Below are 57,671 nucleotides of genomic sequence, written 5' to 3' on the forward strand. Positions count from 1 at the left end.
CAAGAACAGTTAGTCCAGATAATTTAATGAAGAATAGATAAAAAATAAAAAAAGCATAAAGACTGACAAGAGTTGTACTCACCCATAAACGCCTTTTTTTTTGTTTTGATTCATCTTCTTTTAATTTTATGAGTTTACATAAAAGTCGATACGTTGTTTCGGGAATTACGCCTTCATCACGTAAAACCTTAATTTTTATCTCTTCCATACATGTCCCTCCCCTTATCAAAGTATGTGAACACATAAGGGAATAGGACAAAAAAGAATTAAACCATTTAATTATTTTGGCTTTGTTTAGATCTTGATAGGAACATATGTTATTTCATAGGGTGGTTTCGTAACATTCTAAGTTTCCAATTTTCACACTACATCTTTTATTATCGAAGCGCAGCTTGATTAAATTGCTGTTTAAGTAAAATACCTAGCAATAAATCAATGACATAGTGGGTAATCATTGGAATGATTAGACTGTTTGTTTTTGTAAATAACCAACTTAAAAGCAAACTAATGAGAACGAGGACAACAATCACTAGGGGCTTCTTCAAATATCTTACATGAATGACAACAAAACAGAGAGTTGTTATCCATATTCCAAAGGTGGATTGAATAAGCCCTCTAAATAGTAATTCTTCACTAAATGCAACCAATCCCATAAATAAAAATAGTTCAGGTATTGAAAGAGCTTGCATCATGCGCTCATTTATTCCATCATCATCAAACCAATGTCTTGGAACAGATTTATCAATGATTATTTGTAAAAGAACGACAACGAGGGCTGGAAGTATCCCATAAGTAAAGAGATGATCATCACCCCTTATTGTTAATACTTTTTTCCAGTAAGTCCAATTGTTTTTATATACCAATATCCAAATCGCACTGATTAACAGTAAGATGAACTGTGTTTGTATTAATGCATGTTTGATCTCTCGGTCACTTAAAGCGTTTAATTGCTTTCTATTCATCGATTGTGACCCCTTTCTTAAGTAAAGCAACATGAGAAGAATTTCTTTCATGACCTGTTTAGTCATACGCCTATATCATCCGTCAAGGAGTATACATAGATGGACTTTAAGTGATGGGCATGAGTCATCATTTCCTATACTTTCTAATTGTTATTCAATAGCTTTTGTAATCGCTCTTCCCACGTATCCATTTTATCGAAACTCCTTTTCTCTCTTTTACCCTTCCTAAAAATGTCCCAATTTAAACCACAATGATCACAACATGGCTCTCTTTTTTCAATGACTTGCTCATTATATAATTCTAAATAAGCTTCTCTTCGGCATCTTTTCGTCTCAATCCATCTTTTCATTTCATTTAATTCTCGCCATTTATGTTGCTTTCTTTCTTGAATGGTTGATTTGATCATTTTTTGGACTTTTTCTATATCTAAATCCTTATTAGCAAATTGTCGTAATTGATAGTGTAAAAATTGGGCTGCCGTCTCACTCGCTCCTTCTTCCTGCATGATGACTAAGAGCTGGTCTGAATGGAGTTTCACGTTTTCATATTTAATTCTCGAAAAAATTCTAGCTAATACATCATCATCTGGATAACTTTGATCAATCAAATGTTTTGGTATCTGATCATCTAATGGGCAATATAGTAAGACAGCGAGACTTTGCTTACCATCTCTTCCTGCTCGTCCAATCTCTTGAACATAGCTATTAATATGTTTAGGATAATGAAAATGCATCACTAACCTCACATTGGATTTATTAATTCCCATACCAAAGGCATTTGTACAAACGATGAGATCAAGTTCTCCATCAATAAATTGTCGTTGGATAAGGATACGGTCCTCCGTAGTCATGCCTCCATGATAATAAGCGACGCGATAATTGGTCCGAATTTGGATAATAGACGTTAATTGTTCTGTCCAATCTCTACTCCCACAATAAAGAATGCCAGGTAGATGAACCGTTTTGATGATAGAAATGGCCTCCTCTATTTTTTCATCTATTGTTTCACATTTTTTAACGACAATCGATATATTCTTTCGATCAATGGGATAGATATATTGATCACATTGTTCCATATCCAACTGTTTGATAATATCACGTTTGACATGATCATTCGCTGTTGCAGTTAAGGCTAGGCATGGAGCTGTTCCTAGAGTATGCCTGATACTCGCTAGTTTTAAATAATCAGTTCTAAATTCATGTCCCCATTCTGAAATACAATGAGCTTCATCAACAACAAAAAGAGCGATTTTGATCTTGGTTAATTGGTTGAGTAACTTTTTATTTTGCAACATTTCAGGTGAAATAAATAAGTATTTTAAATCTCGTAATTGTCCAAGTATCCGCTCTTTTTCTTGGTAAGTAAGAAAACTATTTAAGGCTTTTACTCTTTTTTCACCATGAGCACGTAACTGTTCACATTGATCCTCCATTAATGAAAGAAGCGGCGTCACAATGATGACTAAACCCTCCATCACATATCCAGGTAATAGATAACAAATGGATTTACCACTACCTGTTGGTAGAACAGCAAAAACATCTCTTCTATGTATGATAGAATCAATAATTTCTTTTTGACCTTGTCTAAATGATGAATAACCGAATTTTTCTTTTAAAATTGTTTCTAGCAACTCAAATTCTCTCCTTTGCTAGTACAAGACGAATCATAAAATAAGAGATATCTTGTCCACATGCATCTTTGATCACACTCAGCCGCTTGGTTGTTAAAGAACCGATAATTCGCTGTATATGTTGATATGAATTCTCATCAATAAATGAATCAATCGGAAAAGAAGGATCCTGAAAGGCGATTTCTATCACATGATCTTCAATGGTATTCTGAGTTAAACGACGTATTGAGGCAATTTGATCCAGTGTCAGTCCGCGATTAATAAGTTTTAGCGTCTTCCTAGCAGATTGTGTTAATGAAACCGCTGAAGCAGACCTATCTAAATCAGCTATCTTTGCTAAAATAGGATATTTATTTGGCTTAGATGCAATTTGGTTAAGAAGTTGTCGTACTGATGATTTAAACAGGAAAGAGGTTTCAAATAGTGATGAATGGGTCAACATGGCTAGTTGTTCAATCGTCATTCCATTTACCTGAAAACCAGATAACTGATAGACTAAGATACCACTTTCTAGATCGGAGCATGTAGAAAGTGCTGTCTTGATTTCTTTTTGAAGTTGCTTAGAAATTTGGTAGCGATTGACTTTCAAATATCTATAAAAGTTCTTGGTCCATTGTTGAATGTCATCTTGTCTTGTTACAGGATAGTAATAACGTTTGTGATGAACCATATGTGACAGACTTTGTATAATCATTTTTAGTTTTTTCCAGAATGGCGTTTCAATGTCAATCCAGTCAGTTAATTCTAAGCCAGCTGGAATAGAATAGGATTTTGAGAGCATTAAATACGTATCTGAACCTTTATCAGTTAAAGTAAAGTGATCCTTTTTAATTTCCTGTAGAAGATGTTTTGAACAACAAGAACGAATTAAATGACTCCAGTTCTCCCGTGAAAGGTTTTCTAAAGAATTGAAAAAAGCTTGTGCAGAAAAGAGAACGCTATCTTGAATTGTTTGAGATGATTTTTTCCCACGAAGTAAATGGTAAATGCCATAAATCGAACGATCACCTTGGAATTTTTTTATAAGATGAAGGACTACAAATACGTGATATGACATAACTTTCCCCTTTGATTTGTCTTCTTACATCATAATCTTAGCACAATCGCGGTTTTTCTTTTAGAGGTTGCTTTAAAAAGTCACCAAATGATAAGCTGCGAATCTCGGCGCCCTCTTGTTTTTCCGGTCCTCATGTAGCGGATACAAGAGGATCGCTGGCTAAAATCGCTCACACTGGCACCTGAAGCTACCACATCATGTGGATGCCGGTCCTATGGAACACAGCGCCACTCTTACCCTTCCGACGCCAAGGACGAGCAAGTAACTGGCGTTTCTTGCAGGATGCCAGCGTACTTAGCCAGTAACCCTTTTCATTTGTCACCTTTTTGAACACGTACTTTTGTAACAAAAGATCAACTTTTGTTTTATCCTGTCACTTTGTTGAAAAAAATGGGTTGTCGGCTTAAAATAGAGATGATAGAGAAAATGGGGGATACAAAATGGCTAAGTTTACTATTATTGACAAAGATACATGCATTGCTTGCGGAGCTTGTGGAGCTGCAGCTCCCGATATATATGATTACGACGACGATGGGATTGCTTTTGTTCTACTCGATAAAAATACCGGTGATGTAGAGATTCCAGAGGAATTAATAGATGATATGGTCGACGCATATGAAGGGTGCCCAACTGATTCAGTTCGTGTTTCGGATAAACCCTTCCATGGTAATCCAGATAGCAACGAGTAACGGAGAACTCATATAGCTTTACCTAATCTAACCGATTAAAACACCATCCTAAATTAAAAGGATGGTGTTTTATTTATCCCGCCTAAACGGCAAGAAAAGATCCTACTGATGGATTCTGAGTATTCAATAAACCCCACTAATGGACGTTTCATTTTATGGTTCATTTATATTAAATTTTTTACACTCACGATTCAATTATATCTTTTCAGATGCATTTTTGGGCAAGAAGAAAGTGAACGTTGTTCCTTCGCCTTTTTTACTATTTACAGTGATTGCTCCGCCATGAGCTTTAACAATATTTTTGGCTATAGATAAACCTAATCCTGTACCAGACTTTCCTCTTGTTCTTGCTTTATCTGCTTTGTAAAAACGCTCAAATACAAAAGGAAGGTCCTCTTCACCAATACCAACGCCTGTATCAACAACATTGGTATAAACACCTTTTTTCCCAGCTTCTATTTCGACTGTAACTGTATTTCCCTTTTTAGTGTGCCTAATGGCATTATCAATGAGATTGGTTAAAACCTGTTCGATTCGATCAGGATCGCATTCAAATTCATCATCTTTCTGACTTGGACCCCGGAAAACCAACGTTATTCCGGATTCTTTTGCCACATTTTGAAATTTATTCACAACTCGACTAAAAAAAGAATTCAAATTAACAGATGTTTTATTCAATTGGAAATGGCCTGCTTCTAACTTAGCTAGATCTAATAATTCATTGACCAATCGACCCATACGTAATGATTCATCGTGAATGATTTGCGTCAGTTCTCGCATTTCTTCAGGAGTTTGAACGACGTTATCAATGATCGCTTCACTATATCCTTGCAGCATAGAAATTGGCGTTTTTAATTCATGACTTACGTTGGCTATAAATCCTTTTCTAAGTTGATCTAATCGTCTTTCTTCCGTCATATCCCTTAGAACTGCTACGGCTCCACGTACTTTATCTTGGTCGTAGAGAGGAGACATCACGATAACCCATGAACGACCTTGAAAGTTGATTTCACCAATTTCTTTATTTTCATTCATCACAACGTGTTGAAATAGAGAAGTGACCTTATGGGGGAGACTCCTGATATCCTCCGCCTGTCCTTTATTTTCAAACCGCCATGAATGTAAAAGTATTCTAGCAGGGGGGTTGGAGATAACCAGTTGACCTTGTTTGTCAAATGTCATGACACCATCGGCCATACTATTAATGATTCCGGATAATTGCTCTTTCTCTTGGTTTAATGCAGTTAAATTAACTTTCAGCCTTTGGGCCATTTGATTAAATGTCTTAGCAAGTTCACCTATGTCATCATGAGTTAAAACAGGGACTTTTAAATCAAAGTTACCCTTTGCCACCTGAATAGCGGCTTTTCTCATTGCACTTAACGGAGAGGCAATACGAGTCGACAAGAAAAAAGCAAAAAACGTCGTCAATATAATGGCAATTCCTGCGCTTATATATATCAATTTTTTGGACTGATTAATCGTTTTTTGTATCGTATTTAATGATTGAAAGACATATACAGCACCTTTTTCACCTGAACTGTATTTGATTGGAACACCAACAACCATCATCTGTCTATGTACTTTCTTTCCATTTAAATTCACAGCAAAATTACCTTGTTTGACCACATTTTCCTGCCGAGATAAAGCTAACTTTAAGTCCAGATCCTTTTCAATTATAGATGGATTTATTTTCGGTACATGTTGATTATCTCCTGCCTGCCAGTATCCTTTATGGTCAATAATAACCGTTCTCGCAGAATAGGTGTCTGTGATCTCAGCTGCTGTTAGCAAAGTGTTCTTTGTATGACCTGTTTCAGTCACACGTTCTGAGATTTTTGTCGCTATCTTTGTCATTTGCTTTTCAACTTCATTAAGATGAAAATTCTCAAAGAACTGCAACAGAAGAATCGTTAAAAACAATAACACGAAAGAGACAAGAATGAGTATGGTTAACCAAAGTTTGCCAACAACACTTTTCCAAATCTTCATTCTTCTAACTGAGCAGCCTCAATTTTATAACCAACACCCCATACTGTTACAATCATGGAAGCTGCTTCTTCAGAAACCCGATTTAATTTTTCACGTAACCGTTTAACATGTGTGTCGACCGTTCTTAAATCTCCAAAAAATTCATAATTCCAAACATCTTTAAGGAGTTGTTCGCGAGTATAGACCTTATCAGGCGTTTGGGCAAGATAATAGAGAAGTTCATACTCTTTTGGTGTTAAACCAACTTCTTTTTCGTTGACCATCACTCGATGTGCATCATGGTCAATCGTTAAGTTAGGGAAAACAATAATATTCTTTGCAGCAGGTTCTGTTTCTAGGAATTTTGTCTTAGATGATCTGCGGAGTAATGCTTTGACTCTCAATACAACCTCTCTAGGACTAAATGGTTTAGTAATGTAATCATCCGTACCAACCTCAAACCCTTGAACTCGATTGGATTCCTCACCTTTAGCTGTTAACATAATAATTGGAGTGGCTTTTGTTTCGCGAAGTTTTTCACAAACCTCGATACCATCCATTCCAGGAAGCATCAAATCAAGGAGAATGACATCATAATCCTTCTCAGTTGCAAGATTGAGTGCCTCTTCACCGTCTGCAGCTTCATCGATTTCAAATCCTTCACGTTCTAAATACATTTTTAATAATTTTCGAATTCTATCTTCATCATCTACAACTAAAATAGCTATTTTATTTTGTTCCATGAGAAGCCTCCTTGCTAATTACCATTAACATCTCTATTTTAATGATGATTTTGATAAATGTACATAAATTACATCAAAGAATCTTAATTTGTTTTTAGTTTGTTATTTGCTTAGCTTTTTTTATTAACTAATTGGTAGAGTGTTTTTACTTCATGCGGCTTTAATTCACGACTATCTCCAGAAGCCAAACCGCGAAGATCCAGAAAACCATACCGTTCTCTTTTAAGTTTTAAAACATTAAACCCGAGGGCTTCGAACATTCGGCGTACTTGTCTGTTACGACCTTCATGAATCGTTATTTGAATAATGGCCCGCTTCTTTGCTTTATCTTTTGATAACATCTCAACATCAGCTTTTGCTGTCATACCATCCTTAAGTCTGATGCCTTTAGCTAACTTATTTAATTGATTTTGACTTGGAATACCATCTATTTTAGCCACATACGTTTTATCTATTTCAAATTTGGGATGCATCAGTAGATTCGCAAGAGTTCCGTCATTCGTTAGTAATAGAGCTCCAGACGTATCATAATCAAGTCGACCGACAGGATAGATCCGTTCAGTCACGTGAGGAAGGTAATCTGTTACCACTTTTCTTCCTTTTTCGTCCTTCACACTTGTAATAACTCCTGTTGGTTTATAAAGCAAAAAGTAAACAGAAATTTCACGATCAATTTGAATACCATCAACTTCTACTTTATCATTCGAAGAGACCTTGATCCCTTGACTGGTGACAACTTCTCCATTTACTTTTACTCTACCACTTGAAATCAAATTCTCTGCTTTACGGCGTGATGTAATCCCTGATTGGGCAATCACTTTTTGTAGTCGTTCCATTCTTTCACCTCTTTGAACATCATAACGCTCTCATGAAGTTTTAACAAGTTTCATATTAACTATTCCAAAGTATTAATAGAATCCCAGGCGCTCGGTTACTTATAGCTCATTTTACTTTTCATATCGTGACCAAAACTTCATACTCAAACAGGAAAGTTCAAGGATAGAGAGTAGACAAAAAAGAGTACAGTTCACATCTCTGTACTCTTCGTTATCTTCCAAATATAAGTGAAACAAATATGATTGAGGAAATGACACCGACACAATCTGCCAGTAAACCTACCTTTAAGGCATCACCCGTCTTATGAATTCCTACCGCTCCGAAATAAACGGTTAACACATAGAATGTGGTATCTGTACTACTTTGCAATGTCGAGGCGAGTCTTCCAATAAAAGAATCAGGTGTATACTGCTTTAAAAGATCAGACATAATGCCAAGAGCACCCGTACCTGAAATTGGCCTAATTATCGCAAGCGGGACAATTTCGGACGGGACACCGAAGATAGATAAAAAAGGTTTAATCGTATTTAATACCATATCCATTGCCCCAGATGCTCGAAACACACCGATAGCAACGAGCATACCTACTAAATATGGAATAATTGATATGGCCATAGAGAATCCTTCTTTACCACCGTCTACAAATGTTTCGTAAGTGGGGATTCTTTTATATGTACCATACACGAGTATCGTGCCTATTAAAATTGGGATGATCCATATAGAAAGGGCTGTGATGATAGCCATTATTCCCTCCCCTTTCTTTTTCTTCGATGATAAAAAAAGCGATCAATTAAAATGGCGGCAGTTGTCGTACATATCGTCACAAGGATTGTTACCCCTACTATTTCAGTCGGAGCCGCTGAGTGATATTTCATACGAAAGGCAATCACAGTAGTCGGAACCAACGTAAGGCCAGATGTATTTAGTGCCAAAAAGGTAATCATTGATCTAGAAGCCACATTTTTATTACCATTTAATTTTTTCAACTGTTCCATTGCTTTGATACCTAGTGGTGTTGCTGCGTTACCTAGACCAAACATATTGGCTATAGTATTTGAAACAATATAACCCATTGCAGGATGTTTCGTTGGGACCTCTGGGAATAACTTTGATAATATGGGCCGAAAAAGAGACGAAAATTTTGTTAGTAAACCGCTTTTTTCTGCAATCTTCATCATACCAAGCCAAAAAACTAGGATACTAATTAACCCTAAGCAGAGTGTAACCCCTTCTTCCGCAGAATTAAATACCGCTTGATTAACCTTATCCATCGTTCCATTGCAAGCCGCATAGACAATCCCTACGACCAACATTGTAACCCAAATGATATTAACCATTCTTAGACAATCCCATCGTTAGTGATATAACATGCGTAAATAAGGACCAAAAACCTTTCTTTTCTTTTTTAGGTTTCTCGTAAAACAAAGGCAATGATCCAACATGTTTGTTTTTACTATAAAAAACGACTTTACCAATTGGCGACGGTACGGTTTTCCAGTCATTTTCTTTTTTGGGTGGTTGTATTAAAAATACTTTTGATTTTAGATTCTCTTTTTCTTCTTTTGTGAGTAATAAGGAAAGTGACCGTTTAGCATACAAGTGATTTTTATAAAATCCTTGATTTAAAAAAGTGAGTTTACCTTTTTTAACGACATGAACTCTTTTAAATGTTTTAAATCCATAATCAAATAAATTTTGATGATCTTTCCAATCGTCACCATCATTTAAAGTTACGACGATAAGATCTTTGTGGTCTTTTGTTGCAGTGGATATGAGCGTTCTCCGTGCAAGTGACGTGAACCCTGTCTTTCCACCAGTCGAATAGGCATATTGGAATAAAAGTTTATTCTTGTTTTTCCACACACGGTCCCACTTTTCTCCGTCCTGCGGTGAACGATGATACTTTGTCCCAAACATCTTTCTAAAGGTGGAATTTTGCATCGCATATTTCGTCAATAAAGCCATATCGTAAGCTGATGAATAATGTGAAGGGTTATCGAGACCATGTGGGTTGGCAAAGGATGTATCCTTCATTCCGAGTTCTCTTGCTTTTTCATTCATTAAATAAACAAACCCTGGAACACTCTTAGCTACGTGTTCTGCAATGGCAACAGCTGCGTCATTACCGGAACGAAGCAAGAGACCGTAAACGAGCTCCTTTAATTTTATTTTTTCCCCTTTTTTCAGATACAATGAAGACCCCTCGGTGCCATATGCATGTGAACTAACTGTGACAGTTTCATTTAGTTTGCCTGACTCGATGGCAAGTAACGCTGTCATGACTTTTGTAATACTGGCAATTCTCATTTTTTTATGCCGATTTTTCTCGTATAAAACTCGTCCCGAATTTTGATCCATTAATATGGCTGCTTGTGCAGACACGTCCGGCCTGCCAGCGGCTCGTGCTTGGACGTTCGGGAGAAGCGTTATTAGAACGAGTATACATAGTATTAATTTAGTCAGTTTTTTCATAATCACTCATCATCCTATCTCGTCCCGGTTTAATACAAGCATATGCTTGACCACACAAAATATGATGATTAAAAGCTAAGTTTTATCCCGCCTTAACGGCTTAACGGCTAGTCAAGACCCTCACCTCAAGATTCTGGGTATTCAAAGAAGATAGATGAGGTTCAACTGCCCGTAAAGGTCCGATTGGTTCAGGCTTTCCATCAGTTGGGGATGAAGCAGGCTAAAAACCAGGCGTCCTGTCGCAACGCCTGCACTAGCATATCCTGTGAGTCGAAAATCCCTAACTGATCACTTTGCTTAAGGAAATGTACAACCTAGTCAAGGTGTCAGAAAATGATGACTGAAAACAAAATAAGCCAAACAAGATGACAGACAGCTAATATGACCACACCAGAGTATTTCATTTTTAATGAATACTTGTCTTTTATTAAAAAGAACAACAAAGGAATCCCTATCCAAATAACGTAAGCAATGATTGATACACCGATTATTAGAATTAAAGGAAGTAAGGAAAAGTAAAGCGAAGAAACAATGAGAAATGCTGGAACTGAAGAAAGGATAGGCGTAAAGATAATATAATAGCGAAGAAGATCTTCATATTGTTGTCCAAATACTTTCCATGACTCAATATGAGCTTTTACCCGTGAATTGTCTAGAAATCGACCAACCATATCATGCACCTCCATGGATTAACCTATGAAGGTAAAAGAGAAAATATCACATTAGATTCTCTGTTTTAGTTAGCGGAAGGCGCTTAACTTCTGGGGGATTAGCGTTACAGACGCCCCCCCCCAAAAGCTCGACGAGGAGGCTCGGCGAACCCCCCGGAAAGCAAGCTCCTGGAGCGGAAATTAACCTTTTCTCCTACGATTCATATACAAAAATTGGCAAAGGGCATCGAAGAGCGTACTCTCGATACCTTTTGCCGGCAATCTAAAAACCTCCATAAATAGATGTTTCTTCTAAAGGTCCATCATTGTTCTTTTAAACTGATCATAAAACAAATCGGATTCTTCACCTTCACTCTCTTCAAAATCTTGTTGTGATATTGGCGGCAGATCCTCAAGTGATTGCAAACCGAAATACGTGAAAAATTGATTTGTGACTCCATACAGAATAGCCCTTCCTGTTCCTTCAGCTCTTCCCACTTCTTTTATAAGCCCTCTTGAAACAAGTGTTTGAAGAGCCTTCTCAGATTTCACGCCGCGGATGTCTTCAATTTCAATCCGTGAAATGGGCATTCGATACGCAATTATCGCGATCGTTTCAAGTGCTGCTTGGGAAAGTGAAGCACTTACTGGCGTTTGCACATATTTCTTTATGTAGTTAGCAAGATATGGTTTTGTAACAAGTTGATAACCTTCAGGTCGGTCTACGATGGTTATCCCGCTATCCTCACTTTCATAGGAGACTTTCAACTCTTCTATAATTTGACGAATGGTGCTTTGATTCGTTTCTAATATCTGTTCTAGTTGAGCAAGAAGAAGGCCTTCATCTCCTGCAACATATAATAATCCCTCAATAATAGCTTTCATTGTCGGTTTTGCTGGCATTATGTTCCCTCCCATCAACCAAGCTGATCGTTATCTCATCAAAATTATCCTCCTGTATACAATAGATTTGATGCTTTTTCATAAGCTCTAACATCGCTAAGAAAGTGACGACAATATGAGTACGATCCGGGTACGTAAACAAAGATTCAAATGTAAGTGGGGTCTTTGACTCTTCTAATACATCGACAATTTCAACCATTCGTTGCCCAATTGGTAGCTGGTTGCGTTCTATCTTTGTTTTTAAAGGCTTCATGAGCTTCTTTTTCTTCATCAATCTTTGAAATGCCCCTAGCATATCAAAGATTGTTGCCCTAGGGCCAATCATTGGAGGAGGAGACCCATTTAGTTGTTGCTTATATTCCTTCAAATCACTTGTAGGCTTGGAAAACTGTTCGCTTTGAACTTGTTCAAACGTTTTAAATTGTTCTGCGGCTTGTTTATATTGTTTATATTCAATTAATCGATTCATTAATTCTTCACGTGGATCTTCCTCGATTACATCCTCTTCGTCATATAACTCTTCTGGTTCTTGTTTAGGAAGGAGCATTTTACTCTTCATGGCAATTAAAGTTGCTGCCATAACAAGATATTCACTAGCTACATCAAGCTCTAGCACTTTCATCTGATGAATAAATTCTAAATATTGCTCTGTTATTTCCGCAACTGGAATGTCATAAATATCAATCTCTAACTGTTTAATTAAATGTAATAATAAATCAAGAGGCCCTTCAAAAGCATCTATTTTTATCTTATATTCCAAATTCATCATCCTGACACACGACTCGTGTTACTTTTAGCTACCCATTTATGTTATGCGATTATCTCTGCATAAAAAAAAGAAACTGAATACAGTTATTATTCGGTCTCTTCCGTGTTTTCATTAGCATCCTTTTTAGCTTCTTTTAAACATTTATCTACAAATTCCTCAATTTTCTTTTGAGGAACGATGGGTATGCCTTCTTGGCTTAACAATTGATTTAAAGCCTTTAGCATTGTCTTTCCGATGCCTTGATGCCGATAAGAAGGATTGACACTCACATGTTCAATGATAGCCTTATCCTCTTCTAAATGAATGCCTATAGCTCCCAAAATATCGTCTTCATCTTTCCATAAAAAAAGTTGCCATTCATCATTTTCTTCATATTTTTTAATCGTTTTTTGAAGTTTTTTTATATCTTTCTCAGTTGGTACAAAAGAAAGAAGCCCCATGGCTATTTTTTCGTAACTTTTTTTATATCGAATTAACATATTATACCCCTCATTAATTATGAGTACCTAAATTCCCATAAACATTATAAACAAAAAAGTATCTTTTTGCTATATTATATCCAAACTTTTAATAAATGTTCATTAAAAATAAGCCAAATATTATATGATACTCTTCATTTCTCTAAAAATAAGAAGAGCCATATCTAAACTAAGGATAAAATGAACGTCATGTTTAAGTCTATCATCAATTCAATGACAATAAAAGAGGTTGTTCAAAAAGTCACCAAATGATAAGCTACGAATCCTCGGCGCCCGCTTGTTTTTCCGGTCCTCATGTAGTAAAAACCTACATTCTGGTCCTCAAAACAGCGCCGCCTTGATCTTCTTGCTTCTAATTTGCCGCCTTTTTGAACACACAATAAAAGGGTAAAGAAAGATCCTCTGGTTTTAACCAGAGGATCTAGTCTAAAATTAATGCGTAGGTTCTTGTGAATACGAACAATCAAAGCGAACTAAATCTTCATATGTTTCCCTTTGAATCACTAATTTTGATTCACCATTTTCTACAAACACAACAGCGGGTTTTGGCAACCGATTATAATGATTTGCCATTGAATATCCATAGGCACCTGTACATAGTACAGCTAAAATGTCTCCACTTTCACTTTTTGGAATTTTCGCATCATGAATTAAAATATCACCTGACTCACAACATTTTCCTGCGATCGTGACAACTTCGGTATCCTTAGCATTCGCCTTATTTGCCAATACGGCTTCATATTTCGCCTGATACAAAGCTGGTCTAAGATTATCTGCCATGCCGCCATCAACAGAGACATATTTACGAATACCTGGAATGGTTTTGTATGAACCAAGTTTATAAAGTGTGGTTCCTGCTTCACCCACAATAACACGACCAGGTTCAACCCAAATTTCAGGAATAGGCATTTGATGGGCATCACTTTCCGCCATCACAGTGGTAACAATGGCATCTATATAGGTTGAAATAGGAAGTGGCTGATCATCATTATTGTATTTAATACCAAAACCACCGCCAACATTGAGTACTTCGCAAGAAAAATCAAGTTCCTTTTTCCATTCTGATAAATAGTTATAAATATTCTTAATTGCAAGTTTGAATCCTTCAGTGTCAAAAATTTGCGATCCAATGTGACAATGAAGTCCTCTCAGCTGAAGATAAGCCGAATTCATCACTTGTTTTACCGCTTCTTCTGCAGCACCATTGACTAGGCTGAAACCAAATTTAGAATCTTCTTGTCCAGTCATAATATAATCATGTGTGTGTGCTTCAACACCAGGCGTAATGCGCAATAATATATTAACGGGTTTTTGTCTTTCCTTACACAAATACTCTAAGCACTCAATTTCATAGAAATTATCAATGATAATAGTACCGATATTGACATTTAAAGCATAGTCTAACTCATCAATCGTTTTGTTATTACCATGAAATTGAATATTTTTAGCAGGAAAGCCTGCTTTAATCGCTGTAAATAATTCTCCCCCAGATACCACATCTAGAGATAAACCTAACTCATTCGCTAACTGAACCATAGCAATGCTTGAAAATGCTTTACTTGCATAAGCAACATGCCAGGTTAAGGATGGATATTTTGAGAAAGCCGATTGAAAAGCCTTTGCTTGATTACGAATGTGTTGGACATCATAAACATATAATGGTGATCCATATTGTTTGACTAAGTCAACGGTATCCACCCCACCTATGGTAAGATGTCCTTTTTCGTTGACATGTTGTATTCCACGCAATATTACCCTCTCCTTAAGTTAATAAAATGCGTGTTCAAAAAGACTAAAATAAGAATATCTTAAAAAATGACAAACCAAGCTGAGGATTTATCTCATCAACCAAGCCAAAGCAGAGAACCTAGATAATAGGTTACAGATCTCTTTTTGTCAACTTTTTGAACAACTAGAAAAAGTCATTTCAAATGTATATAAAAAAGCCTATGCAACGAAGTACATAAGCTTTTTTAAGCCGTACCTCATTGAGCAGTAGTCCTCCACTATATATTAGATCATAGTGATCATTATAGTGACAATTTAGTGCTTGTTCAACACTAAACCAGTACATCTATCTTAGGTATAAATAAGATGACTTCGGCAATTTGACCTTTCAAGAACCTTCATTGCTCCCTTCGCTCAGGTGTCTTTACTCATTCGCCTTGCACCCCTATTCTCAATAAAGAGGTCATATGAAATTATTTGCTATTCTAACATGTTGCTATAAAAATGACAAGCATTCATTTAATAACAATAAATACAAAATCATTTTTATGACTTATTAAGTGACATTAACCATTATCCTGCTTTGGCATCCGATACTTGTCTTGTGGTTTTAAAATGCTTGGGCGAATTCGTGCTGTCGGCATGGCTCTTCTGAGCATAATATTATAAAACCCTGTCGGATTGAAAGGGATTAATGGCCATAAGTAAGGTATATTGAGGTTTTGAACTCTGGCCAAGTAAACGATAAACACGGTAACGCCAATAACAAAACCTGGAACACCGAAGACACTAGCTAAAACGGTTAAAATAAGTCTAGTGATTTTATTAGCAACCCCTAATTCGTAGCTTGGCGTTGCATATCCTCCGATTGCAGCAACGGCAGCATACAAAATGACTTCAGGTAAAAAAATACCTACTTGAATAGCGATTTGCCCAATTAAAACTGCCGCAATAAGGCCAAGTGCTGTTGATAAAGCCGTAGGAGTATGTACCGCCGCCATTCTTAATATCTCAATCCCAAGTTCTGCAAGGATAATTTGAAAAAGTAAAGGTAAATGGTAATTGTGTTTATTCGGACCAATAAAATTCAGATTACCAGGAAGAAGATGATGTTGCACAAGCAATATCCACAAAGGAAGTAAAAAGACAGATGTAAAAATAGCAATAAATCTGATCCATCTCGTCATCGCCCCAACAGCAACAACTTGCCTGTACTCTTCAGCATGCTGAACATGATGAAAAAGAGTGACAGGGATGATGATCACACTTGGTGATGTATCTGCGATGATAATGATATGGCCTTCAAGAAGATGGGCTGCGGCAACATCCGGCCGTCCCGTATAACGCACCATCGGATAGGGGTTCCAACCTTGTTTTAAGATAAATTCTTCAATTGATTTATCTGCCATTGGAATACCATCTACATTTATTTTTTTCATTTCACTTCGTACAGCTTTAAGCAAATCTGGATTAACAACATCCTTTAAATAGCTAATGCAAACGTCCGTTTTTGAACGTTCACCGACTTGAAGCAACTCATTTCGAAATCGTTCATCACGAATCCGTCGTCTAATTAGTCCAATATTTTCAATGATATTCTCTGTAAATCCATCTTTTGAACCACGAATGACTTTTTCAACGTCAGGTTCTTCGGGTGTTCTTCCAGGATAGTGACGAGTATCTACAACGATTCCGACATTTTCCCCATCGATAAGAAGGATGATCAGCCCAGAAAGCATTTTATCAACGACTTCATCAAGCGATGTTATTTCACTTACTTGTAGGTGTGAAAAATGCGTTTTTAACAGATCAAACATATTTCTTGCCCCATTATGGTTATCCGTAATGAAATTCATATTTTGAATTAAGGCAACAATAACCGGCGTTTCGACAAGCGAATTGCTGTAGAAGATTGACATTTCTTTGCCTAGCATCTTCAAATCACGATGTCCTACGTCAAAATTAAATGGGCCAATATCTAATCTTGATTTTAAATAATCTACATTGTCTTTTAATCGTTTATGAATGGGTGTCTTTTTCACTACTGTTGTCATAAAAGCCACTCCTTTCTAAGATAAGTTTTATCGCAGATACGGTTATTGGTGTACCTTTTTCAATCGTATCCATACCGCGCATCTTCCCTAGGTCTCCAATCCCTACAACTAGAGGAATCCTCAAACGGTCTAATACGTAGACCGTATCTCCTGAAATACGTCCTAATTCTAAATCTGGGAGCCCTTCTTTATCCACCCCATATTCCGTTAGTTGTCCCGTGTTATCTATACTAACATCAACCCTTGTCCACTCATGGTTGGCGCTGTTTGACGCTACGGCTAAAACACCTAGCACATGAATACTCTTGTTACTCGCAACGTATTCAAGTGCTTGTTCTCCTTGTCCCTTACCGTTAAATCCTGAATCATCAAACATAACAAGAACTGGATCCGTTGGAGCTTTAAGTATCTTACTTACGATATCTTGACCACTAAGAACCGTTGGATTGCCTGCTGATTGAGATATACACCCGCAATGAAGAAGCTTAGCAGCATTCTCAACGGCCTCTCTTGCATATTGATCACCATCTGTAATAAGAATGACATGTTTCATCAACCTCACCCCTTAGGTTTAAAAATGAGTGCGACAATAAATCCAAACAGAATCGCAGATGTTATACCAGCAGAAGTTAGTTTAAAGACCCCCATCAAAATACCGATATAACCATGCTCATGGCCTTCAGCCATTGCACCATGGAGAAGCGAATGTCCAAAACTTGTTATAGGTACAGATGCACCGGCTCCTGCGAACTCAATTAACTTATCGTAAATGCTAAAGACATCCAAAGCTGCTCCTATAACTGTAAAAGAAACAATCACATGGGCGGGCGTTAGTTTAAAAACATCTAAGAGAAGTTGACCAACGACACAGATTAATCCACCAACAAGAAAAGCGTATAAAAAAATCATGAATTTTGACCTCCTGCTGCTTCTAAAACGACTCCATGTGCGATACACGGAATGGTTTCTTTTTGCATGATAACAGTCGGATTTAATAAGGCTCCTGTAGCCACAACAAGAACCCTTTTTATCGTGCCCTTCGTTAATTGTTTTACCAGATGTCCATATGTGACCACTGCTGAGCAAGCACATCCGCTCCCACCAGCACTCACCGGCTGATTTGGCCTATAAATCATTAAACCGCAATCATGGTGATTCTGACTGATGTCTAATTTTTTCTCTAATAATAGTTGTTTTAAGATTGGACTTCCGACACTCGATAGATCACCCGTTACGATCATATCAAAATCCTGTGGGTTATAATCTGTATCTTGAAAAAACGTATAAATGGTATCGGCTGCAGCTGGTGCCATCGCCGTCCCCATATTATTTGGATCCCCAATTCCCCAATCAATGACTTTGCCTATAATGGCTTCTTTAACGATGACATGAGATGTCTTTTGGGATAACAAGGCAACACCTGCACCTGTGACTGTAAATGTTTTTGTTTTTACAGTCGGACCACCATATTCCGTCGGATAACGAAATTGTCTTTCAGTTGCTCCATTATGGCTGCTGACCCCGCATAAAGCCGTTTGTGCATAGCCACTATCAATAAGCTGAGCTCCCAAAGCGAGGGATTCCATTGAAGTGGAGCACGCCCCGAAGAGTCCTAGAAAAGGGATTTGAACTTCTCTGGCAATAAAGTTCGATGTGACGGTTTGATTTAACAAATCACCAGCGAGAAAGATATCAATATTTTTCGTAGTCTGATTTGCTTTATTTAAGCAAATGGTAATCGCTTCTTGAAGTAATTTTCTTTCAGCTGCTTCCCAATTCTTTTCGTCACAATGTAACTTATCAAACCACTTATCAAAACTATCTTTTAAAGGTCCTTGTGATTCTAGTGGACCTACCGTAGTGCCTGTGGAGTTGATATAGATTGGTTTCTCAAATCTCCATGTCTGTTTTCCGATTTTACCCATATAACATTCCTCCTCATCACTTTAATAAGTGTTCAATAAATAAACGAATCGCACCAAAAACAGTAGCTGATACGACTCCAAAGACGATAACCGCTCCAGCTAATTTGAATAAATTTGTTGCAATACCAAGGACGATCCCTTCACTTTTCGATTCAAGCGCGGCACTTGTTATTGAATTTGCAAATCCTGTAACTGGGACGAGAGAACCAGCTCCTGCATATCGAGCAAACTTATCGTATACACCAAAACCTGTAAGAAGTGCTGAAATAAGAATCAATGTCGCACTCGTTAGATTTCCTGCGTTATCCTCTGTAAAGTGAAAAGAATGTATATACATCTCCTGAAGGCTTTGACCAATAACACAAATAGCACCACCAAATAGAAACGCCTTTAAGCAATTCATAAAATATGGAACGGAAGGCTGATAAGATTTCATGTTTTTGCTATAATTTTTTGGATCATTTAATTTGACCATATCGATTTCCTCCTGTCTTAAACACATTTTTTATATTTTGACAAAAATGGCCCAATGAAATAATGAGCCAAAGATCTTACCAAGAACGATCGCCATAAGTAGAGTTAATATTTGTTGATGTATTCCAATCCGCTTAGAAACAATTGGGATAACATTAAGTACCTCAGTCAAAGCTGCTGCAACCATTCCGATGAAGATACCAGAAAATAAACCGATTGGTATTACTAGTAAAACGGGAAGGGATAGTTGATCATTTCTTAACCCAAACCAAGTACCAGAAACAGCTCCTGCAATGACGCTCCACTCATAGAATCTGATTTTATTCTTTGTTTTTGTCATTTGAACAAGTCTGGGTATGATCCCTAGGACCGTCAGCGTAGCTACAAAACCCCCACCTGTTATTAATCCGCCAGCTAGACCAATCAGTATAATGAATACATCTTTAATCATATTTCTCTTTTTCCTTTTTTTTGCTTTCATTTAATATGACAAATTGATCTAGGTCTTGTTGATAATTAAACATTTCAATTTCCAAAGGACTAGGCTCTTCATTGAATTTCTTTTTGAAAACATGATTAAAAAAAAGAATCATTCCAAGACCTAAACCAATTGAATAAGGAATCTGTAGAAGGAGTGGTTGTGCATTTTTCTCTCCTGTAATTAAATAATATATTTTTTCATGAACGCTCCCCATGGTCACATCTTCATGAAAATTAATAATGGCTAGACCTGAACCGATAAACAATAACACCCAAACAAACATAAATAAGAGAGGATGTCTACGATGTTTATGATGTGATTGAACTTCAATAATGGTTTGGTTAGGGCCTACAATTTGGATATCAGCCTCTGGATAGTCAGAATAGATCGCATCAATGATCTCCATCACGTCAATAACAAGATAAGTACTATCTTCTGGAGTAATCTTATGAATATTTTTCTTCTTAATTTTTGTTACAACGTGACTCGGACCAATGATTTGAGCAATGTGTTGAACTTGAACGATATCATGACACCTGGCTTGAAACTTTGGACGCAATCTTACATAGAGAGAAATAACACCCATGTTTCTATTCCTCCTTATAGACTTAGTATTACTTAATCTCCGCCATTCATGCTCAAACTCATCATTTCCATTAATTACATTTTTCTTAGCCTTCTTGTTTCTAATTTGTCACCTTTTTGAATATGTACTTTATAACTTAAACTTTTTTACTTTCTTAAAGAGGTTGTTCAAAAAGTCACCAAATGATAAGCTACGAATCTCGGCGCCCGCTCGTTTTTCCGGTCCTCATGTAGTAAAAACCTACATTCCGGTCCTCAAAACAGGGTCGCCTTTTTGAACATGCACTTAAAGTGCAAAAAAAAGACACTTGGCATTATTCCACCATGTGTCCTTTAATTTCCTCTAATATTTTCTTTTCTAATCGTGAAACTTGTACTTGTGAAATGCCTAACCTTTTGGCTACCTCTGTCTGTGTTTGGTCTTTATAGTAGCGCAAGTAAACAATCAAACGTTCCCGTTCCTTCAATTGCTCGACTGCTTCTTTTATGACGATTTGATCAAACCATTTCCCTTCATCTTTGTCAGAAATTTGGTCTAGTAAGGTAATGGGATCACCATCATTTTCATAGACGGTTTCATGGATCGATGAAGGTGCCCGAATCGCTTCTTGAGATAAGACGACATCTTCAGGTGATAATTCGAGTGCCTCCGCGATTTCATTCACTGTTGGATTACGCCCTAACTTTTTCGATAGTTCGTCTTTTTTCTTTCGTACCTTATTTCCCGTTTCCTTCAGCGAACGGCTAACTTTGACCACGCCGTCATCACGAATAAATCTTTGAATCTCACCTATAATCATGGGTACCGCATACGTTGAAAATTTTACGTCATATGAGAGATCGAATTTATCTACCGACTTTAATAAACCAATGCATCCAATCTGAAACAAATCATCTGCTTCATATCCGCGATTGGAAAATCGTCCAACAACGGACCAAACGAGCCGGAGATTTTTCTGAACAATCATATCTCTAGCATCTTTATTGCCAGATTGGCTTTCTCTTATTAGATTCTTGATTTCTGCATCATCCAGTAAGGGTTCTTTTGCCGTTTCTTTTCTCACCTCGAGATCCATAGGCCCTGCTCCCTAATTCACAATGGTTTTACTTCCGACAAAATGCTTTGTCAGATAAATGGTTGTTCCTTCATTCGGTTCCGAATAGACTTCAATTTTATCCATAAAACTTTCCATAATGGTAAAGCCCATGCCTGATCGCTCAAGTTCTGGTTTCGTGGTAAAGAGAGGCTGGCGTGCTTCTGCTAGATCCTTAATTCCAATACCGGTGTCCCGTATCATAATGTTAACCGTACGATCAATCATTTCCGCATGGATCTCTACTAATCCCTCCCCTTTATTTTCATAACCATGAATAATCGCATTTGTAACCGCCTCAGAAACGACGGTTTTTATTTCGGTTAATTCATCCATTGTTGGGTCTATCTGTGCAACAAATGCGGCAACCGTGACACGTGCAAAAGACTCATTTTGACTAAGTGCCGAAAACTTAATATGTATCTCGTTCCGCATTATGCCACCCCCAATGTTTGTAAGGCATAATGTTCATCCTCTTCATAACGAATGATCTTAAACATACCTGACAATTCAAATAACCGACGTACAGCAGGAGAGATTGAGCATACGACCATCTCTCCACCAAGGCTCGCAATTTGCTTATAACGTCCTAAAATAACCCCAAGCCCTGAACTATCCATAAATTGTAATTGACCTAAATTCAATAAAATATGTTGTACAGCTTTTTGTTTCATCAAATCATTAACCTGATTTCTCAAATCTTCGGCTGTATGATGATCTAATTCCCCTTCTAAACGAATACAGAGAACTTCGTATTTTACATCCAAATCAATTTGAAGACTCATCTGTCCTCTCCTCCTTTTATTTCGGATAATGAAGGTTTCTCTATCTATCTTTTGATTTCCTTCACCATGACAAAACTAGTGATCATTCGACGTAACTAGTTAAAATCTATAAAATAGTGCCAATCCTTGTAGAACCCGCACATCAAGAAACATCAGTGTACGATTTTACCCATGCTTTGTTTAAATAACTGCCACCATGAAGCTTCTTTAATGTCTTGGTTAATAACAAGGGGCGTTTTAGCTAATACTTTGTTATTTTTTCTTAATTCATAATAACCAACGACTGTTCCTGCTTTTAACGGTGCTTGAAGATGTTTTTTGATCACCATTCTCTTCTTCACATTTTTACCTGAGTCACTTTTTTTCAACAGAAGAACAACGGGTTTCTGAGTTACTACAGGTACATTTTGTTTCTCCGATTTACTAATGTTTACAATTTTTACTGTATGGTTTTTATTTATTAATTTTTTAGTTTTATAATTGGCAAAAGCTTGATCTAACAACTGAGCCATTTTTTTATTTCGATCCTTCGGTGTTTGGGCACCCATAACAACGGCAATGATACGCATATTATTTCGAGTAGCTGTAGCCGTTAAACAATACTTCGCCTCGTTTGTAAAACCTGTTTTCAAACCATCAACACCAGGATAGGTCTTTATCAATTTATTTGTATTAACTAGCCAAAATTTATTTTCGGTGTCTTCACGTAAATAATCTTCGTATCTTGACGTATACCCGAGTACTTTTTCATGATCGAGTAAAGCTTTGGCCATGATCGCCATATCATGAGCAGATGAGTAATGTCCATCTACTGGCAAACCCGTTGGATTTTTAAAATGAGTATGTTTAAGACCTAGTTTTTTGGCTTCTTTATTCATACGATTAACAAAATCTTTCTCTGATCCGGCTATGTATTCAGCCATTGCGACAGATGCATCGTTTGCCGAGGCGATAGTTATCGCTTTTAGCATCTCATCAACGGTCATTGTTTCCCCTGGTTCGAGAAAGACTTGTGATCCCCCCATTGAGGCTGCATGTTCACTGACTGATACTTTATCTTTGAGTGAAAAATCATGACGATCTAATCCTTTGAAAATTAAGAGTAACGTCATAATTTTGGTCATGCTAGCTGGTGGAAGTTCTTTATTACTATCTTTTGTAAATAGAACTTTCCCTGTTTCCTTTTCAATCACAAAGGCCGATTTCATTTGTTCGGCTGCATCTTTCTTTTCTGTTTTACTTTTTGCATAAGTGAATCCTTGACTTCCTAATGATGAAAATAAAAGGATGACACTTAGTCCTATAGATACCAAAATCTTCAACGAATATCCCTCCTTATAATCTTCTATAGTCTTACCAAAAAAGGCAAAACTATACGGGAAAATAGGAGAAATTTATCGCTTCATTTCATTATTTATAGATCCCTTTTATCTCGTTTCTGAACCTCGCATGACTAAAGCTACGAGTGTTCTCGGCTATTTCATAAACTAAGATGGAAAGCGTTTTATTTGACTATCAAGTAGAGAAGAAAACAAGTTTTTTTCATTGTCTCATGCCATATTTACATATATGATAGGAATGGTAAATAGCTCACGATCATTGGGGGAGAAAAAGGAATTATGATAAAACTTATTGCGATTGATTTAGATGGAACGCTTTTAAATAACGAGAAAAAAATAACAGACCGAACAAAAGATGCATTAAAAAAAGCAAAAAATCAAGGGGTTAAAATTGTCTTGTGTACAGGTAGGCCTCTATTAGGAATGGTTCAATATCTTGATGAACTAAATCTTAGAGAAGATGAAGATTATGGGATTACTTATAACGGAGGTCTCGTTCAGAGGACAAAAACAGGTGAAGTGATTTCTGAAATAACCATGTCAAAAAAAGATATTGAGAGCCTTTATGAACTGAGCCAAACGTTAGAAGTACCAATGAATTTTATTGATCTAGAACGCGTCTATTCGCCGGCACCTCCAAACGGGAAACCTTCTTTATATGGTGAAATCATGAAAGCATTACCTTTTGTTACATCGGATATTAGGTCGCTTCCAGAAGATATCAAAATAAATAAAGCTCTTTTTTGCATTGATCAACCCATTCTGGATGCTGCGATAAATAAAATTCCTTGCTCATTTTTTGAGAATTATACCATGATGAAATCTAGACCTGTTTTACTTGAAATTATGAATAAAAATGTCGATAAAGGAAAAGGTCTTCAAGCATTAGGGCAACATCTTGGGATAAAACAAGAAGAGATGATGACTTTCGGTGACGAAGAAAATGATCTGGCCATGATTGAGTATGCAGGTTGGGGAGTTGCAATGGGAAATGCGATTGATAAAGTAAAAGATGCTGCCCAGTTTATCACACTAACAAATGAAGAAAATGGTGTCGCATACGCCGTTGAGAAATTTGTCATAAATAAATAATTAGAATTAATTAAACCTTCAGGTAGATCGTTTTCCCACCTAAACTTCAGTAGCCCGAATTAAAATCGGGCTTTTTACACTTTAATAAAGAAAAATTTAAGGTATAAAGTGTAAGTGCAACTAGCCTAATCTTCTTCGATTAAGCATCGAGTTGTCTATAAGGCGAAGCCGTAGTGACACATTCTAGGCCTCTGTTCTAGCGCCTTACAGGCTTGCCAATCCGCAAGTTTTCTTTACACTTTAATAAAGAAAAATTTAAGGAATAAAGTGTAAGTGCAACTAGGCCTCTGTCTGCGCCTTACAGGCTTGCCAATCGGCAAGTTTTCTTTATGATTCTATCTTCTAAATTTCCCTTTCAAGTATGCCTTTAATCTATTATCTCAATTTCCGGTCTTCCTTTACCAGATTGACGGCTAAATTCCCTATAACTAACAATTATGATTTAAGTCTACTCGTTTTTTATCTAATTTTTGAAAATAAAGAGATTCAACCAGTCAATAAGGACAAACCAAGCATATACTAGAAAAAAAAATATAGATTGAGATGACAATCTTTAATAAGGAGGTTATCTTGTGGGTGAATATAAAATCATTGTAGAGACCACCAGCAGCAACCAACGGGCAAAGGAACAGTTTCATTTTTTAAAACAAAATCAAATTGATAGTCGATTAATAACGCTCACTTTTGATAGACAAAAATTGTATAGTGTACAAGCGGGACCCTACTTTGCGAAAAAAGAAGCACTAGAACATGTTGATAAAATTAAAGGTCTTGGCATACGACATGCTTTTATAACAAGTAATACGGACTAAGAGTTGTTTCTATAACTACCTTAAATAGAATAAAAGCAGTAACTAGCTTGTTATCTGCTTTTATCGTTTCTCTTTATTTCCTTATGACACTATAAACGATGCCTTCTTTTTCAAACGGATTTTCTTGGACGTCATAGGATTTATTCAATCGATCGATAACTTCTGATACATGATCTCTATTGGCATGTATCGTGAAAATAACATCATCATGGTTAAGCTCATCACCCAATTTCTTATGCATCGTAATTCCAACACTATGATCAATGGGGTCACCTTTTTCTTTCCTACCTGCTCCAAGAAGCATAGCTGCTATTCCAATACCTTCAGAATCTACACGATGTAAATAGCCTTTCTGTTTGACATGAACATCAATGTGGTATTTTGCTTGTTTGGCTTCGAGTGATTTTAAGTTACCGCCTTGTCTTTTAATGAAGGTTTTAAACCTATCGTAAGCCGAACCGTCTTTAAGCTTTGATAATAATGATTGATATGCCACGTCGACTTGGTCAAATATCCCACCTAAAACAACCATATGCGATGCGATGGTCAGACAAAGTTCCTGTAAATCTTCTGGCCCTTCCCCTTTCAAAGTTTGAATGGCTTCCCGGACTTCATTTGCATTGCCAATTTCATGTCCAAGAGGTTGGTTCATACTACTAATGACAGCGACTGTTTTGCGATTTAAAGACTCCCCAATCGTGACCATGGCCTCAGCTAAACGTTTGGCTTCATCCATCGTTTTCATAAATGCGCCTGTTCCAACTTTCACATCAAGTACGATCGCATCCGCTCCAGATGCGAGTTTCTTGCTCATAATGGAGCTAGCAATGAGAGGGATCGATTCAACCGTAGCTGTGACATCACGAAGCGCATAGAGCATCTTATCGGCAGGAACTAAGTGTCCTGTTTGACCTGATATAGCGATCTTCACATCATTCACCTGTTTGATAAATTCAGTTTCAGAAAGCTCAGTTTTAAAGCCATCAATGGACTCGAGCTTATCAATCGTTCCACCTGTATGACCTAATCCCCGCCCACTCATCTTCGCGACTGGAACCCCGACAGATGCTACGAGCGGACCAACAATAAGACTTGTCTTATCCCCCACACCACCTGTTGAATGTTTATCTACCTTGATTCCCTGAATAGCAGTTAAATCAATAACATCGCCTGATTTGACCATTTCATCGACTAGAAAGGATAACTCTGTCTCTGACATTCCTTTAAAGAATATGGCCATCATTAATGCTGAAACTTGATAATCTGGGATGTTCTCTTTTACATAACCTTGAATAAAAAATTGAATTTCCTCATGTGTTAGTTCAAATCCATCGCGCTTTTTATGAATAATGTCCACCATTCTCACATTGAATCCCCCTAACTTGATAGGTTACAGGCCGGTTATTAGCCTATCTTTTTAACAATTCCTTTAATCAATTGAACAAACTGATCTTTTATTTGTTCGGTTATCTCTATGACTTCCTGGTGAGACAAGGGTTGATCTAGAATGCCACTCCCTGCATTTGTAATACAAGATATACCAAGAACATTCAATTTAGCATGCTTGGCCACGATAACTTCGGGTACTGTCGACATACCTACTGCATCACCACCAAGTGTTCGTATCATTCGCACCTCAGCGGGTGTTTCGTAGTTAGGGCCTGGAGTCGCAAAGTAAACCCCTTCTTGAATAGAAAGACCCATGTCGTTTGCTGCTTCCTTTGCTGCTTCAATTAGTGCTGGATGATACGGTTTTGACATATCTGGAAAACGATCACCTAAAGTGTCATCATTTGGTCCAAATAAAGGATTGTTACCTAACATATTAATATGGTCAGTGATGACCATTAAGTCCCCTGGTTTGAAGGAGAGATTCACGCCGCCTGCTGCATTCGTCACAATTAGTGTGTTAATGCCTATTTCTTTCATGACTCGAACAGGTAGAGTGACTTGTTTTAAGTCGTATCCTTCGTAATAATGATATCTGCCCTGCATGGCTATGACTGGAATACCTTCTAGTTTTCCAATGACAAATTGACCCTTATGACCTTTAACTGTCGAAGTTGGAAACCCTGGAAGAGACTCATATGGAATGTGGACTGATTCTGTTAGTTCATCAGCCAATATACCTAAGCCAGATCCAAGAATAAGACCTATTTTAGGATTAACTGTCATTTTTTCTTGTAAAATAGACGCTGCTTCATTTATCGTTGATATCATCAAAATCACCTCAAACTTAAATTTTATCTAAGAAACTTTCCCCATGTTTAGGCATCTGAATATTGAAGTTATCACTAATAGTCGCTCCAATATCTGAAAAAGTTTTACGAAGCGGAAGCGAATGCCCTTCTTCAATATTTTGATGATAGACAAACAGCGGAACGAATTCACGGGTATGATCCGTCCCTTTATACGTTGGGTCATTCCCATGATCTGCTGTTATAATCAAACAATCATCGGGAGTCATCTTAGCTAAAATTTGGGGCATGCGTTGGTCAAAAGCTTCTAAGGCTTCTCCATACCCAATGGGATCCCGGCGATGACCATATTTAGCATCAAAGTCAACAAGGTTTAGAAAAGCTAAACCATGGAATGGTTCATCCATCACGTCTAATAGCTTGTCTACTCCATCCATGTTATCCTTCGTACGAACACTTTTGGTTACTCCTTCGCCATCATAGATATCAGAAATTTTCCCTAAAGCGATAACATCTAATTTTTGATCTTTCAATTCGTTCATGACGGTATGTCCAAAAGGTTTTAAGGCATAATCATGACGATTGGGCGTCCGTTCAAAATGGCCAGGTTCCCCAACAAATGGACGTGCGATAACGCGGCCAACCATATATCTTTCATCTTTTGTCATTTCTCTAGCTATATCACAAATCTTGTACAGTTCATCTAAAGGAACTATAGACTCGTGAGCCGCAATTTGTAAGACCGAATCCGCAGACGTGTAAACAATTAATGCCCCTGTCTTTATATGTTCTTCACCTAGTTCATCAAGAATTTCTGTTCCTGATGCCGGTTTATTTCCTATAATCTTTCGACCCGTTTTTTCCTCTAAAGCCTCAATTAATTCCTTTGGGAATCCATTAGGAAATGTAATAAAAGGTTTTTCGATTTTTAGTCCCATAATTTCCCAGTGACCCGTCATGGTATCTTTTCCATTTGATGCTTCTTGCATCCGACCATAATGAGCTTTAGGATGTAAAGTAGGAGAGATTCCTTTTATATCATCTCGTATACATCCTAATCCAAAGGACTCGAGGTGCGGTAACGTTAATCCATTCATTTTTTCTGCGATATGCCCTATTGTGTCGACTCCATAGTCATCGAATTTTAAAGCATCAGGTGCCTCACCTATTCCAACTGAATCCAATACAATGAGGAAAACCCTTTTAAAATTTTCTACCATTTTTTATTGCCTCCAATTACTTTATGTGATGTGGGTGTTCAAAAAGGTGACAAATGAAAAGGGTTACTGGCTAAGTTACGCTGGCATCTTGCAAGAAACGCCAGTTACTTTCCCGTCTTGGGCGTCGGAAGGCTAAGTGAGGCGCTGTTCCTTAGGACCGGCATTCCTCGCGTTGTGGTAGCTTCAACTTTGTTCTACATGGCGTGAGCGATTTTAGCCAGAGATCCCCTTATATCCACTACATGAGGACCGAAAAAACAAGTGGCGCCGAAATTCATAGCTTATCATTTGGTGACTTTTTGAACAACCTCTTTATGAACGAGGATGATATCTTGAGAAAACATCTTTCATACTGTGTTTAACTTGACTAGCATATATCTGTGTCGTCGATATATCAACGTGCCCAAGCATTTCTTGTATTGAAATAATATCTGCACCATTTTGAATGAGATGTGTCGCAAACGTATGTCTAAGAGTATGTGGTGTAAGTTCTTTTTCAATATGAGCTTGTTTAGCCAATGACTTTAGTATCTTCCAAAGCCCTTGTCTCGTTAATCGATCACCTCGTCTGTTAACAAAAAAAGCATCCTTATCTCGCTTATGTTTGACAATTTTCGGCATACCCTCTTGAATATATTGCTTAAGTGCCGTGATCGAAGGCTTTCCAAGAGGAATAACCCGCTCGTTCCTCCCATGTCCGGCCCGAATATACCCCATCTCTAAATGAACATCAGCCTGATTTAATTGAATGAGCTCCGTCGCTCGAATACCTGTCCCATAAAGGACTTCAAGAATCGCACGATCACGTATACCAGTAGGCACAAGTATGTTAGGTACATCAAGGAGTCTATTAACTTCCTGAATCGTTAGAACAGAAGGAAATTTCCGGGATACTTTTGGGATATTGATCTCATAGGCAGGATCATGCTGTATTAATCGATTCTCCAGTAGATAATGATGAAAACCTTTTATACTCGCAACCTGCCTGGCAATCGTCGCTGGTGCTTTCCCTTCATCCTTTAGAGAATAAAGATAACGTGATATCGTCGATGTAACCACTTGATCCCAGTATTGAATATGTACGGTTTGCCGCAAAAAACGAATATACTGAGTAAGATCACGGTGATAAGCTTCTCTTGTATTTTCTGATAGGCGTCGATCCATTTCTAGATAATGAAGAAACGTATCCAATTGATCCTGCATCATCATTCCCCATTTCTAAAAAATTCCATTAATCTTGGAAACCAATTCTGCTTCGTCATTTGTTCTTCATCTACTGTATAGGATACTTTAATTGCTCTTCCAATCGGTTCATCGTATTTATGATAGCTTTCCTCTCGTCTATCCAAATGATTCAAAGCATAATAAAAAAAAAGCGTTAAAACAACAAAAAGGATAAGTACACGGCATGTTTCAATCAATCCACTATAAAAATTCTTCACCCATTTTCACCATCCGTCTAAAGGTTGTCTTTCTTTACTATATGACGATGATGAGTTAATCTTTACTCTTTATAGTGTGTATCTCGTAAATTCATGGGCACCCCTCAATCACTTTCTCCGTGATAGAGAGATAGATTGGGTTATACAGATTTTGATTAATAAATTAAAGCTTTATATTATGTATTATATCCAATTTTGGCATTAAGTAGATAGTAAGAACCTATTATCTATCTATAAAATTTATAAATAGTATTAGTCATTCATACGGATAGAATTCACTTTAAAATGGTAGATTTATAAAGTTAAATAAAGATAAAACCTTCTCCATAGGAAAAGGTCTACTTAACGACTGATATGTTGTTCTTTTTGTTCCACCCCTGTATGTTTATTAACACAGCGATGGCAAATACCATGGAAAGTTAAACGATGGTCCTTAATTTTAAAGTGCCAATTTCGTTCAACCACTTTTTCTACATCGCCAAGAAGATCTTCCTGGATTTCATCTACCGCACCGCACTCAATGCATACTAAATGGTGATGAAAATGTGCTGCACCTTCTTGCCTTAAATCGTAGCGGGAAACGCCATCTCCAAAATTGATTTTGTCTACAACTTTCAACTCAGATAACAGTTCAAGTGTTCGATACACCGTTGCAAGTCCAATTTCCGGTGCCTTATCTTTTACGAGGAGGTAAACATCTTCTGCACTTAGATGATCTTCTTCATTTTCTAGAAGAACACGAACGGTAGCTTCTCTCTGTGGTGTTAGTTTATATTTCCGAGAATGTAATTGTTTCTTTATTCGATTAATCCTACTTTCCAAAACATACCCCTCCCTCGCCTTTACACAAACGTATTATAATCCTTGACAAGAGAAGTGTCAAATTAGAATAATTATAATTTAAAATTTGAACTTATTATTAAATGATAATCAATTAATGAACAATACTTCGAATGATCACTGGAGATATATAAGCCTCATAAGTCGAAACAAATAATAATAAGAGACAAACGAGAACCATAAATAAACCATAACGGATAAATTGAGGTAATAAAGGAGCTTTTCGAGTTTTCATTAACAATTGCCGAAACATTTTCAATGAAAAAGAAATGGAAACAGCTCCTGTAATAATAAAAAGAGGAACAATAAAGACATTCTGTGGAAAGACACTCGCCAGTGAGACCCAAAAACCATGGAATCCCATTTGATTGACAAGGAAACCAACCGTAAATCCAAGAACAATCCCTTTTAAGAAGAGTAGGATAAAGATTATAGGTAGACCGATTACCGATAATCCTAGAATCCACATGAACCCCATATATTGTACGTAATTTGTAAAGCTTTCAGCAAGCATATTTTTAGGTGAAGCTACATTGCCTTTTGACAATTCTGTGAAAAAACGACTGATATAAGTATAAAGATCTTTCTTAGACTCATAAGGTAAACTATTGACAATGATAGCGCCAAAGATAACACCCATTAAGAATAAAACGACGACAAAAGTATATATTGGAAGATTTTCCTGAACATGTTTCATGACGATTCTTTTTATCTTTAGATTCATTCACTAGACCTCCTCGAATAGCTTATAATTAAGTCTATGAAAATTGAGGAAATCTATGACTTTAAAATCTAGTATATTAAACTTGTTCATCGTTCAATTATGCTACGTCAAAAAATATTGACCCTCTTCCCATACCACTAAATATAGGAAAAGACTGTTTTCGCAACACATTGTTTTTGGCTAGTATTTTGGAGAAACATGAGAGGTGGAAGGACAAATAAAGTAAAACTTCAATCAGCGGGGGTTTTTCGACGCACAGGATGTGCTAGTGCAGGCGTTGCGACAGGACGTTGCGTTTTTAGCCTCGTCATCCCCCATTGATTGTATGCCTGAACCAATCGGGCTTTTACAGGCAGTTATCCCCCACCTAGAAATTATCGTTTACACTTATTACCTTGGGGGTGGGGGTCTTTACTAGCCGTTAGGGCGGGATAAATTTCTCATGTTCAAAAAAAAGTGTCATGTTAGCGCAACAAGACAAAGCTTTAGCCTTGTCTACTAGACCCAAAAACAACGTGCCACAATCTCTTAGGTAAAAAGCCTTAAAAAAAGAATGACGTCTAATAGCGAATTCCTCATAGATAAAATGAATTACTTCTGGCTTAATTGAATCATTTGTAAATACTGAATCGCATAAACCGTTTTTGCATCATAGATTCGATGATCTTGAATCATTTGAAGAGCTTCGTTAAGCTCAACTTCTTCAATTTCAAGAAATTCATCTTCATCAAGATGTGGTTTTCCTTTGACTAAATCAGTCGCAACATAGACATGCAGGAGTTCATCTGAAAAACCTGGTGATGTATAAAAAGACACCAAATGCTGGACCGACCCACAAGTATAACCTGTTTCTTCTTCCATTTCCCGGATAGCTGATGATTCTGGTTCTTCACCTGGTTCTAATTTCCCAGCTGGTATTTCATAAATTTCTTTCTCTAATGGTTTTCGATATTGTCTCACTAAGATGACTTTATTATCGTCTGTTTGCGCAATAACAGCGACAGCCCCAGGGTGTTTCACGATCTCCCGCTTACTTTTGGCTCCATTTGGTAGTTCAACGTCTTCCACTACCAGTTGGACGATACGTCCATTAAATATGGTTTCTGAAGATAATGTTTTCTCTTCAAATTGACTCATTTTTCTTCTTCCTCTCACTTTTTATTTTTATCCTATCCATTTTATATTCACTACCCACGTTTAACTTCTCTATCTTAAACGTTGTTATTAAAACAATCTACTTTTTTGAAATGAAAAAATCAATATGTATATCCATAAATTGTATATCTCTCTTGCTGCTAATCTAGTATAATGAAACAATAGTAACTATTTTCTAAAAACAATCGTTATAGAAGTTGTTCAAAAAGTCAACAAATGATAAGCTGCGAATCTCGGTGCCCGCTTGTTTTTCCGGTCCTCATATAACAAAAGCCTACATTCCGGTCCTCAAAACTGCGCCGCTCTTAGCTTCCGACGCCCAGGACGGGCTAGTACTGGCGTTTCTTGCAGGATGCCAGCGTACTTAGCCAGTAACCCTTTTCATTAGTCACCTTTTTGAACTCGCACTTATACTCTATGTCAATACATTTTTTAATACAGAAATGCAGGTGATCATTCATGGAAAAAAGCATTCCAAAGAGAAGAAAAAAATCATTTCATTTATTTATTCCTGTTAAAAAATCTCGAAATTTCCGCTACTTATGGATCGGCAATTCGTTATCTACTCTTGGCAGTTCAATCAGTATGATTATTCTTCCTATTTTAGTCCTTCAATTAACCCATTCTACGGTTTCGATGGGAATTGTAATGGCCTGTTATATGTTACCTAACGTCATTATTCTTCCATTTGCGGGAGTCATTGTTGATAAGGTAAATCGCATTCATTTATTGATTCTGATGGACGCTTTTCGCGCTCTAATAAGCTTTCTAGTCATGGGATTAGGTTTATCAGGACTATTAACGATGCATATGTTGTATGTAGGAGCTGCTATACTTGGTTTAACCAGCGGCCTGTTTCAGCCTGCTTACTCTGCTCTTCGTGCTACGGTGTTTACGCCTGACATTCGAACTGCTGCCAATTCATTAAACCAATTAAGTGTTCAAGCCATGTCACTCATCGGTCCTCCCATCGGAGGCATTATCGCTTACAAGTCTGCTTCGATTGGTTTTGGGATCGACGGCGTAACCTATCTTATTTCATTAATAAGTTTACTATGTATGACGAATGATAAAAAAAGTCATCCTGTGAGTCATACTAGCGGGAATAGATTTAACTGGAAAGATCTTTTGGGCGGCATCCAAACTTTGAAACAATCGACTTGGCTTTGGGTCACTATACTTGCTTTTAGTTTTATTAACATCTGCACAACTGGAATTATAAGTATCATCATTCCTTGGTTAATCAATGTTCATTATCATTTAGAACCTGTTGTTTATGGCTTGGTGATGTCTGGAGAAGGATTCGGTGCAGCTGTAGCCGCTTTTATCTTTGGAATGCGAAGAAGATGGCATTTCCGTGGCTACATGGCTTATATTGGGACTGGCATTTATGGGCTTGTCTTATTGCTCATGACTTTTGTTTCTTGGCCACCACTTCTTGTTTTACTTATGGTAGCTGGTGGTATGGGGATTATGACGTTTAGCTTAGTTTGGGAAACGAGTCTTCAAGAACTCGTTTCAGATGAATCATTTGGGCGTGTTGCTAGCCTTGATATGCTTGGTTCCTTCGCCTTACTGCCGGCTGGTTATCTTTTTACTGGCTGGTTTTCGAAAGTCGCTGGTGGCATAACGGCAATGACCATCTTAAGTAGCGTCGTTCTTGTGACTGTTCTCATTGTTTTGTGCATACCAAAAATACGGCAGTTTGACTGAATGAAAAAGCCTCATGGTGGGGCTTTTTTTCAATCAATGGTTTTTTTATAACAATCACATGACGTTAAATGATCATTGACCATCCCTGTGGCTTGCATATAGGCGTAACAAATGGTTTCACCTACAAATTTAAATCCTTTTTTCTTCAATACTTTACTCATTTCTTTTGAAATTAAACTAGAACTTGGTACTTCACTCGATGACTCAAAATGGTGAACAATGGGTTCCCCACCAACAAACCGCCAAATAAATGTACTAAAAGGTTCTTCTTTTTCAATTTCTAGAAAAGCCTTAGCATTTGTAATAATCGCTTCAATTTTTCCGCGATGGCGAATAATCCCTTCATTCTGCATTAATGTTTCCACTTTCTTTTCATCATACTGTGAAATCAGTTCTGGCTTAAAATGATCAAAAGCCTCACGATACGATTCTCTTCTTTTTAAAATGGTTATCCAGCTTAGCCCAGCTTGCATCCCTTCAAGACAAAGCATTTCAAATAGTTTAAGCCGATCATATTCAGGCATTCCCCACTCATGGTCATGGTAGCTGATATATAAAGGATCTTCTGTCACCCAATCGCATCGATTCATATCAAATTCCCCTCGTTCATCTAAAACAATTTTTTTAAAAGATTTTTTATTAAGTCCATTATAAACGAACATACATTCTTTTTCCAGTATTAATCGAATATACATTCGTATATAATAAATGTATATGAGGTGATAAAATGACATCCATTCTTTTAACATCAGACGAAGAACAATTAATTAATCAGTTTATTCTCCTTCCTATTGTACGTCAGGTTCTTGAACGAGATAAACAAATGATTAAAGAATGTTGTCTGTCTTTTTACGACGTCTATGAAGAGATATTTGACCAAGCGATCAGAGCTGTTTCAATTGATATTCGTCACACAAAACAGTTGATTTTTGAAAAAAAAATAAGGTACAAAAAAAATGGGATTCTGAATTATGAAATCTATGTACGTGGATGGCAACACCATACCCACTACCATCATATCATTGCAAAACAATGGGTACAAAAACGACTTGAAAAGTATCTCTTGAATTAGTCAAAAAATAAGCGTCCTAAAATAGTTTGACCTCACATAATGCGTTCGATTTCCCATCTCATTTGCATTTGTTTTATAATGAAATTAGGGTATACTAGAAACTTTCGAATAAATGGCAGGCGTTTATTTTACACCGAAAAAAAACAAATTATACGAGGAGGATATCATATTGAAAAAAAATAGATTAGGTACATCTGATTTATATGTAAGCGAAGTTGGGCTCGGGGCTATGTCATTACCAGAAAATGAAAAAGACGTTACATACCTTGTTGATAAAGCTCTTGATCAAGGCATCAACTTTATTGATACGGCTGATCTATACTATTTGGGACGCAATGAAACGACGATTGGAAAAGCTTTAAAAGGAAAACGTGACCAAGTGATTCTTGCGACAAAAGTAGGGAATCACTGGGAAGAAGGAAAAGAAGGTTGGTTCTGGGATCCTTCAAAAGCCTACATAAAAGATGCGGTAAAACAAAGTCTTCGTCGCTTAAATGTGGATTATATCGATCTTTATCAATTACATGGCGGGACATTAGATGATCCGATAGACGAAACGATTGAAGCATTTGAAGAGCTTAAAGCTGAAGGGGTTATTCGATATTATGGCATTAGCTCCATTCGTCCAAATGTGATTCGTGAATATATTAAAAAATCTTCCATTGTCAGCGTCATGATGCAATATAGTATATTAGATCGTAGACCTGAAGAAACTGTACTTGATCTTCTACATGAGCATCAAATCAGTGTTATTGCAAGAGGACCCGTTGCTAAAGGACTTTTATCTGATCACGGTCTAACAAAAGTTTCCGATCAAGGTTATTTAGATTATAGCAAAGAGGATCTTGCAACAATCATTACTCAATTAAAAAAAGATGTCGCTAAAGAACGTTCTCTTTCAGAGCTTGCCATCCGCTATGTCCTCACACATCCCGCTGTAGCTGTTGCCATACCAGGCGCTAGTAAAGAAAGTCAGTTGTTAGCTAATATCCATGCCTCAGAATTCCCATCATTAACAAGCGAGGAAATTAAAGCGATACAACAAATAACTAAAGCTAATGTATATGCTGCTCACCGTTAACCTTACACTCGCTATTTAGTAGCCGCTGCTCTCGCCTTTACATTGTCAAGACATCGTAAAGCCTCCAATTTATAACTTGTTGGAGGCTTTACTTTTTAGATCAATGACACACGACATGGCTTGATTCATAATTTGATTCAAACTTTTCAAATCAAAATTTTTTGTTTTTTCATCATAATCAATCGTCATCTCGTTATCTAGATAAACTTGATTATAGGACATGACATAGATGGGTACGCTATTTGTATCAATTTGAACTTCATTTTGAATCGGTTCATCTGTAAAACCTAAAGTATAAATGCCATCATCCGAGCATCCACAACCTTCCCGATCATAGTTCAATACGAAATGACCATTTGGATGCTGCTTGATGATTTCATGAATCTTGTTTTGAGCCTGCTCTGTCCATGTGATATGCATACTCATTCCTCCTCATATTAGTATGTTTTATTACTTTAACATACCCTAATGTTACATGGTAATATCCTGCTTTATACGTATGACGAGCAAGATAGTGTGTTAGTTGAAAAATATTTGGTATACTTACTTTACAAATCTACCCGAGGGGATGTTTCTTAATGATATCAATTGAAACAAATGAAAAATTTGAAGAAGCTATTCAAAGTCCAGAAACCATCATCGTTAAATTTCAGGCTGGCTGGTGCCCTGATTGTAAACGTCTAGATATGTTTATTGATGACATTATTAAAGATTATAACTTTGAATGGTTTGATGTTAATAGAGATAATTTTCCTGAACTTGCAGAAAAATATGAAGTGATGGGAATTCCGAGTCTCTTAGCTTTTAAAAATGGTCAAAAAATAGCGCATCTTCACAGTGCAAATGCGAAAACACCTGAAGATGTTCGTCATTACCTTGATGGCGTTGATAAGCTTGCCGTTAAATAAGAATGAAAGGAGTAGAACAGAAATCTCTGTTCTACTCTTTTATTTAATCAATAGAATCATGCTTTGTTTCGTTACAACATTGATGGTATGTTTCACTTTCTATTTGTATTGTCGTATGATCGACAGAAAAATGATGAGATAAGATGTGGTTTGCTTTAGTAAGAATAGAATCTCGATCTGCTTCAGATTTTGCGATTAAATGGCAACTAAACGATGGAAATTCATTGGATATCATCCATATATGCAAATCATGTACACCACACACATCTTCAATGCTTTCCAATTCATTTCTTAGTTTCTTTAAATCAATATGCTCTGGCGTACCTTCCATTAAAATATTTGTTGCCTCTTTAATGACAAACCAGGCACTCTTTACAATTAATAATGAAACTAATATGCTTGCTAAAGCATCAACAAACCCCCATCCCGTAAAGTAAATGATGATGGCAGCCATAACGGCACCTAAAGATCCCAATAAATCACCAATAACATGAACAAGCGCACTTCTAATATTTAAGTTGCCACTTGTATCTCCTTTTAACAAAATATAAGCCACGAGAACATTGACCACGGCACCAGTTATTGCTATCGATAACATAGCCATACTTTTCACAGATTCAGGATGAATAAAACGTTGACACGCCTCCACAATAATAATAATTGAAATAACAAGGAGTGACACGCCATTAAATAAAGCGACTAATATTTCAAACCGTTTGTATCCATATGTTTTTGCTTCTGTTGCCTTTCTACTACCAATTATAATGGCGAATAAACTTAAACCAAGAGAGATGGCATCACTCAACATGTGTCCAGCATCAGACAATAGTGTTAGACTGTGACTAACAAAACCTCCAAAAGCTTCCAGAATCATAAATAAGACAATAAGTAAGAAACTTACCCATAATACTCTCTTGTTTACTTCATGATGATGATGATGATGATGGTGATGATCGTGATCCGTTTCCATCTCGCCCCTCCTCTCTCCCTTAACATGATGAAACATCATAAGGATTTCTTTCTTCCCTTTAGGGATAAGATTTAAAAGTAAATACCTATTTTAAGTCTGAAAATGCTTTAAGACGCGTTCAAAAAGATGGCTAATTAGAAGCCTATAAGATAAGAGCGGCGTAGTTCCTTAGGACTGGCATTCCTCGCGTTATAGTGGCTTCTGGCGCTAGTCATAGGACGTGAGCTATTTTAGCCAGATCCTCTTGTATCCGCTAAAAAAAGCGGGTGCCGAAATTCGCATCTTAACATTTAGTGACTTTTTTTGAACAACCTCTATAAGAAATGACATATGAATATATGCTCATATATATATAATATGAGTATTCTTTTTTGAATGTCAATGATTTTCCCCCTGTCTTTTCCATATTTTCGACAATATTAAAATGGATGTCAATCTAAATGATATCTATTAAAACTAAATGCAACGAAACGGACAGTGTAAGTTAAAGTCAATTGTTAAAAATGTTGTGAAAATATTGTATCTTTCATTCAGTCAAGGTAAAATATAGACCAGATTGAATGATTATAGAAGAAAAGGGGAAAATTTTTATGGAGACAAAGAAGCGAAAAATAGGAATCATTGGTGTTGGAAATGTTGGTACAGCAGCCGCCACCGCTATTTTACATAATAATATAGCAGACGAGCTTCTTCTTATCGATTGTGATAAGAAGCGTGCAGAAGGTGAAGCAATGGATTATTTAGATAGTATTGAATTCAATACATCTAGAACCTATGTCAAGGCCGCCAATTTAGAAGAAGCCGCCTCCTGTGACATACTTTTAATTAGCGTAGCCGATCCTTCCACTATTCCGTCGAGTTCACGTCTAGAGCTATTACAAGAATCCGCAAGCATTATTAAAGATGTTGTACCAAATTTAAAAAAACTAGGGTTTACGGGTATCTATATCGTGGCAACCAACCCATGTGATATTATCACTTACTTAACATGGACTCTCTCCGGTCTCCCTCGGTACCAGGTCATTGGAACGGGAACAGCACTCGATAGTGCAAGATTTAGACGCTTACTATCACAAGAACTCAAAAATATTAACCCTGAAACGATCCAAGGCTATACTTTAGGCGAACATGGCGATTCCCAATTTGGCGTTTGGTCACATGTGACAATTGGTGGTCAACCGCTCGATGAATTTGAGAACCAAACAGGAGTACAACTTGATCGTAACGCTATTGTTGAAAAAACACGGAGTTTAGGCTGGGATATTCATACTCGTAAAGGCTGCACTCAATTTGGTATTGGCAACGTTCTTGCTTATTTTGCGAAGATTATCTTAGAAGACGCAAAGTCAATAACGCCGGCTTCTTGCATTCTTGATGGAGAATATGGCTTTGATGATCTGTCTATTGGCGTCCCAGCTGTTATTGGTAGACGTGGTGTAGAACGCATCCTAACCCTTCAACTAACGGACAAAGAATACAGGGAATTCATAACTTCAAGCCAAGTGATAAAAAACTATATTTCCGAGCTAAATAGTATCAAAATAGACTGATTGATTCTTTAAAAAGGGAATAATACATTAAAGAATAAAAAAATGGTAAAATAGATTTAATAGTGAGTGTTCAAAAAGGTGATAAATGAAAAGGGTTACTGTCTAAGTACGCTGGCATCCTGCAAGAAACGCCAGTTACTTGCCCGTCTTGGGCGTCGAAAGGCTAAGAGCGGCGCTGTTTTGAAGACCGAAATGTAGATTTTTGCTACTTGAGGACCGGAAAAACGAGTGGGCGCCGAGATTCGCAGCTTATCATTTGGTGACTTTTTGAACAACCTCTAATAGGCTTGAATAATTAAAGGAGGAGAAAATGAGCGTACATATTGAAGCAAAACAAGGTGAGATCGCCGAAACGATTCTTTTACCTGGTGACCCCCTTCGTGCAAAGTATATTGCTGAAACATATCTAGAAGATGCGACATGCTATAACCACGTCCGAGGAATGCTCGGATTTACAGGAACCTACAAAGGAAAGCGAATTTCTGTTCAAGGAACGGGTATGGGAGTTCCTTCTATCTCCATCTACACGAACGAATTGATTCGTGACTATGGTGTTAAAAATCTCATTCGTGTGGGTACATGCGGCGGCCTTCAGCATGATGTGCACGTCAGAGATGTCATTTTGGCTATGACAGCCACAACCGATTCAAACATCAATCATCTTACCTTTCCGGGTTTTGATTTTGCACCAACAGCAAACTTCGATTTACTGAAAACAGCATATGACATCGGTACAGAAAAAGGACTAAAAATCCGTGCTGGCAACGTTTTGACCGCTGATGTCTTTTATCGGGATGATAAAGAAATCTTTAGGAAATTAGCTGATTACGGCGTTCTCGCTGTAGAAATGGAAACGACAGCTCTTTACACACTGGCTTGTAAATATGGAGTTAATGCTTTGACCATTCTAACTGTAAGTGATCATCTCTTCTCAGATGAAGATACAACGGCTGAAGAACGTCAAACCACCTTCAATGAGATGATCATCATGGCTCTAGAAACAGCCATTAAGAAGTAAGTAAAAGAGCTTCATCACCATTATTAATGACTTAGGCATTCAGTCTCTATAAGTGCGTTTTCAAAAAGTCACCAATGATAAGCTACGAATCTCAACGCCCGCTTGTTTTTCTGGTCCTAAGGAACTGCACCGCTCTTTTCCTCCGATGCCCAGGACGGGCAAGTAACTGGCGTTTCTTACAGGATGCCAGCGTACTTACCCAGTAACCCTTTTCATTTGTCACCTTTTTGAACACGAACTAACAATTTAAATAAGACTAGAAATCAACAAAAAACTTAATCTATTGTCTTAAAAAAGCTATGTAATAGGTATTACATAGCTTTTATTCAAAACTCATTACATACCTATAAGAGGATGTTCAAAAAGTCACCAAATGATAAGCTACGAATCTCGGCGTTGGCTTGTTTTTCCGGTCCTCATGTAGCAAAAACCTACATTCCGGTCCTCAAAACAGCGCCGCCTTGATCTTCTTGCTTCTAATTTGTCTTCTTTTTGAACACGCACTATAAAAATGTTCCTAGTAATTTAACATCTATTAGTATTTATACTCAGAAGATAAACAAACAAATTTTTAAAAATAGTTTTCTATCTAATCCATCGGTAAGCATAGATGAATATAAATATAGTATAAGAAAGGACATGCATATACCCACTAAATTGTTCTTAGAGGTGGTTCAAGAAAAAATGTAATACATTATGAACTTCAAAAGCTTCTGCTTTAAAAGCGAAGTAGCTTTTTTTCCAGTACTTCTTTTAATACCCCAAGATCTTCATCAAACAAGTTTATCCCGCATTAACGGCTAGTAAAGACCCTCACCTCAAGGTAATGAATCTAAACGAGTATTTCTAGGTGGGGGAGAACTACCCGAAAAAAGCCCGATTGGTTTATGCTGACAATCAGTGGGGATGACGCAGGCTAAAAACGCGACGTCCTGTCGCAACGCCTGCACTAGCACATCCTGTGCGTCGAAAAACCCCACTGATTGAAGTTTCACTTTACGAATCTGCATACCATCTATGAAAATATAGTCGCATCAACCACGAGCTACTACACTAAAAAAAATACCAGTATTACAACAAGATATCCCAGAAACCCCCATTGTTCCTCCTTTTTTCAAAACGATCTGCTAGGGTAATTTCACTCGAAAGGAGAATCATCATGAATTTCAACATTGGGATGACAGTCTTTATTTTTGCAATGACTTTGATATTTATTTTTTGGCGTCCAAGAGGTGTAAACGAAGCGTGGCCGACATCGATAGGTGCTGGTATTATATTATTAACCGGAATTGTTTCCGTAGATGAAATTATTGACATTTTGAGCAAAATAGGCGGTGCTTCTATTACCATTATAGCCACGATTGTCATGGCTGTTATTTTAGAGAGTTTTGGATTCTTTCACTGGGCGGCTGCTCGAATAGCTGATTTAGCTAAGGGATCAGGCCACCGTCTATATTGGTATATTCAACTTCTATGTTTTTTGATGACTTTTTTATTTAATAATGATGGTAGCATCTTAATTACGACACCAATTTTAATATTATTACTAAAAAATCTTCGTTTAAAACCACATCAACAAATCCCTTATCTATTAAGTGGTGCTCTGATTGCCACTGCATCTAGCACTCCAATTGGAGTCAGTAATATTGTTAATTTGATTGCATTAAAGATTGTTAATATGTCACTTTACATGTACACGGCTATGATGTTCGTACCAGCAACATTAGGATTACTCTTTATGTCTTTTCTAATGTATCTCTTACTAAAACACAAACTTCCTAAAACTTTACCACCGGCTTTTTATGATCTTGAAGAAATCTTTTTCACAAATCAATTTCATCCTCTAAAAGGTCATATCTCAGTCGAAACAAAACGTAAACGAACGCAATTTATGTTCAGAGTCTTGGCATTTGTATTAGGCATTCGTTGTCTTATCTTTGTGGCCTCCTACTTCTCTATACCTATTGAAATCGTTGCAGTACTAGGATCAATGACCCTACTCATTTGGAGGTGGTACCATTTACGAACGAATCCTGTTGATATCTTCAGGAAAACACCATGGCATATTCTTGTATTTGCTTTTTCCATGTATGTTATTATATATGGTTTAAACAACGCAGGACTAACCACTATCCTTGTATCCTTATTTGAGCCCATTATTAATAACAGTTTATTTCATGCTAGCTTTATTATGGGGGGCTTGATCTCAATCTTGTCAAACATTTTTAACAATCACCCAGCGTTAATGGTTGGCACCATAACGATCACATCAATGGGGCTAGATCCAATAACATTAAAGACAATATACCTTGCCAATATTATTGGAAGTGATATGGGATCTTTGTTACTACCGATAGGTACTCTTGCCTCTCTAATTTGGATGCATATATTAAAAGAAAAGAAAGTTAAAATCACTTGGAAAGACTATTTAAGTTTAACCTTTATCGTTGTTCCTATTTCAACTTTATTCACATTATGGCTCTTGTATTATTGGATTCAATTCATTTTCTAGACATAACCGAATCGTTGATCACACTTTCAAAAATAAGGTTCATTAACATTTTGTTAATGAACCCTAAAATAGATATAAAAATAAGCCATGATAAGAATTAAACTTATCATAGCTTATGAAACTAAGGTACATGAGCTGATTTAACATGATTGAAATTTAAATAAATGGTTTTATTTCTTGCTATAATGCACTCAATCTGGGAATTTTCAACTTTAGTAATTTTACCTATTTTATGTGAAGAATTTTCTAAATCAAATACAACTAGTTGATTGACGTATTTTTTACATTGTTGCTCAAAAGTTCGTGCATAGGACTGAATGGTTGGTTTAAGTGGAAAAACTCCATCTGCTAAATCATAAATTTTTTCATTTTGATGATAAGGAATGAGACGTTTCAAATGTTGCAAAGGAATAAGGACTTCTTTGTATACAGGTGTTGCAAAAACAATGTAATCGTTCATCACATTGGAGACGTAACCATGAAGTGATTTATCGTTAGAAATAAACACCTCAGATAAGATTCCTCTTGCATTGTTTAATATTTTTCGTAAGGACAACGTTTCTTCTTTTTCACCTATAGGAACATCCTTAGGGAATATGATATCTTCATTCTCTTCATTGCTAAAATCAATCATATCGATATGATTGAAAGGTAGATAGACAAAGTCTACTCCATTAAAAATCACAATGAGGTCCGAACCCACGTCTATAAGTATTCCTTTTAATACCTCATGGTCCAACAAATGTAAGACCACAAATTCACCAATAAATTTTTTAAATTTTTTCATTGTGTCCTCCTTCCCAAATAAAATCCTTACGTAGTAGTAGATTTATAGTTAACAAGAATACTTGCGACTGTAATAAGAAAGTTAAACTTTAAACATGACTTATTGAGCTTTTATAACAACATCATATGTAACCTAACAAGATATTGGTATAGTTAGATTTATCAATAGTTCTAAAATAGTTATTTCAACCAAAGATACCCGTCCCATAGAGATTTATATTTCAGTCTAATAACACTCTCAAATGGTCTATGACAACACAAAACCCGTTTTCTTGATATAACAATAAGAAAACGGGTTTTTTTATTAAAAAGATATCGAAGGAATCTTTCATTAATAATATTTAAGACGTTGCTATTTTCACATGACTTTATTCTGAAACCGAAGCATGATTAGTTGATACGAACGCGTAACAATCACCTTAGCAACAGCATAAGTAGGAATGGCAAGGAGCATTCCAAGAATCCCTGCTAAATTTCCTGCTACGAGAAGAAGTAAAATGATCGTTAACGGGTGAACATCTAATCTTTTACCCATAACTAAAGGTGAAATGAGATTACTCTCAATTTGTTGTACAATGACCACTCCTATCACGACATATAGCGCCATAATGGGTGACTGAATAAAGGCGACAATAACACCTGGTGCGGTCCCAATAAATGGACCAATAAATGGGATGACATTCGTAAATAAAATAGCTAACGCTAATATCAAAGCATAGTCTAGACCGATCACTTCATACCAAATGTAGATTAAAATACCGTCAAACAGACTTACGATCATTTGCCCTTGAATATATCCACTTAGAGCCTGATCCATATCTGTTAAGATTTTTTGTCCTTCGGCACGATGTTCGTGTGGTAAGAAACGCAAAATTCGACTAGGCAATTTATCCCCATCTTTAAGCATATAGAAAAGAATAAACGGTACCGTCACGATAACAATGACGGTGCTTGTAATTGATGAAATAATAGAAACGATATTGTTACCAATTGATGTGGTGAGTGTTCCAATAGAATGCGAAAACCGGTTGGTAATATCATTATAAGAAATATCGTTAAGGTTCAATCTCTCAAATAACCGACTATTTTGGAATTTATCTAACTGCGTTCCTAATTCTCTGACCAAACTAGGTATACTATTTATAAATGATATAAATTGATCATAAATAATAGGTCCAATTCCAAGAATAACTAATGTAATTAACCCAATAATCACAAGGTATATAAACAAAATGGAAATAACACGTGGGATCTTAAATCTACTAAGAAACTTAACAATGGGTCTTATTATGTAATAAAGAACACCGGCAATAATCACAGGTGCAGCTAATGTCGTAATTAAAACAACCAGTGGCCTGAAAATAAATGATATGCGTGATCCTACTGATATGACTAGAAAAATAGCGAGTATCCATAAAATAAAGCGAAAATATTTTGATTGAGGCATATTTTTCCTCCTTTTGAATGAAAGTCCTTATGTATAATCTAATACCTTCAATATTAAACTATTTGTAGAGGTTGTTCAAAGAATCACCAAATGATAAGCTACGAATCTCGGCGCCCGCTTGTTTTTCCGGTCCTCATGTAGTAGATATAAGAGGCTCTCTAGCTAAAACCGCTCACGATGGCGCTTGAAGCTACCACATCATGTGGAATGCTGGTCCAAAGAAAACAGCGCCACTCTTAGCCTTCCGACGCCCAGGATGGGCTAGTTACTCTTGTTCTGGCCGGATGCCAGTGTACTTAGCCAGTAACCCTTTTCATTTGTCTCCTTTTTGAACACACACTTGTAGTATTTAATTATAACAAAATATCGTATGACTATGTTAATAAAGTAAACTTTAATTGAGCTTTTAGAGCAGTTATCATGATTTGATTTAATTTCCTAATCTGTGAAGTGCAAGGTCCGTTATGTTTTATGTAGGCTTTATGCCCCTTACGACATTTCCCCTATTCAATTTTTCCTAAACAAATGGCTATGTCTATTCATTCTTCTACAAAATTATATCCATCTTATGAGAGTTCTAAAATATGTCATGTAAGTAAGCTATTTACCACGCTAGAAAAAGAGCAGGCTATCTATAAAAGATAACCTGCCGTTTTTTAAACTATAAGAGCTTAGTTTCAAAAAGTTACCAAATGATTAGCTATGAATCTCGGCGCCCACTTGTTTTTCCGGTCCTCATGTAGCGGATACAAGAGGATCTTCAACTAAACGTCCTTTGGCTGGCGCTTAAAGCTACCACATCATGTGGAATGCCGGTCCAAAGAAAACAGCGCCGCTCTTAGCCTTCTTGCTTTTGTTATCTTTTTGAACACGTACTATAAGACAATTTTAAACGGTGTTTCCAGATACGTTTTTAGTGATGATAGGAAGTTACTTGCTGGAGAGCCATCAATAATTCGATGATCAAACGTTAAACTTAAAGGTAAGAATCGTCTCTTTTCGATCGTTTCACCCACAAAAACGGCTTGGTCGTAAATGGATCCAATGCCAAGAATACCGACTTCAGGTGGATTAAGGACCGGTGTAAAAAAGGTAACACCTGACGTTCCTAAACTAGAAATCGTAAATGTTGAACCTGTCATTTCAGGACCAGCAAGCTTACCTTCACGTGCAGCGATGCTCATTTTTCTAATTCGTTTAGATACTTCACTTAATGAAAGTGAATCTGCATCACGAATAACAGGAACCACTAGACCTTCGTTTAACGCAACAGCAATACCAAGATGGACTGATTCATATGTTGAAATATTGGTTCCATCAAAGGTACTATTCAAATTAGGATGCTTTTTCAATGCTAAAATCGTTGCTTTTGCTACGAAATCCGTAATCGTAAGTCTGACATCCTTTTCATCTTGATACATTTCTCTCGCTTTTTTCTGAAATTGGATAAGTTCTGTGACATCCGCCGTCATTTGTATCGTTAATTGAGCAGCCTGCTGTAAGCTTTTGAGCATCCGATCACTTATCACTTTCCGCATGCCAGATATTGGTTTCACTTTTACACGATCATCACCTGCTATTCTTTTCTGAGGTTGGATGGCAGGCTCTTTATCATTCATTGATTGTTGTATTGATGCTAGAGTCTTTATTTCTTTAGCTTTAGCCTCAATGAGTTTAAATACATCAGCTTTTGTTATACGGCCATGAGGCCCAGTTCCTGTTACTTCATGAACATCAATATTTGATTCTTTAGCTAGTTTTCTCGCAGCAGGTGATACGCGAAGCTTTAAGACGGGGCGTCCTGACGCATTTTCATTTTTATCTGGCTTTGAATGATCTTCTGGTGCCATTTCTAGGGTAGGTTCTGCACTTGTTTCTGAATGGGCGACTTCGGGTTTAGCTGACTGATCAATAGATTCATTTTCAGCACCTATATACCCTATGGCTTCCCCTACTGGAACCGTATCATCTGGATCTGCATTGACTTTAAGTAGAATCCCATCACTGGGAGCCTCAACATCTTTTTCAATTTTATCAGAACTAATAACGACAACCGATTCACCTTTTTTTACTGGATCCCCGGCATGTTTCAGCCACTCAACAACTGTACCTTCTGACATGCCCATACCAAGTTTAGGCATTACAATTTCGATAGCCATCCGTATTCACTCTCCTTTCAGTCAATGAAAAACAGTAAAATCATTTGGAAGCAATCGAGTTATCCCCTATCATTTCCGCAAAAGCGGCCATGATTTTTTCAGGGTTAGGTAAATACAGATCCTCTAAAGACGGTGAAAAAGGAACAGGACTATGAGGAGCCGTTATCATTTTGATCGGTGCATCTAAATAATCAAATCCTTTATCAACAACCATGGCTGAAATATCGGTTGCAACATTACATCTTGGATAAGCTTCATCTACAATAATAAGTCTGCCTGTTTTAGCTACCGAATCAAGAATAGTGTCTTCATCAAGTGGTGATAAACTTCTTGGATCAACAATTTCAGCTTCATACCCTTTTTTTGAAAGTTGATTCGCTGCTTTTAGAGCCGTATGGACTTGTTTACCAATGGCAACAATCGTTAGATCCTTGCCTTTCCGTTTAATGTCCGCTTTTCCTATTGGAATGGTATAGAATCCTTCATCAACCTCACCTTTCATGGTATATAACGTTTTATCTTCAAAAAAGATAACCGGGTCATCATCAAAGATAGATGAGAGTAATAATCCTTTAGCATCATATGGTGTTGATGGCACGACCACTTTCAAGCCTGGTATGTGAGTAAACAACGCATAAAGGCTTTGAGAATGTTGGGCAGCCGCACGATAACCCGCGCCATGCATCGTTCGAATGGTTAATGGCACCCGCGCTTTCCCTCCAAACATATAACGAAGTTTGGCTCCTTGGTTCATCACTTCATCTAAACAACTGCCGATAAAATCATTAAACATGAGTTCTGCAATAGGTCTAAGTCCTGTTGCAGCGGCAGTTACCGATGCCCCAATATAGCCTGCTTCTGCAATGGGTGTATCAATCACTCTGTTTCGGCCGAATTTTTCTACAATGCCTTGAGTAACCCCCATAACACCGCCCCATGCTTCTTGATCCTGCAAATGATCCACTTCTGCACCACCAGCCACATCTTCACCAATTAGAATCACGTCATTATCCTTATTCATCGCTAGTGTAATCGCTTCATTAATGGCTTTTGAAAATGTTAATTTCTTAGTCATTTCATTCACCTCCGAATTATTCGTATGAAACATAGACGTCTTTTGTAAGCTCACTAGCATCTGGCAATGGACTTTCTTCGCCAAATTTAACGGAATGCTCTATAGCCTTTTTCACGCTATCTTCTATAGCATCAAGATCTTCTTTTGTTGCTAAATTGTTTGCCAATGCATAATCTTTAAACCGTTTGATGCAATCATTATGGTCACGTTGCTCCACTTTTTCTTTGTCGTTTTTATACGTTTGAGCATCACCTTCAAAGTGACCATAATCCCGATACGTTTTACATTCGATTAAGGTAGGTCCTTCTCCATTTCTAGCTCTTTTTACCGCTCGTTCAGCAGCTTCATACACTGCTAATAAGTCTTTCCCATCGACAATTTCGCCTGGTATGTTATAGCCAGCTGCGCGATCAGCAATATTCGTACAGCTCGAAGCATATTCAAAAGTGGAGGCTTCGCCATAGCCGTTATTTTCTGCGACAAAAATAACAGGTAAGTTCCAAATGGCTGCCATGTTGATTCCTTCGTGAAACGTTCCATGGTTATTCGCCCCATCTCCAAAGAAACACACGGCAACATGATCGGTTTTTTTCACCTTAGCTGTGAGACCTGCACCGACAGCCAATGGAAAACCACCGCCAACAATGCCATTTGCTCCAAGCATCCCTTTTTCAATATCCGCGATGTGCATGGAACCGCCTTTACCTTTACACAGTCCTGTGGATTTTCCATATATTTCAGCCATCATGCCATCTAAATCACACCCCTTGGCGATACAATGACCATGTCCCCTATGTGTACTCGTAATACTGTCTTGATCAGTCAAGTGTGCACATACGCCGACTGCAACAGCCTCTTCACCTGCATAAAGGTGAACAAAACCTGGTAACTCGCCTTTCGCAAATATGTCATGGACCATTTCTTCAAATTCCCGGATTTCAACCATTTTTCTATACATCCACTTCGCCTTTTCACTCGTTAAGCTTGCTAAAATTGATTTAGAGGTTCCCATATTTTCCTTCCTCCTAGTCCATTTTTAGATCTCCTGTTAGATATTACACCGAATAGATGCAAGATCGATGCCAAAAAAGTAAGCGTTTTCATATTCCGTGTTTTCTCTGTTTTCTAGACCTTTAACTTTAATAATTTAGAAAAAATGAGAATGGTGTCTCATTTTTTCTCATTCTTTCTCATTTAAGTCAGGGTGCCCTAATACTGACTACAAGTCATATTTTCGCAATTTACGATAAAGAGTACTCTTTGGCATATCTAATATCACTGCTGCCTCTCTTACCTTCCCATTAACCTGTTTCAAGGCCTCGATAATACGGTCTTTCTCTAATTGATCCCGAAAGGCTTTTGGTGAATCAGCAGATGAATGAATACGACCTTGTTCACTCTTTATTTCTCCTTCTTTTGAAAAAAAATAATCTTCTAGATTTAAGTCAGAAGGAAGATGATCACCATAGGTAACTTTTAATCTTTCCAAAACATTCATCAATTCTCGAATGTTACCTGGCCAGGTATAATCCATAAACTGAGCTAAAATAGATTTCGAAAAAATAGCAGCGTTCCATCCTCCCTTTTTAGAAAAGTCATCTATGAATGCCTGAATATCCTCTTTCCTATCTCGAAGAGCAGGTAGATTTATTGGAAAAACATAGAGTCGATAATATAAATCTTCACGCCACTGACCTTGTTTCACTAATGTTTTTAAATGATGATGTGTTGCTGTAATAATTCGAATATTGATGGGGATTGGTTTTGTACTTCCAATAGGAATAATCTCTTTTTCTTGGATCACGCGAAGAAGAGCTGTTTGCACTTCATAAGAAATATCCCCAATTTCATCGAGAAATAAAGTCCCACCATTGGCCTGTTCAAAATATCCTTTATGTCCATTACGCTTAGCCCCCGTATAAGCACCACCTACATAACCGAATAATTCACTACTAAGTAGATCTTTTGGAATAACGCCACAATTTATCGCAATAAAAGGGCGATCAGCTCGATGGCTATTTTCATGGATCGCATGTGCCATCATTTCCTTTCCAGTACCTGTCTCACCACTAATATGTACCGTAACATCCTCTTTTGCTGCTTGATGCGCTAACATAAGAACTTTTTTAAATGAGTGACTGGTTCCTTTAACCCCATCGAAATGAAAGTGATCTGGATGAGTTTGCGTTTTTGATGAAGTTCCGTTTTCTTGTAAAGACAAGGTCATTTCATAGCCAATAACACCCTCATGGTCTGATGAATAGACCTTTTTTTTGGATTCAACGATATAAGAACTTTTTTGCAGATAATTTATAGATTGATTTATATATTTATTAGCTTCTTTTCGCATAGGAGGTGAAACCCATTTGATGATATCACTCTGATCGCATAACACTTGATATGGATGTTGATTGGCAGTGAACTTGGAGTTGATTTTACTGAGTAATTCAAGCGAATCTAAAGCTATCTGCTTCTCAAGGTAAAGTTCGATATGACAAGCCATTAACTTAATCATCGGAATAAGGACTGATACATTTCGATCTTCTTCTCCAAAGGAAGCATTAAAAATTCCAATGATTTGTCCCTTTGGGTTACGAATGGGTACCGCAGAACATACCCAACTTTGTGAAGCAATGGCATAGTGTTCAGTCCGACGAATGGTAATGGCCTCTTCAATTTTTAGAGCTGTTCCTATGGCATTCGTCCCAACAGTGTCCTCTGTCCAAGATACCCCTTCTACAAATCGAATGGTCTTTGCTTTCTCCATTCCTTCCGAATTTCCACCTGTTTTAAGAATATAGCCTTCCTCATCAGCAAGGATAAAAATGACATTTGATGCTGAGTAAAGGGGTTCTAATTGATCTAACAAACTTTGAAAAGCCGTTAACAAGGTCTTGTGATCGACCTGTCTGTTTCGCAATTCGTCATGTGTTAATATGACTTGACCCATTCCTTTGTAAGGATCAACGCCTTTATTCCGACAGCGCTTCCAAGACTCTGCAATACAGCCTCTTATGTGGCGTTGATCAAGTTGTCCTTCTCGAATAAAGCGATGCCAAAATTCATTTTTCAACATGACTTTTCCCACGCTTTCTGCTTATATAGTTTTATTTTATATCAAAACTATTGATAACGCTTTCTTTGAGCCTTGGTGTTTCATTTCATTTCCCCTATTGTTCAGCTTTTTAAATTTTCTCTATCTATGCGTGTTCAAAAAGGTGACAAATGAAAAGGGTTACTGGCTAAGTACGCTGGCATCCTGCAAGAAACGCCAGTACTAGCCCGTCCTGGGCGTCGGAGGCTAAGAGCGGACAAGTTTTCTTTGGACTGGCATTTCACATGATGTGGTAGCTTCAGGCGCCCGCCACAGGACGTGAGCGATTTTAGCCAGCGATCCTCTCGTATCCACTACATGAGGACCGGGAAAAACGAGTGGGCGCCGAGATTCGCAGCTTATCATTTGGTGACTTTTTAAAGCAACCTCTATCTATATATGGTACAATGAACTGAATCTATACCATGGTGTCAAATGTTAAAGAGAGGTGATGAATAAAATGAACTTTCTAGACGATAATTATCTCACTTTTAATGATCAAGACTGGAACAGCAGGATACAAAAAGAACCTTTTCCAATAACACTAGATCAACTTCCTATTAAAATCAGTGATGCTCAAAAACAAGCCTATCTTTTTATAAGTACATATATTTCCATACAATATCAGCATTGGGCTAAACAACAAAAACATATTGACGAATACTTAACAAAGCAACATTCCCACCATACTTATATTATTGGGCTTGCTGGTGGTGTAGCTGTCGGAAAAACAACAACAGCGACTCTATTAAAAAGTTATCTTACACAGCTCCTGCAAACAGATAATATAAAAATTGTATCTACCGATAACTTCTTACTTTCGAACGCTAAACTTCATGAAAAAGGATTAATGGAGCGCAAGGGATTTCCTGAAAGCTATGATATAAAAGCACTCTTACATTTTCTTAATCAAGTAAAATTAGGGAAAAAAAACATTCAGGTACCGATCTATTCGCACCAAACGTATGATGTTTCACCCGATACGTCCCGTCAGATGACATCTCCATCTGTGCTGATCCTCGAAGGAATTAACGTCCTTGAACGTACGCCGTCAGAAACCGTAACGATAACCGATTTTCTTAATCACTCCTTATATATTGATGCACCTGAAACTATGGCAATTAAATGGTATTGGAACCGAGTTAGCCGGCTTTATGAAAAAGCCAAAGAAGATGAAACTTCTTATTTTAAACGATTCAGTGCACTCACACGTGAGGAATTTGAACAGGTTGCCATGCAAACCTGGGATCGAATTAATAGACCGAATTTAAAACAATACATTTCGCCCACAAAAAACCGAGCAAATATGATCATTTCAAAAGGTCTTAATCATCAGATTGAACAAATCCATATTAAGAAATACTGACTTAAAAGTCCCATTTGAGGGGCTTTTATTTATTATTTGGTTATTATAGGTGCTCTATCTAGGTTTAACTCATTTTACAAAATTAGTGTAGTCATTAGACGATTACGTCCGTTACTTCATTATTTTAATAACTCTCTTCATCTAATAATTACCATTGAATATAGAACAAACATTTGTATATAATAAGTAAGAACAAATGTTCTTCACTAATTTGGAATGAGGTTATGACATGACTAAAGTTATTTTTCTCGTCGACATGCAATCATTCTATGCATCAGTTGAGAAAGCAGATCATCCTACGCTAATGAAACGTCCTGTTATTGTCTCTGGTGATCCAAAACGACGCAGTGGTATTATTTTAGCGGCATGTCCAATGGCAAAATCCTTTGGTGTGAGGACAACAGAAGCTCTTTGGGAGGCAAAACAAAAATGTCCACAAGCTGTCGTCTTACGTCCGCATATGCAGCGTTATATCGATGTATCTCTTTCTATAACATCCATTTTTGAACAATTTACAGATCTTGTTGAAATTTATTCGATTGATGAACAATTCTTAGATGTGACTGGAAGCACTCGATTATTCGGGGAGCCTAAGTCCATTGCCAAACAAATTCAAAAAATGATTTTTGATGAGATTGGTGTGCATGCCCGAATAGGAATTGGTCCTAACAAAATTCTAGCAAAAATGGCATGTGACCATTTTGCAAAAAAAAGGGAATCGGGTATTTTTGAACTTAATCATAAGAATATGCAGAGGTATTTATGGCCACTACCAATTAAAAAACTATTTGGGGTTGGCTCACGTATGGAATATAACTTGAGAAGTATGGGAATTCGTAAAATCGGACACCTTGCAAATTTTTCTTTGGATATTTTGAAAAAACGCTGGGGAATTAATGGGGAAGTTCTATGGCAAACAGCAAATGGTATTGACGATTCACCCGTCACAGTTCAAACTCATCAAAAACAAAAAGCGATTGGTCATCATATGACTCTTCCTTATGATTATGGCACACGAAAAGAGATCCTTGTCATTTTACTTGAGTTAAGCGAAGAGGTTGCCCGTCGTACCCGAGCCAAGCAAGTTATGGGTAATACCGTGTCCATTGGTGTTCAAGGTGCAAATTTTGATTCGCCTACGGGATTTTATCGGCAAGTTAAACTCCCCTTTCCTACAAATTTTGGGATGGATATTTTTAGAGCAGCTCTCCAACTCTTTGATCAGTACTGGGATGGCCTGCCGATTCGTGGAACCAGCATCACTTTATCTAACCTTCAATCAGCCCATCAATACCAAATTGATTTGTTTGGTGATCTTGTCAAAAAAGAACGGCTTAGTGAAGCTATGGACGCCATGTATTCAAAGTATGGATCAACGGCTATCATTAGAGCTTCTTCATTAACAAACGCAGGACAAGTCTTTGTCCGTTCTCAAAAAATTGGTGGCCATGATAAATAAAATGAGGATGGAAAAAAATCGCACAGAATGAGTCAATTTCAGTCAGTATTAAAATTTTAGTCACACTACAGAAAAAAAGTTGCTATCTACAAAAGATAGCAACTTTTCTTTAAGTTCGTGTTCAAAAAGGTAGCAAACTAGAAGCAAGAAGGAAAAGAGCGGCCCCGTTTTCTTTGGACCGGCATTTCACATGATGTGCTGGCTTCAGGCGCCAGCCACAGGACGTGAGCGATCTTAATTGAGGATCCTCTTGTTACTGCTATATGAGGACCGGAAAAAACAAGCGGGCACCGAGATTCGTAGCCAATCATTTGGTGACTTTTTGAACAACCTTTAAGCCAAATAAGCTTCTTGAATTTGACGATTCGTCATGAGTTCTGTGCCCACGCCCTCTAAAACTATTTGACCCGTTTGAATAACATAACCACGGTCCGCTATATGAAGAGCTTGGTAAGCATTTTGTTCAACAAGGAGAATACTCATACCCTCATTATTTAATTCCTTTATAATATCAAAGATTTGTTCAACAATAATAGGGGCAAGACCCATGGAAGGTTCGTCAAGCATGAGAACGTCTGGTTTCATCATCAAAGCGCGACCAATGGCTAACATTTGTTGCTCTCCACCACTCATTGTACCACCCTTTTGATCAAGACGTTCTTTCAATCTCGGAAAATATTCAAACACTCTTTTCATTCTAGTTTCAATAACTTTCTTATCTTTAATGGAAAAAGCCCCGATCAGCAAATTTTCTTTTACTGACAATCTAGGAAAAATACGTCTACCTTCCGGAACGTGAGCAATGCCCACTAAAGACGTTTTATGAGCGGGCAAACTTGTAATATCCTCTCCATTATAATGAATGGAACCCTTTTTGGCTTCAACTTGACCACTAATTGTCTTTAAAGTGGTTGATTTACCAGCTCCATTGCTCCCAATTAAAGTCACAATTTCACCTTTATCAACATATAGGTCAATGCCCTTTAAAGCCTGAATCTTACCATAAAATGTTTCAACATTTTTTAATTCAAGTATATGAGCGCTACCCATTTGCAACAGCTCCTTTCCCTAAATAAGCCTCAATAACCCGTGGGTTATTCCTAATATCATCAGGCTTACCTGATGCGATTTCCTCCCCATGATCCAGAACATAAATATAATCAGAAATTTCCATAACTAACTTCATATCATGTTCAATAAGAACAATTGTAATATCAAGTTTTGATCGCATGTCATGAATAAGATCTGTTAATTTTTTTGTTTCTTTTGGATTCATGCCTGCTGCGGGTTCATCGAGAAGTAAGACTTTAGGTTTCGCTGCGATAGCACGGGCAATCTCTAATCGGCGTTGTGCACCATAGGATAGGTTACCTGCACTTTCATTTAATAGGTCTGCTAAACCGACATATTCAAGTAACTGATAAGCTTCTTTTTTTGCATTATCTTCCGCATGTCGAGTTCTTGGCATTTGAAACAAAGCTCCCACCCAATTACTTTTTAAATGATGGTGCATGCCAACAAGAACGTTGTCTAATACAGTAAGATCGTGAAAAAGTCGAATATTTTGGAAGGTACGGGCTATACCAAACTTCGTTACTTGGTGTGGTTTAAGACCCACAAGCGATTTTCCATTTAATAATATGTCACCAGAAGTAGGTTTGTAAACGGCCGTTATCATATTAAAAAACGTTGTTTTTCCCGCCCCGTTAGGTCCAATAACGGCTGTAATCGAATTTTTTTTAATGCTCATATTGATATTTGTATTGGCATAAAGACCACCGAATTTTTTTGTTAAATCCGTGACTTCTAATACATTCATATCTCCGAACCTCCTGATGCTTTTTTATCGTTTGATACTTGAGGCTCCACATACATCGACTTGGTAGTTGATTTTTTCAATTTATTCGCATCATACTTCTGATTCTTTGCAGGTATAAGACCCTTAGGGCGATATAGGGCAAAGAGAATTAACAGTAATCCAAAAATAAAACGTTGCATTTTTGCAGGTGAGAGGGCATCAGGTACTGAAATAACCCCGTTAGTATTCAATTGGTTCAGCCAATTCGATACCTCTGTAAGAACCTGTAAGTTCAAAATAGTTACAACGGCTGCACCTAGAATAACCCCTGGAACGCTTCCCATTCCTCCAAGAAGAACCATAACGAGAACCGTAGTCGATTCTAATAAGGTAAAACTTGTCGCATCGACATATGTTTGCTTTGCTGCAAAAACAACACCCATCATACCAGAAAAAGAGGCGCCGATGGCAAAAGCAGTTAATTTGGTTTTAACCAAAGGAATTCCCATCGCTTGCCCTGCAATTTCATTATCACGGATCGCTTTCCAAGC

The 57,671-nt window shown here is 37.2% G+C and carries 58 protein-coding genes and 1 riboswitch (2 of these 59 cut by a window edge); of the genes, 12 read left to right on the forward strand and 46 right to left on the reverse strand.

Going from position 1 to position 57,671, the window contains the following annotated elements:
• The 4 genes from FG390_RS08300 to FG390_RS08315 all read right to left on the reverse strand — a co-directional run.
• Nucleotides 1–208, reverse strand: the beginning of a protein-coding gene (locus FG390_RS08300; protein ID WP_181406436.1) for a DUF2663 family protein. The gene continues 248 nt to the left of window position 1, outside the view; only the first 208 of its 456 coding nucleotides appear in the window; its start codon is at nucleotides 206–208; its stop codon lies beyond the left edge, outside the window.
• A gap of 169 nt (nucleotides 209–377) precedes the next feature.
• On the reverse strand, nucleotides 378–962 hold the full coding sequence (locus FG390_RS08305; RefSeq protein ID WP_181406437.1) for a CPBP family intramembrane glutamic endopeptidase: 585 nt from the start codon (nucleotides 960–962) through the stop codon (nucleotides 378–380).
• Nucleotides 963–1,105: 143 nt separating this feature from the next.
• The gene (locus FG390_RS08310) at nucleotides 1,106–2,593 is read right to left on the reverse strand and encodes a RecQ family ATP-dependent DNA helicase (protein ID WP_141190582.1); all 1,488 of its coding nucleotides are present in this window, start codon (nucleotides 2,591–2,593) and stop codon (nucleotides 1,106–1,108) included.
• Nucleotide 2,594: 1 nt separating this feature from the next.
• Nucleotides 2,595–3,650, reverse strand: a complete 1,056-nt coding sequence (locus FG390_RS08315; RefSeq protein WP_141190583.1) for a YpbB family protein — start codon at nucleotides 3,648–3,650, stop codon at nucleotides 2,595–2,597.
• A 440-nt stretch (nucleotides 3,651–4,090) separates the two neighbouring features.
• On the opposite strand from FG390_RS08315, the gene FG390_RS08320 reads away from it, so the two are divergent.
• A complete protein-coding gene (locus FG390_RS08320) occupies nucleotides 4,091–4,339 on the forward strand; it encodes a 4Fe-4S domain-containing protein (protein ID WP_141190584.1) in 249 nt (82 codons plus the stop codon).
• A 195-nt stretch (nucleotides 4,340–4,534) separates the two neighbouring features.
• On the opposite strand, the gene FG390_RS08325 is transcribed toward FG390_RS08320, so the two are convergent.
• The 22 genes from FG390_RS08325 to FG390_RS08430 all read right to left on the reverse strand — a co-directional run bounded on the left by FG390_RS08325 (nucleotide 4,535) and on the right by FG390_RS08430 (nucleotide 23,611).
• The gene (locus FG390_RS08325; protein WP_141190585.1) at nucleotides 4,535–6,331 is read right to left on the reverse strand and encodes an ATP-binding protein; all 1,797 of its coding nucleotides are present in this window, start codon (nucleotides 6,329–6,331) and stop codon (nucleotides 4,535–4,537) included.
• On the reverse strand, nucleotides 6,328–7,053 hold the full coding sequence (locus FG390_RS08330) for a response regulator (protein ID WP_141190586.1): 726 nt from the start codon (nucleotides 7,051–7,053) through the stop codon (nucleotides 6,328–6,330). The genes FG390_RS08325 and FG390_RS08330 overlap by 4 nt, the downstream gene beginning before the upstream one ends.
• A 110-nt stretch (nucleotides 7,054–7,163) precedes the next feature.
• Nucleotides 7,164–7,889, reverse strand: coding sequence for a pseudouridine synthase (locus FG390_RS08335; RefSeq protein ID WP_141190587.1), 726 nt, complete (start codon nucleotides 7,887–7,889; stop codon nucleotides 7,164–7,166).
• 211 nt (nucleotides 7,890–8,100) lie between these two features.
• Nucleotides 8,101–8,634 carry a spore maturation protein gene (locus FG390_RS08340; protein WP_141190588.1) on the reverse strand — a complete coding sequence of 178 codons (534 nt, stop codon included), beginning with the start codon at nucleotides 8,632–8,634 and terminating at the stop codon, nucleotides 8,101–8,103.
• Nucleotides 8,634–9,227 carry a nucleoside recognition domain-containing protein gene (locus FG390_RS08345; RefSeq protein ID WP_141190589.1) on the reverse strand — a complete coding sequence of 198 codons (594 nt, stop codon included), beginning with the start codon at nucleotides 9,225–9,227 and terminating at the stop codon, nucleotides 8,634–8,636. The genes FG390_RS08340 and FG390_RS08345 overlap by 1 nt, the downstream gene beginning before the upstream one ends.
• Nucleotides 9,220–10,362 (reverse strand): D-alanyl-D-alanine carboxypeptidase family protein, encoded by a 1,143-nt coding sequence (locus FG390_RS08350; protein WP_141190590.1) that lies wholly within the window; start codon nucleotides 10,360–10,362, stop codon nucleotides 9,220–9,222. The genes FG390_RS08345 and FG390_RS08350 overlap by 8 nt, the downstream gene beginning before the upstream one ends.
• Before the next feature lie 326 nt (nucleotides 10,363–10,688).
• Nucleotides 10,689–11,033, reverse strand: coding sequence for a hypothetical protein (locus tag FG390_RS08355; protein WP_141190591.1), 345 nt, complete (start codon nucleotides 11,031–11,033; stop codon nucleotides 10,689–10,691).
• A 291-nt stretch (nucleotides 11,034–11,324) separates the two neighbouring features.
• A complete protein-coding gene (gene scpB / locus FG390_RS08360; protein ID WP_141190592.1) occupies nucleotides 11,325–11,915 on the reverse strand; it encodes an SMC-Scp complex subunit ScpB in 591 nt (196 codons plus the stop codon).
• A complete protein-coding gene (locus FG390_RS08365) occupies nucleotides 11,881–12,675 on the reverse strand; it encodes a segregation/condensation protein A (RefSeq protein WP_246092767.1) in 795 nt (264 codons plus the stop codon). The genes scpB and FG390_RS08365 overlap by 35 nt, the downstream gene beginning before the upstream one ends.
• Nucleotides 12,676–12,770: 95 nt before the next feature.
• Nucleotides 12,771–13,163 carry a GNAT family N-acetyltransferase gene (locus FG390_RS08370; protein WP_141190593.1) on the reverse strand — a complete coding sequence of 131 codons (393 nt, stop codon included), beginning with the start codon at nucleotides 13,161–13,163 and terminating at the stop codon, nucleotides 12,771–12,773.
• A 432-nt stretch (nucleotides 13,164–13,595) separates the two neighbouring features.
• A complete protein-coding gene (gene lysA, locus FG390_RS08375; protein WP_258311628.1) occupies nucleotides 13,596–14,912 on the reverse strand; it encodes a diaminopimelate decarboxylase in 1,317 nt (438 codons plus the stop codon).
• A gap of 239 nt (nucleotides 14,913–15,151) precedes the next feature.
• Nucleotides 15,152–15,347, reverse strand: a riboswitch (Lysine riboswitch).
• 110 nt (nucleotides 15,348–15,457) lie between these two features.
• The gene (locus FG390_RS08380) at nucleotides 15,458–16,945 is read right to left on the reverse strand and encodes a spore germination protein (RefSeq protein WP_141190595.1); all 1,488 of its coding nucleotides are present in this window, start codon (nucleotides 16,943–16,945) and stop codon (nucleotides 15,458–15,460) included.
• Entirely contained in the window at nucleotides 16,911–17,501 is a 591-nt protein-coding gene (gene spoVAEA / locus FG390_RS08385; protein ID WP_141190596.1) for a stage V sporulation protein SpoVABEA, read from the reverse strand. Before spoVAEA ends, FG390_RS08380 begins: the two co-directional genes overlap by 35 nt.
• 2 nt (nucleotides 17,502–17,503) lie before the next feature.
• On the reverse strand, nucleotides 17,504–17,854 hold the full coding sequence (gene spoVAE / locus FG390_RS08390; protein WP_141190597.1) for a stage V sporulation protein AE: 351 nt from the start codon (nucleotides 17,852–17,854) through the stop codon (nucleotides 17,504–17,506).
• Nucleotides 17,851–18,870, reverse strand: a complete 1,020-nt coding sequence (gene spoVAD / locus FG390_RS08395; protein WP_141190598.1) for a stage V sporulation protein AD — start codon at nucleotides 18,868–18,870, stop codon at nucleotides 17,851–17,853. The genes spoVAE and spoVAD overlap by 4 nt, the downstream gene beginning before the upstream one ends.
• A gap of 16 nt (nucleotides 18,871–18,886) precedes the next feature.
• Nucleotides 18,887–19,345, reverse strand: a complete 459-nt coding sequence (gene spoVAC, locus FG390_RS08400) for a stage V sporulation protein AC (RefSeq protein WP_141190599.1) — start codon at nucleotides 19,343–19,345, stop codon at nucleotides 18,887–18,889.
• Nucleotides 19,346–19,375: 30 nt separating this feature from the next.
• A complete protein-coding gene (locus FG390_RS08405) occupies nucleotides 19,376–19,795 on the reverse strand; it encodes a stage V sporulation protein AB (RefSeq protein ID WP_141190600.1) in 420 nt (139 codons plus the stop codon).
• Complete coding sequence (locus tag FG390_RS08410; RefSeq protein WP_141190601.1) at nucleotides 19,788–20,411, reverse strand: stage V sporulation protein AA; 624 nt, start codon at nucleotides 20,409–20,411, stop codon at nucleotides 19,788–19,790. Before FG390_RS08410 ends, FG390_RS08405 begins: the two co-directional genes overlap by 8 nt.
• A 313-nt stretch (nucleotides 20,412–20,724) precedes the next feature.
• Nucleotides 20,725–21,486, reverse strand: coding sequence for an RNA polymerase sporulation sigma factor SigF (gene sigF, locus FG390_RS08415; RefSeq protein WP_141190602.1), 762 nt, complete (start codon nucleotides 21,484–21,486; stop codon nucleotides 20,725–20,727).
• Between the two features lie 12 nt (nucleotides 21,487–21,498).
• Nucleotides 21,499–21,939, reverse strand: a complete 441-nt coding sequence (gene spoIIAB / locus FG390_RS08420; protein ID WP_141190603.1) for an anti-sigma F factor — start codon at nucleotides 21,937–21,939, stop codon at nucleotides 21,499–21,501.
• Complete coding sequence (gene spoIIAA / locus FG390_RS08425; RefSeq protein WP_141190604.1) at nucleotides 21,939–22,289, reverse strand: anti-sigma F factor antagonist; 351 nt, start codon at nucleotides 22,287–22,289, stop codon at nucleotides 21,939–21,941. Before spoIIAA ends, spoIIAB begins: the two co-directional genes overlap by 1 nt.
• A gap of 152 nt (nucleotides 22,290–22,441) precedes the next feature.
• A complete protein-coding gene (locus tag FG390_RS08430) occupies nucleotides 22,442–23,611 on the reverse strand; it encodes a D-alanyl-D-alanine carboxypeptidase family protein (RefSeq protein WP_219995050.1) in 1,170 nt (389 codons plus the stop codon).
• A 297-nt stretch (nucleotides 23,612–23,908) separates the two neighbouring features.
• Between FG390_RS08430 and yidA the strand changes: the two genes are divergently transcribed.
• Together yidA and FG390_RS08440 are read left to right on the forward strand one after the other, a co-directional pair.
• The gene (gene yidA, locus FG390_RS08435; RefSeq protein WP_141190605.1) at nucleotides 23,909–24,721 is read left to right on the forward strand and encodes a sugar-phosphatase; all 813 of its coding nucleotides are present in this window, start codon (nucleotides 23,909–23,911) and stop codon (nucleotides 24,719–24,721) included.
• A 572-nt stretch (nucleotides 24,722–25,293) separates the two neighbouring features.
• Complete coding sequence (locus tag FG390_RS08440) at nucleotides 25,294–25,533, forward strand: SPOR domain-containing protein (RefSeq protein WP_141190606.1); 240 nt, start codon at nucleotides 25,294–25,296, stop codon at nucleotides 25,531–25,533.
• 73 nt (nucleotides 25,534–25,606) lie between these two features.
• Here FG390_RS08440 and FG390_RS08445 read toward each other — a convergent pair whose 3' ends face one another.
• The 8 genes from FG390_RS08445 to FG390_RS08480 form a co-directional block, all read right to left on the reverse strand.
• On the reverse strand, nucleotides 25,607–26,899 hold the full coding sequence (locus FG390_RS08445; protein WP_141190607.1) for a pyrimidine-nucleoside phosphorylase: 1,293 nt from the start codon (nucleotides 26,897–26,899) through the stop codon (nucleotides 25,607–25,609).
• A 38-nt stretch (nucleotides 26,900–26,937) separates the two neighbouring features.
• Complete coding sequence (locus FG390_RS08450; protein WP_141190608.1) at nucleotides 26,938–27,753, reverse strand: purine-nucleoside phosphorylase; 816 nt, start codon at nucleotides 27,751–27,753, stop codon at nucleotides 26,938–26,940.
• Nucleotides 27,754–27,769: 16 nt separating this feature from the next.
• Complete coding sequence (deoB, locus tag FG390_RS08455; RefSeq protein WP_141190609.1) at nucleotides 27,770–28,951, reverse strand: phosphopentomutase; 1,182 nt, start codon at nucleotides 28,949–28,951, stop codon at nucleotides 27,770–27,772.
• A 312-nt stretch (nucleotides 28,952–29,263) separates the two neighbouring features.
• Complete coding sequence (xerD, locus tag FG390_RS08460; protein WP_141190650.1) at nucleotides 29,264–30,154, reverse strand: site-specific tyrosine recombinase XerD; 891 nt, start codon at nucleotides 30,152–30,154, stop codon at nucleotides 29,264–29,266.
• Nucleotides 30,155–30,156: 2 nt separating this feature from the next.
• Nucleotides 30,157–30,393 (reverse strand): DUF4227 family protein, encoded by a 237-nt coding sequence (locus FG390_RS08465; RefSeq protein WP_141190610.1) that lies wholly within the window; start codon nucleotides 30,391–30,393, stop codon nucleotides 30,157–30,159.
• A gap of 342 nt (nucleotides 30,394–30,735) precedes the next feature.
• The gene (gene fur, locus FG390_RS08470) at nucleotides 30,736–31,215 is read right to left on the reverse strand and encodes a ferric iron uptake transcriptional regulator (RefSeq protein WP_141190611.1); all 480 of its coding nucleotides are present in this window, start codon (nucleotides 31,213–31,215) and stop codon (nucleotides 30,736–30,738) included.
• 112 nt (nucleotides 31,216–31,327) lie between these two features.
• A complete protein-coding gene (spoIIM, locus tag FG390_RS08475) occupies nucleotides 31,328–31,957 on the reverse strand; it encodes a stage II sporulation protein M (protein WP_141190612.1) in 630 nt (209 codons plus the stop codon).
• 591 nt (nucleotides 31,958–32,548) lie between these two features.
• Entirely contained in the window at nucleotides 32,549–33,094 is a 546-nt protein-coding gene (locus FG390_RS08480) for an NUDIX hydrolase (RefSeq protein WP_141190613.1), read from the reverse strand.
• Nucleotides 33,095–33,571: 477 nt separating this feature from the next.
• On the opposite strand from FG390_RS08480, the gene FG390_RS08485 reads away from it, so the two are divergent.
• A complete protein-coding gene (locus FG390_RS08485) occupies nucleotides 33,572–34,825 on the forward strand; it encodes an MFS transporter (RefSeq protein WP_141190614.1) in 1,254 nt (417 codons plus the stop codon).
• Nucleotides 34,826–34,854: 29 nt separating this feature from the next.
• Here the strand turns inward: FG390_RS08485 and FG390_RS08490 are convergent, their stop codons facing one another.
• On the reverse strand, nucleotides 34,855–35,415 hold the full coding sequence (locus FG390_RS08490; protein ID WP_141190615.1) for a DNA-3-methyladenine glycosylase I: 561 nt from the start codon (nucleotides 35,413–35,415) through the stop codon (nucleotides 34,855–34,857).
• Nucleotides 35,416–35,552: 137 nt separating this feature from the next.
• On the opposite strand from FG390_RS08490, the gene FG390_RS08495 reads away from it, so the two are divergent.
• The gene (locus FG390_RS08495; protein ID WP_141190616.1) at nucleotides 35,553–35,897 is read left to right on the forward strand and encodes a YhjD family protein; all 345 of its coding nucleotides are present in this window, start codon (nucleotides 35,553–35,555) and stop codon (nucleotides 35,895–35,897) included.
• Between the two features lie 169 nt (nucleotides 35,898–36,066).
• Entirely contained in the window at nucleotides 36,067–36,978 is a 912-nt protein-coding gene (locus FG390_RS08500; protein WP_141190617.1) for an aldo/keto reductase, read from the forward strand.
• A gap of 69 nt (nucleotides 36,979–37,047) precedes the next feature.
• Here the strand turns inward: FG390_RS08500 and FG390_RS08505 are convergent, their stop codons facing one another.
• Nucleotides 37,048–37,398 (reverse strand): iron-sulfur cluster biosynthesis family protein, encoded by a 351-nt coding sequence (locus tag FG390_RS08505; protein WP_181406438.1) that lies wholly within the window; start codon nucleotides 37,396–37,398, stop codon nucleotides 37,048–37,050.
• Nucleotides 37,399–37,556: 158 nt separating this feature from the next.
• Here FG390_RS08505 and FG390_RS08510 point away from each other — a divergent pair, with 158 nt between their 5' ends.
• On the forward strand, nucleotides 37,557–37,886 hold the full coding sequence (locus FG390_RS08510; protein WP_141190619.1) for a thioredoxin family protein: 330 nt from the start codon (nucleotides 37,557–37,559) through the stop codon (nucleotides 37,884–37,886).
• Nucleotides 37,887–37,929: 43 nt separating this feature from the next.
• On the opposite strand, the gene FG390_RS08515 is transcribed toward FG390_RS08510, so the two are convergent.
• Entirely contained in the window at nucleotides 37,930–38,856 is a 927-nt protein-coding gene (locus FG390_RS08515) for a cation diffusion facilitator family transporter (RefSeq protein ID WP_141190620.1), read from the reverse strand.
• A 590-nt stretch (nucleotides 38,857–39,446) separates the two neighbouring features.
• On the opposite strand from FG390_RS08515, the gene FG390_RS08520 reads away from it, so the two are divergent.
• The 3 genes from FG390_RS08520 to FG390_RS08530 all read left to right on the forward strand — a co-directional run bounded on the left by FG390_RS08520 (nucleotide 39,447) and on the right by FG390_RS08530 (nucleotide 43,936).
• The gene (locus tag FG390_RS08520) at nucleotides 39,447–40,406 is read left to right on the forward strand and encodes an L-lactate dehydrogenase (protein WP_141190621.1); all 960 of its coding nucleotides are present in this window, start codon (nucleotides 39,447–39,449) and stop codon (nucleotides 40,404–40,406) included.
• Between the two features lie 310 nt (nucleotides 40,407–40,716).
• Nucleotides 40,717–41,424, forward strand: a complete 708-nt coding sequence (gene deoD / locus FG390_RS08525) for a purine-nucleoside phosphorylase (RefSeq protein ID WP_141190622.1) — start codon at nucleotides 40,717–40,719, stop codon at nucleotides 41,422–41,424.
• A gap of 1,159 nt (nucleotides 41,425–42,583) precedes the next feature.
• Entirely contained in the window at nucleotides 42,584–43,936 is a 1,353-nt protein-coding gene (locus FG390_RS08530; protein ID WP_141190623.1) for an arsenic transporter, read from the forward strand.
• A 121-nt stretch (nucleotides 43,937–44,057) separates the two neighbouring features.
• On the opposite strand, the gene FG390_RS08535 is transcribed toward FG390_RS08530, so the two are convergent.
• The 6 genes from FG390_RS08535 to FG390_RS08560 form a co-directional block, all read right to left on the reverse strand.
• Nucleotides 44,058–44,723 carry a YwrJ family protein gene (locus tag FG390_RS08535; RefSeq protein WP_141190624.1) on the reverse strand — a complete coding sequence of 222 codons (666 nt, stop codon included), beginning with the start codon at nucleotides 44,721–44,723 and terminating at the stop codon, nucleotides 44,058–44,060.
• A gap of 357 nt (nucleotides 44,724–45,080) precedes the next feature.
• On the reverse strand, nucleotides 45,081–46,169 hold the full coding sequence (locus tag FG390_RS08540) for an AI-2E family transporter (RefSeq protein ID WP_141190625.1): 1,089 nt from the start codon (nucleotides 46,167–46,169) through the stop codon (nucleotides 45,081–45,083).
• A gap of 875 nt (nucleotides 46,170–47,044) precedes the next feature.
• Nucleotides 47,045–48,328 carry a dihydrolipoamide acetyltransferase family protein gene (locus FG390_RS08545; protein ID WP_141190626.1) on the reverse strand — a complete coding sequence of 428 codons (1,284 nt, stop codon included), beginning with the start codon at nucleotides 48,326–48,328 and terminating at the stop codon, nucleotides 47,045–47,047.
• 40 nt (nucleotides 48,329–48,368) lie between these two features.
• A complete protein-coding gene (locus FG390_RS08550) occupies nucleotides 48,369–49,403 on the reverse strand; it encodes an alpha-ketoacid dehydrogenase subunit beta (RefSeq protein WP_141190627.1) in 1,035 nt (344 codons plus the stop codon).
• Nucleotides 49,404–49,419: 16 nt separating this feature from the next.
• Nucleotides 49,420–50,415, reverse strand: a complete 996-nt coding sequence (locus FG390_RS08555) for a thiamine pyrophosphate-dependent dehydrogenase E1 component subunit alpha (protein WP_141190628.1) — start codon at nucleotides 50,413–50,415, stop codon at nucleotides 49,420–49,422.
• 207 nt (nucleotides 50,416–50,622) lie between these two features.
• Nucleotides 50,623–52,479, reverse strand: a complete 1,857-nt coding sequence (locus tag FG390_RS08560) for a sigma-54-dependent Fis family transcriptional regulator (protein WP_141190629.1) — start codon at nucleotides 52,477–52,479, stop codon at nucleotides 50,623–50,625.
• Between the two features lie 478 nt (nucleotides 52,480–52,957).
• On the opposite strand from FG390_RS08560, the gene coaA reads away from it, so the two are divergent.
• Nucleotides 52,958–53,863 (forward strand): type I pantothenate kinase, encoded by a 906-nt coding sequence (coaA, locus tag FG390_RS08565; protein ID WP_181406439.1) that lies wholly within the window; start codon nucleotides 52,958–52,960, stop codon nucleotides 53,861–53,863.
• 229 nt (nucleotides 53,864–54,092) lie between these two features.
• Nucleotides 54,093–55,322, forward strand: coding sequence for a DNA polymerase IV (locus FG390_RS08570; protein ID WP_141190631.1), 1,230 nt, complete (start codon nucleotides 54,093–54,095; stop codon nucleotides 55,320–55,322).
• A 333-nt stretch (nucleotides 55,323–55,655) separates the two neighbouring features.
• Here the strand turns inward: FG390_RS08570 and FG390_RS08575 are convergent, their stop codons facing one another.
• The 3 genes in view from FG390_RS08575 to FG390_RS08585 are tightly spaced (each overlapping or abutting the next) and all read right to left on the reverse strand, a layout consistent with a single transcriptional unit that may run on beyond the window.
• Nucleotides 55,656–56,372: an ABC transporter ATP-binding protein gene (locus FG390_RS08575; protein ID WP_141190632.1), complete on the reverse strand. Its 717-nt coding sequence runs from the start codon at nucleotides 56,370–56,372 to the stop codon at nucleotides 55,656–55,658.
• On the reverse strand, nucleotides 56,365–57,141 hold the full coding sequence (locus tag FG390_RS08580) for an ABC transporter ATP-binding protein (RefSeq protein WP_141190633.1): 777 nt from the start codon (nucleotides 57,139–57,141) through the stop codon (nucleotides 56,365–56,367). Before FG390_RS08580 ends, FG390_RS08575 begins: the two co-directional genes overlap by 8 nt.
• Nucleotides 57,138–57,671: the 3' end of a branched-chain amino acid ABC transporter permease gene (locus FG390_RS08585; protein ID WP_141190634.1), read on the reverse strand. It continues 768 nt past the right edge of the window; only the last 534 of its 1,302 coding nucleotides appear in the window; its start codon lies off the right edge, out of view; its stop codon occupies nucleotides 57,138–57,140. Before FG390_RS08585 ends, FG390_RS08580 begins: the two co-directional genes overlap by 4 nt.

Source organism: Terrilactibacillus laevilacticus (assembly GCF_006517395.1).
Taxonomy (GTDB): domain Bacteria; phylum Bacillota; class Bacilli; order Bacillales; family Sporolactobacillaceae; genus Terrilactibacillus; species Terrilactibacillus laevilacticus.

Bases quoted from the DNA above. Each gene is read 5' to 3' on its own strand.
- yidA (WP_141190605.1), top strand. From the start codon at position 23,909: ATGATAAAACTTATTGCGATTGATTTAGATGGAACGCTTTTAAATAAC.
- FG390_RS08575 (WP_141190632.1), bottom strand. From the start codon at position 56,372: ATGGGTAGCGCTCATATACTTGAATTAAAAAATGTTGAAACATTTTAT.
- FG390_RS08495 (WP_141190616.1), top strand. From the start codon at position 35,553: ATGACATCCATTCTTTTAACATCAGACGAAGAACAATTAATTAATCAG.
- FG390_RS08560 (WP_141190629.1), bottom strand. From the start codon at position 52,479: ATGTTGAAAAATGAATTTTGGCATCGCTTTATTCGAGAAGGACAACTT.
- FG390_RS08380 (WP_141190595.1), bottom strand. From the start codon at position 16,945: ATGACAACAGTAGTGAAAAAGACACCCATTCATAAACGATTAAAAGAC.
- FG390_RS08325 (WP_141190585.1), bottom strand. From the start codon at position 6,331: ATGAAGATTTGGAAAAGTGTTGTTGGCAAACTTTGGTTAACCATACTC.
- FG390_RS08485 (WP_141190614.1), top strand. From the start codon at position 33,572: ATGGAAAAAAGCATTCCAAAGAGAAGAAAAAAATCATTTCATTTATTT.
- FG390_RS08315 (WP_141190583.1), bottom strand. From the start codon at position 3,650: ATGTCATATCACGTATTTGTAGTCCTTCATCTTATAAAAAAATTCCAA.
- FG390_RS08505 (WP_181406438.1), bottom strand. From the start codon at position 37,398: ATGCATATCACATGGACAGAGCAGGCTCAAAACAAGATTCATGAAATC.
- FG390_RS08355 (WP_141190591.1), bottom strand. From the start codon at position 11,033: ATGGTTGGTCGATTTCTAGACAATTCACGGGTAAAAGCTCATATTGAG.
- FG390_RS08480 (WP_141190613.1), bottom strand. From the start codon at position 33,094: ATGAGTCAATTTGAAGAGAAAACATTATCTTCAGAAACCATATTTAAT.
- spoVAD (WP_141190598.1), bottom strand. From the start codon at position 18,870: ATGGGTAAAATCGGAAAACAGACATGGAGATTTGAGAAACCAATCTAT.
- FG390_RS08450 (WP_141190608.1), bottom strand. From the start codon at position 27,753: ATGATATCAACGATAAATGAAGCAGCGTCTATTTTACAAGAAAAAATG.
- FG390_RS08335 (WP_141190587.1), bottom strand. From the start codon at position 7,889: ATGGAACGACTACAAAAAGTGATTGCCCAATCAGGGATTACATCACGC.
- FG390_RS08550 (WP_141190627.1), bottom strand. From the start codon at position 49,403: ATGACTAAGAAATTAACATTTTCAAAAGCCATTAATGAAGCGATTACA.
- spoIIAB (WP_141190603.1), bottom strand. From the start codon at position 21,939: ATGCGGAACGAGATACATATTAAGTTTTCGGCACTTAGTCAAAATGAG.
- spoVAE (WP_141190597.1), bottom strand. From the start codon at position 17,854: ATGATTTTTTTATACGCTTTTCTTGTTGGTGGATTAATCTGTGTCGTT.
- FG390_RS08350 (WP_141190590.1), bottom strand. From the start codon at position 10,362: ATGAAAAAACTGACTAAATTAATACTATGTATACTCGTTCTAATAACG.
- FG390_RS08555 (WP_141190628.1), bottom strand. From the start codon at position 50,415: ATGGGAACCTCTAAATCAATTTTAGCAAGCTTAACGAGTGAAAAGGCG.
- FG390_RS08410 (WP_141190601.1), bottom strand. From the start codon at position 20,411: ATGGGTGTTATTTCTCTCTATGTAAGATTGCGTCCAAAGTTTCAAGCC.
- FG390_RS08405 (WP_141190600.1), bottom strand. From the start codon at position 19,795: ATGATTAAAGATGTATTCATTATACTGATTGGTCTAGCTGGCGGATTA.
- FG390_RS08490 (WP_141190615.1), bottom strand. From the start codon at position 35,415: ATGAATCGATGCGATTGGGTGACAGAAGATCCTTTATATATCAGCTAC.
- FG390_RS08320 (WP_141190584.1), top strand. From the start codon at position 4,091: ATGGCTAAGTTTACTATTATTGACAAAGATACATGCATTGCTTGCGGA.
- coaA (WP_181406439.1), top strand. From the start codon at position 52,958: ATGAACTTTCTAGACGATAATTATCTCACTTTTAATGATCAAGACTGG.
- FG390_RS08330 (WP_141190586.1), bottom strand. From the start codon at position 7,053: ATGGAACAAAATAAAATAGCTATTTTAGTTGTAGATGATGAAGATAGA.
- sigF (WP_141190602.1), bottom strand. From the start codon at position 21,486: ATGGATCTCGAGGTGAGAAAAGAAACGGCAAAAGAACCCTTACTGGAT.
- FG390_RS08510 (WP_141190619.1), top strand. From the start codon at position 37,557: ATGATATCAATTGAAACAAATGAAAAATTTGAAGAAGCTATTCAAAGT.
- FG390_RS08305 (WP_181406437.1), bottom strand. From the start codon at position 962: ATGAATAGAAAGCAATTAAACGCTTTAAGTGACCGAGAGATCAAACAT.
- FG390_RS08370 (WP_141190593.1), bottom strand. From the start codon at position 13,163: ATGTTAATTCGATATAAAAAAAGTTACGAAAAAATAGCCATGGGGCTT.
- FG390_RS08535 (WP_141190624.1), bottom strand. From the start codon at position 44,723: ATGAAAAAATTTAAAAAATTTATTGGTGAATTTGTGGTCTTACATTTG.
- xerD (WP_141190650.1), bottom strand. From the start codon at position 30,154: ATGCAGGATCAATTGGATACGTTTCTTCATTATCTAGAAATGGATCGA.
- FG390_RS08520 (WP_141190621.1), top strand. From the start codon at position 39,447: ATGGAGACAAAGAAGCGAAAAATAGGAATCATTGGTGTTGGAAATGTT.
- scpB (WP_141190592.1), bottom strand. From the start codon at position 11,915: ATGCCAGCAAAACCGACAATGAAAGCTATTATTGAGGGATTATTATAT.
- FG390_RS08340 (WP_141190588.1), bottom strand. From the start codon at position 8,634: ATGGCTATCATCACAGCCCTTTCTATATGGATCATCCCAATTTTAATA.
- FG390_RS08530 (WP_141190623.1), top strand. From the start codon at position 42,584: ATGAATTTCAACATTGGGATGACAGTCTTTATTTTTGCAATGACTTTG.
- FG390_RS08345 (WP_141190589.1), bottom strand. From the start codon at position 9,227: ATGGTTAATATCATTTGGGTTACAATGTTGGTCGTAGGGATTGTCTAT.
- deoD (WP_141190622.1), top strand. From the start codon at position 40,717: ATGAGCGTACATATTGAAGCAAAACAAGGTGAGATCGCCGAAACGATT.
- spoVAC (WP_141190599.1), bottom strand. From the start codon at position 19,345: ATGGTCAAATTAAATGATCCAAAAAATTATAGCAAAAACATGAAATCT.
- deoB (WP_141190609.1), bottom strand. From the start codon at position 28,951: ATGGTAGAAAATTTTAAAAGGGTTTTCCTCATTGTATTGGATTCAGTT.
- FG390_RS08545 (WP_141190626.1), bottom strand. From the start codon at position 48,328: ATGGCTATCGAAATTGTAATGCCTAAACTTGGTATGGGCATGTCAGAA.
- spoIIM (WP_141190612.1), bottom strand. From the start codon at position 31,957: ATGAATCTAAAGATAAAAAGAATCGTCATGAAACATGTTCAGGAAAAT.
- FG390_RS08570 (WP_141190631.1), top strand. From the start codon at position 54,093: ATGACTAAAGTTATTTTTCTCGTCGACATGCAATCATTCTATGCATCA.
- FG390_RS08515 (WP_141190620.1), bottom strand. From the start codon at position 38,856: ATGGAAACGGATCACGATCATCACCATCATCATCATCATCATCATGAA.
- FG390_RS08580 (WP_141190633.1), bottom strand. From the start codon at position 57,141: ATGAATGTATTAGAAGTCACGGATTTAACAAAAAAATTCGGTGGTCTT.
- FG390_RS08540 (WP_141190625.1), bottom strand. From the start codon at position 46,169: ATGCCTCAATCAAAATATTTTCGCTTTATTTTATGGATACTCGCTATT.
- spoIIAA (WP_141190604.1), bottom strand. From the start codon at position 22,289: ATGAGTCTTCAAATTGATTTGGATGTAAAATACGAAGTTCTCTGTATT.